This is a genomic window from Neobacillus sedimentimangrovi (assembly GCF_010614825.1).
Classification (GTDB): Bacteria; Bacillota; Bacilli; order Bacillales; family Cytobacillaceae; genus Neobacillus; species Neobacillus thermocopriae.
This window is the reverse complement of record NZ_JAAFZF010000003.1, coordinates 1-57,671: the sequence shown is the minus strand read 5'-3', so window position 1 is coordinate 57,671 and position 57,671 is coordinate 1. Positions and strand designations below refer to the sequence as shown.

The window sequence follows — 57,671 nt, the reverse complement described above, 5'->3', positions numbered from 1 at the left end:
ATTTAGAATGTACTCAATACGGTCCTTCGGATAGGCTGGATCGATTGGAACATAAGCTGCTCCTGTCTTGAGCACAGCCAAAATACCAACAAGCATATCAAGAGAACGTGGCAATAGCAGTGGAACAAAGGATTCTGTCCCGATTCCCTTCTTGATGAGGTACCGTGCAAAACGGTTTGCTTTTTGATTTAATTGTTCATAGGTTAAGTGCTGGCCATTATATGTAACGGCAATGCGAGCTGGATGGGCAGCTACCTGCTGCTCAAAATGTTTCACAATTGTCGATGGTTCTGTTTCAATCATTCCTGAATTCCAAGCGTTAATTGTCTGATGCCGCTCTTCATCTGTTATAATGCATAAGTCCTCAATAGTCGGATTTTTGTGCAACTGCGAAAGCACCATCTGATAACGGTGCATCAACATCTCAACCGTATCGAAATCATAGAGATCTGTTCTGAACTCAACAATGGTTTCAATCCCATTTGCTGTTTCATCCTTGTACAATTCACGCATTTCGATACTTAAATCAAACTTTGATAGCCCGACTGTATGCAGCTCAAATTCGGCTGGATTGTCATCAATATTTAATGAAGGCATTGGTGTGTTTTGCAGTGCAAACATAATTTGGAATAATGGATGGCGTGAAGCCACACGCTCCGGATTAATTTGTTCTACCAAGCGATCAAATGGCACGTGCTGATGCTCCCAAGCTTCAATACAGGTCGAACGTACACGTTCGATTAGCTGATCAAATCTTGGATTGCTGCTAGTATCTACACGCATGACAAGAGTGTTAATAAACATACCAATTAAATTCAATGTCTCTTTGTCTTCCCGTCCTGCAACCGGGCTACCAACCACAATATCTTCTCCGGCACCAAGCTTTGTCGCCATTGCACTAAATGCCCCTAGCAAGATCATATACAGGGTGGCATTTAAATCTTTAGCCAATTGCAGCAGCTGCTGATGCAGCTCTGATGGAATAACAAATTTATAGGTTTCCCCTTTTGTCTTTGTACTAGGATTCCGTTTTCGGTCCCGCATCAGTTCGATTTCATCCGGTATTCCTTCCAGCCGCTTTTTCCAGTAGGCTAATTCACGCTCCTGCAAGGAAATGCCATTGACTTTACGTTCAAGTAATTGCTGCTGCCACAGAACAAAGTCTGCATACTGAATAGGCAATGGAGTCAAGGAACCATCGTATGCCGCCTGAATATCTTGCATAAGTGTGGCTAGGGACCAACCATCTGCGCTAATATGGTGTAGTACAAACACGGCAATTCTTTCATTAATAATTGTTACTTTAAACCCTGCTTCATGCTGTAAATCAAAAGCATAACGGACTGCATGTTCAATCGCGCTTGCCTCGTCTTTTTCCACCACTTTCCATACATCAAATGGAACCAGTTCTTCGATAACCAGCTGATATGGAACACCATCTGAAGCTGGATATTTCGTACGTAAAATATCATGGCGGTTCGCTACTGCCTGCACAGCCTGTCGGAATTTGTCTACACAGATTTTTCGCTTAAATGTCACAACAAGCGGAATATTATATGTCGCACTTGGACCTTCCAGCTGATGCAAGAACCATAGACTTCTCTGATTGAAGGACAATGGAAGGCGTTTCGGACGCTTCAACTTTTGGATCTTTACAGGTGTGTCCACAGCACGATGTTGATCCAGCTTCCGAGCCAATGATTCAGGCGTAGGATTCTCAAATATCGATGAGATGGTTATATTCGCGTCCAGCTGTTGTCGTATTTTTAATAATAATTGTGTCGCTAATATAGAGTGTCCGCCCAAATGAAAGAAATCTTCATCTACCCCAACATGTTCAAGAGACAGCACTTCTTCAAATAAGCTGCAAAGAGTTTTTTCCAAATCCGATTTCGGTTCCTTTTTTTGTTGAGTGGACATATTCGGCCTTGGTAATCGCTTCCGGTCAATTTTTCCGTTGTTTGTTAACGGCATGGCATCAAGCGACACAATAAAAGAAGGAACCATATATTCTGGCAATTTCTGTTTTAAGGTTTTTGTTAACTCATTAGGATCAATGCTACCTACTATATAAGCGACAAGGCGCTTGTCACCCGGAACATCTTCACGAACAGTTACTACTGCCTGGTCAACCCCTTGATGCTTTGCCATTTTTGCTTCAATTTCTCCCAATTCTATGCGAAAACCCCGAATTTTGGTCTGCGAGTCGCTACGGCTGATATATTGCAGTGTTCCATCCTTTTTCCATTTCACTAAATCACCTGTACGATACATTCGGGTGCCAGGCGGACCAAACGGATTTGCAACAAAACGCTCTGCCGTCAAGACTGGCCGATTATGATAGCCTCGGGCTATTCCGTCTCCAGCAATGTACAGCTCACCGATTACATCTGGCGGCACCGGCTGCAACATGGAATCTAATACATAAACTTGTGTATTGTGAATAGGTTTCCCTAAATCTGGAATATCCCGATTTTCAGCTGGCACCTGCCTAGTTGTTGACCAAATCGTCGTTTCAGTAGGCCCGTACATATTATGAATGACCGCACCAGCAGATCCTAACTCATTGGCAAGGTGAATGGATAGCGCTTCCCCTCCGACCAATGCACGCAGCCCAGTTAAAGCATTCGGTGAATATTTCACAAGATACTGCCATACGATTGGTGTAGCCTGCATGATTGTAATGTTTTCCTGTTTAATGATGCGTCCCAGCTCATGTGGATCTTGAACTTCATGCTTCGCCGCAAGTACAACACATGCCCCGTTTAGTAATGGCAAATAAATTTCAAGCGCGGATATATCAAAGGAAATGGTTGTTACAGCAAGCAGTTTTTCCTTTTCATCCAGTTGAAAAGTCTGCTGCATCGATTTTAAGAAATTCATTAAACTTGCCATCTCAATCACAACGCCTTTAGGCTGCCCAGTTGAACCTGATGTGTAAATCATATAGGCTGCCTGGCGGGGTGAATGACTAGACTCAAATTCTAATAGAGTTCTTTCCTGCTTTAGATGTTGGACATTTATCGTCGTTACTTCTGCAGTAAAAGGCAGTTCCTCGAAATTCACAAGAACAATGGCCGGCTGTGAATCTTCAATCATATAATTCAAACGGTCTTTTGGATATTCTGGATCAAGCGGTACATAGGCAGCGCCAGCCTTTAACACACCAAGCATGGAAGCAACCATTTCTATGGAACGATCCATGCAAATACCGACAAACTGTTCACTGCCAATCCCTTTATTTTTCAATACAGCAGCAATTTTATTTACTTCCATCATTAATTGACGATACGTCATCGATTGATCATTCATCTGAATAGCAATCGCATCTGGTGTACGTAATGCCTGTGCTTCAAACGCCCGGGATAATGACTCATATTCATCTTCTATATGAGTTTGATTCCAATCCAACAATACTTGTTTGCGCTCATCCTCACTTAAATAATCCACAGTGAATATAGGAAGATGCTGATTCATCAATAGCTGTGTGAAAAATCGCATAAAACGCTCGGCATGCTCTTTCACCTTTGATTCACTGTAGCGATTTCGATTGGCTGCCACATCTAGTTGCATTCCCTCTGCTGTTTTATAAATATTGAAGGAAATATCTTCAACGGCCCCTGTAGAGAGTTTTTTCATTTGCCCAATCGCCGATCCAAACCTTAAATCTTCATAAAACGGCATAAAATTGACTTGCGGGCCGAAAAGAAGGTCTTCAGGATTAAGCTGCAAATCCCTACGTATCTGCTCATGACGGTAATGTTGATGCTTAGCTACCTGTGTCATTTTCTGTTTGGTCTGTAATACGATATGCTCAAACGACTGTTCAACAGTAAAGTCCATCCGTAATGGAACCGTATTTACTTTTGTACAAGGAACATTAACCGCCATACTGCCGAGACGCCCCATCATCGGTATTCCCAGTACGACACTCCCTACATTTGTTAACCGTTTTGTATAGGCTGCAACGGCAGCAGTTATAACGTGCTGGACATTTACCTTTAATTGTTTGGCCATTTCCTGCACTTTTGCCCAACACTCGTGTTTAAACATACTTTCATGCAAAAGAGTTTCACCGATATCCGTATTAGCACTTTCTGACAAACTAGCAATCTCAGTACCGGCCAGTTCTTCACACCAAAACTCATGATCTCTCTTATATTCTTCTGACTGTTTATATTGCCACTCTTCTTCGATCACGTTCTCATAGTTTCCAAATTCCTTCGTATATTCTTGACCATTCAAATAAGCGTCATATCGCTCGACTATTTGCTGAAAAATGAAACGAAAGCTATAGGCATCGCTCACCAGATGATGAATACGCAAATACAAATAGTGCAGCTGGCTATTTTCTGTAAAAACAATGGCGCGTACAAGTGGGTCCTTGGTCAGATCGATCATCGTTGCAATATCTTCATGCATGATGCGATTCGCTTTCTCAAAGTTTGCATTCTGATGTTCGCAAGAAAAGGATACGTTTTCTTCCAAGCGATGCCAAACCTGTCCGTCTTGTTCAAAACACTTAATATGTAATGCTTTTGCTGAAGTTATTGTATCGTTTACTGCCATTAATAGGATGCTCACATCGAGATCACCTTGTAATTGCACATATTCCGCTGTATTATACAGTGGGCTTGCTGTCATGTGATGTGCGTACCAAATTCCCAATGCTGCATCTGGTAATGGATAACTTTTTGCAGCCATTTCTTTTCCTCCTTATACAGCCGAATGTGTCTGAATCTTTTCAAGCCAGCCTTCAACCGTTGGCTGTTCCAAAAAATCTAGGAAATTAACAGAAATGCCTTGTTTACGCAGTTCTTCTACAATGGACATGATCATCATGGAATTCAAGCCGGCATAGAGTAAATTTTCGTCGTCCGCAATGGTATCCATCTCATCCTCTATATAGGATGCTATTAGTTCCCGCAGTTGTTTTCTTGTCATGTAAAATCCTCCATTCTTCGATTAGTTCCGTTCTATCTGGCCAGCTGTGGCCCTTTTTCTATCCATTCGCGCAAGTCTTTTTTCGAAACCTTCCCTAGGTGTGTCATTGGGAAATGATCGACTGCTACAAACTCATCCGGAATTTTATAAGCTGCGAGCCCACGTTCGGCTAAAAACTTTTTTAATTCTCGCGGCGATACTGCACTGCGAAAAATAACAAAAGCACAGCTTTTTTCGCCCATATAAGGATCGGTCTTTGCCACAATGGCCACATCATGAATAGCAGGATGTGCGAGGAGATGATTTTCGACTTCTTCTGCTGCAATTTTTTCGCCGCCACGGTTAATTTGATCCTTGGCCCTCCCTTCAACAGTTAGGTAGCCCTGTTCATTGACACTCACTATATCTCCAGTCCGGTAAAAACCATCTTTTGTAAATGCTTTGGCATTATGTTCTGGAGCCTTGTAATAACCTTGGATGGTATAAGGCCCCCGTGTTAATAAATGTCCTGCCACCCCAACTGGCAGCTCGTTATCTTCATCATCTACAATTTTTATTTCATCAAATGGCGACATAGGTTTTCCTTGTGTATGAAGAACGATTTCCTCCGGATCATCCAAACGTGTGTAACAGACTAAGCCTTCTGCCATCCCAAAGACTTGCTGCAATTTACATCCGAAAATTGGTTTAATTCTTTTGGCAGCTTCAGCACTGAATTTTGCTCCGCCGACTAAAATGACTTCCAAGCTTGATAAGTCCTCTGATCTTTGAGGCTTCACATCCAGCCAATGAAGTGCAAGCGGCGGCACAAGTGGCACCATAGTTACCCGGTGCTTCTCTATTAATGGAAAAGCTTCATCTGGACTCGGGGAAAGACTGAGCACGATTTTCCCACCTGCATACAGAGCCCCTAATATTCCAGGTGAACTCATCGGATAATTGTGGGCTACAGGGAGAACCACGAGAAACACGGTTTGATTAGTCACATTACAGCACTCTACACTTAATTTAATTGTGTACATATATTCATCATGTGTTCTCGGTATTAGCTTCGATCTGCCCGTACTTCCACCGGATAATTGTAAAAAAGCGACGTCACTTCCCTGAACTTGTACCTCTCTCATTGGTTCATCACTATAGACCTGCTCAAAAGAATGAAATTCCTCTGCATCTCCAACTACAATGACATGTTCTAATGATGGTGCGCATTCTTTAACTTGTCTTGCTAAGTTCCGATAATCAAATCCGCCAAATTGGTCAGGAATAATATAAGCTTTCGCTTCTGAAAACGTACAAAAATAGCTTATTTCGCTAAAGCGATGGGAAGGCAGAGAAAACACCGGCAATGCCCCCATTTTGAATAAAGCAAATACGGTTTCCACATAGGGAATAATATTCGGAAGCTGCACCACTACTCGGTCTCCCTTATCAATCCCGAGCTTTTGCAATCCTGCAGCAAGCATTGTAGCACGCTCATTTAATTCTCCGTAAGTAATCGAAGAATAAGCATCTATGACGGCAATATCATTGGCATACCGCTTGCTTCGCTCTTCAAGCATTTGTCCAAACGTCAATCCTTCCCAACAGCCTTGCTGCCGGTAAAACTCCGCCCTATCGGCTGGCCAAGGTGTAAATCCTTCAAGCATCTTCATACCTCCAATGTTCTTGTACAGGATAAAAGCTATTTAAATAAACAATAATGAATATCATTCTCATTAAAAGAAGACACAGTGGTAGCTATGCATAAGTAAGTTCATATTGATTTCGTTTAAGGAAATGCTGAATTTCACTGTAAAATTCCTCGAATTCATTCAAGTTCATTTGCTGTTTCGAATCTGATAAAGCGTTTGCCGGATCCGGGTGGACCTCAGCCATAATACCATCTGCACCAATGGCAAGTGCTGCTTTTGCTGCAGGAGCCAATAAATCTTTTCTTCCGGTAGAATGTGTAACATCCACTATTACTGGCAAATGTGTCTCCTGCTTTAAAATTGGAACAGCAGATATATCGAGAGTATTTCTAGTTGCTGTTTCGTAAGTCCGGATTCCTCTTTCACAAAGAATAACCTTTTTATTCCCATGTGAAAGGATATACTCAGCTGCCAACTTAAACTCTTCAATTGTTGCGGACAATCCTCTTTTCAGTAAAATAGGCTTATCGATTCTACCTAATTCATTTAAAAGGGAGAAGTTCTGCATATTTCTGGATCCTACCTGAATGACATCAACAAATGGGATTGCTTCTTCTATTTGATCAGCACTCATAATTTCTGTAACCACTGCCATATTGTGCTCACGGGCCACTCTTGACAGAATTTCCAATCCTTCTACTCCAAGCCCTTGAAAATCATAGGGAGAAGTACGCGGTTTAAAAGCTCCACCTCTTAAAAGCTTTACCCCTTTTTGCTTCAATACTGCTGCTACTTCCCGAACTTGCTGATCACTTTCCACTGCACATGGACCCATAATCAAATGAGGATCGCCATTGCCAATTCGCTCGCCATTTACCGTAACGATTGTATCTTCTTTCTGGTGTTCTCTTGAGTAAAGGAAAGTTTTCTCCTTCTTTTTATCTGAAAGTCCCTTAAAAAGATCTTCAATCGCCTCTATCATTTGTTCATCTTTCTTCTTTTTCGCTAAATGGACCATCCTTGTGAAAAGTGACTCGGATGAAATCCCATCATTTGTTTGCAGCTCTTGAACAAGTTTATGCCTTTTTAACACTAATTGTATAAGCTGTTCTTCAATCTTAGTGATCGCATCTTTTGAGCTGGATAAGTTTTTCATCGCAATGGACTCCTTTTATGAATTAATTACCTGATAGGTAATTGATTTACAGCTTCATTCAATGAATGGAGGGGTATTACTTTTCCGTTAATTAGCTACGCCCTCTTTCCTTTTCAGCTCTTCCACGATCTTGGAGGCTGTGGTGGTCATTCCGCAGCGGGAGGATACATAGTTTAATGACATAGCATGGAATTCGGATGAAAAATCTGCTACTGCATCTGCTACAAAAAATGGCTGTATATCCTGCATAAATGCATCACAAGCTGACAGTAAACATCCGATATGAGCATATACACCACAAATGATAAGCTGATCACGCCCCTGAGACTGAAGGTATTCCAGTAATTCCGTTCGTTTAAATGCGCTGTATCTCCACTTCGTCAGCACCATATCCCCTTCATCTGGTGAAATCTCCTCAATGATGTCCGTGTATTCAGGCTTATCCTCAAGTCCCACTCCCCAAAAATCGGTAAGAAGTGCCCGGTCTTTAGGAGATTGATTTCCTGGCTGAGCAGAATAAACAACTGGGATTCCGCGTTTTTTGCATTCCTCTTTCAGCAGTTTTATATTTTGCTTGAGTTCAATAATAGGAGACTGGTTTTCATCATAAGCATTTAAAAAATACTTTTGCATATCATGGATAAGTAGGACAGCTCGGTTAGGTTCGATTTTCCAGTCTACCTTATTTTCTGGCAAATTCTCTATTCCTGGCATTTTATATGGTGAGATGGAAGGGATACCCATCAAGCTTCACTCCTTTTATTTATGTGTCTTCTATCTTATTTGACATTCTACTTGGGCTCAGGCACGGTCCGCAGATATAGTGCTGGCCTACTAGAATTTCAATATTTTGAGATTCCATTTGATACTATCATTCGTAATCTATAAGTCGTTTAATCCCATTGCATTAAGCATTGTGCGAAGTTTAGCAGAGGTTTCATTCCATTCCTCCTCAGGCTTTGACCCTTCTACAATTCCTGCACCTGCATATAAAGAAACAGTGCTATTTTCAATTTCTGCACAGCGGATGGCAACGATCCACTCCCCATCGCCGCTTTCATCACACCAGCCAACAATACCTGTAAAATAATTACGATCAAAAGGCTCTATTTCATTAATTACCTCATATGCCCTCTTTGTCGGGAATCCGCAAACCGCTGGTGTAGGATGAAGAGCAAGGGCTAAATCTAGTGATGTAAATTGGCTATCTACAAGTTCTCCTTTCATTTCTGTTGAGAGATGCCACATGGTTTCTGTTTTCACAAGAGATGGCTTATCTGGTACAACCAAGTTTTTACATAGTCCCTTGAGTCCTTCGGCCACTGCTTCAACCACCACGGCATGCTCATGTAAATCCTTCTCAGATGCCAATAGTTCCTCCGCTCGCCGCTTATCTTCAACAGGATCTTCACTCCGGGGTCTCGATCCAGCAAGTGGATTGGCCAACACGGTTGTTCCGGACCTTGATACGAGCAGCTCCGGACTTGCCCCAATAAAAGTTCGCTTATGAATTTGATCCGAATCAACAGGTTGACGATTTAATAGATTGACGGCAAATGTATAGCCCCCTGCATTATGCTGTACCAAATTCCGCAAAATATGTTTGTTGTCTATCGGTTCCATTGTTTGACATCTTAATGCTTTTGCCAGAACAAACTTTTCCAGTTCCCCATCTTTAATATAGGTCAGCCCTTTGTTGACACCTTCCATATACTCCTCACGTTCAGGTATAAATTGACATTCATATGTACGAACGGAAACCTTGCAATCTTGTAATTTATCATTTTCTTGAAGAGGTTCAGCAAATTGGATCTTCTCAGGAATGATGAGCTGCGGAGCATTCTTTGGATCAAAAGGAATAGCTCCTACTGCCACAGGTTTTAACATCCCTTCTTCCTTCGCATCTTCCAATGCTTTCTTTACATGGTCCGAAAGATTGCTGTGGTCCACATTCCTTTCATGGAATAATTCCTTAAATACACCTTTAGCTAACATGGTTCTTCTAGGTGAAGACAGGTAAAAGTCTTCCTCTTCATAATCATTAAGCAACTGGTCTTTTTCTTCTGCCATTGTTATAACACCATTCATTTTTCGTCCCTCCTAATGACGCTTTTTTGAATTCTATGAAATGCCTAATGTCGCTCCTCCATCTACACATATGTTTTGCATCGTAATATGTGAAGAATGATCTGAAACTAAAAAAAGTACTGTATTGGCGATTTCTTGAGGTGTAGCTATTTTTTTTAAAGGTATTCCTAAACGATAGGACTCTGGAACTCCCCGAATGAACTCTTCTTCTCCAGAATCATCCTTCCAAAGCATTCGCAGCATGTCCGTGTCCGTTGAACCAGGCGACACGATATTACAGCGAATATTGTATTTGGCAAGCTCAAGCCCCAAACATTTTGTGAACATCGTAGCCGCAGCCTTTGAAGCAGCATAAGCAGAAAGGGATATTCTCGGTGTAAATGCCGCATTGGAACCTACTGTGACGATTGAACCCCTTTCTCTAGGAATCATTCGCCTACTTACAGCACGAGATAAAATAAAAACCCCTGTTGAATTAACGGCGAACGCTTCGTCCCAATCTTCATCCTTAAGACTGTCAACGGTTCCCATTCGCATAACTCCTGCTACGTTGATTAAAGCCTCAATAGGACCGTCATTTTCCTCTATTCTTTTTACGGTCTCTTCCACAGCTGGCCGATCACAAATATCCAGAGGATACGCGGCCACTTGTAAGCCTTCCTTTTTCATATCCGCTTCAAGAGTATTCACCGCATTTTCCTCTTTATCCATTAAGGCAACGAACATACCACTTTTGGCTAGTTCTCTTGCAACGGCCTCTCCTATTCCTCCAGCAGCACCAGTCACAATTGCCACTTTTTTGGATGATAATGTAGACTGCATATTTTCCTTCCTTTCTTGAAGATAAGACAACTGGCAGGTTTCGAACCTATAACAGCAGCTGCCTTAAAAATATGGCTAATGAAGAATAATGATAATCATTCTCAATCAAAAACAGGCTTAATTTCTTTATTTATCCATGAAGTAGATAATCAATAAATTTTATAATTGCCTTAAAGCTTATATAAACGATAATGATTATCACTATCACTTTCCAACACAAATGATAAATGTTCTCAATTAAATAATCAAAGGTTTTTCACTATATTTTCCATTTTTGATAAAATAGTCCTGTTTTAAAAAATCCTCCTTTCTTCCCTGATAAATAAACCAAAAAAAGCGTTAATCTTCATGATTAACGCTATTTCAGTATATTAAAATCTATTTCAGTATATTAAAATCTATTTCAGTGACAGACCAATTTTTTGGCATGCAATAGCTAAAATTACCCATATTTAAAACTGATAAGGCAGAGGGTAGTCCTCATTTCCGGATCTATCCACTCATACTGTTGACATGAAGTACAAGCCTAGTAATTCCTAAAAGCAGGACAACAAGCACAAGGCATGTGCTTAAGGAATCTAACTGAATGTTGATCCATATATTAAAATGACTAATGAACCTAGAATAATCGTCCTTTTAACCCCCTATTCTACGGGCAGTATCGGCCACATTATCCACTTTCTACTCCAGATGCTTCTGGAACACAATCGTATAAAAGTGCGGCATTTGCAGATGATAGGGATGATGAGCCGACCAAGGATCCTAGATTGTGTTACATCAAGGTCGGAGGCGTCCAAAAAATTTTTCTAAAAAAATGTGAAACTTTCTTTGGACAAACCCGTATAACATATATAAAACTAAAAATAGGCAGGAGATTTATATTGAGCACGACCATTTTACAGCTTGGTGCATATGCATTTGAAATTTACTATTGGTTGATTTTAATAGCGATTTTTGGATCGTGGTTCCCACGATTTCAAACCTCAAAAATTGGTTTATGGGTTCACCAATTAGTCGAGCCTTACTTAGGTTTTTTCAGACGTTTCATTCCCCCGCTCGGACCCATTGATTTTTCGCCAATCATTGCCTTATTGGCTTTAAGATATTTAAGCGGATTTGCCCTAGAAGGTTTGCGACAATCCTTGAATTTCTTAGGAATTTAATAGATGAGGGTGTCCCTAAAATTTAACTTTTAGGGACACCCTCTTTTTGTTAGGGAGTTTTTTCTATTGTTATTATTCTATCAAACTTTGACATGTATCAACAATAAGAGTCGAAATAATCTAATACTTATTTAAATAAATCCGTAATTTCAATATTCAAGATCTCAGGTAATAAACATAGATAGCGTAGTGATACATTCTTCTTTCCACGTTCAATTTGACTGATAGTAATTCTATGAATACCTGTAAGTTTTTCCAAACCTTCTTGAGAAAGGTTATATCTGATTCTCCGATAACGAATATTCTCTCCAATTTTTTGTTTATATGTTGTAAAGTTCATTACTATCTCTCCTCTGGACATAAATAAAAATTCCCCCATAACAAAACAAACCTTTTATTCTTATAAGGTCTTTTTTGTTAAGGGGGAATCCCTGTCTTTGATATTGATATTTATTTTAATTAAAAAGATTATAACATGATTTTATTAGCTTGGGTAGAAACATAAGTGGAATAATCTCATTACTCAAATTATATGTACTTTTATTTATCATTAATATTTATGTTAATATTAACATTTTTTTAATGATTCTTGATCCAAACGAATTCCATTGATCGCTTTCAATAAATAGTCGCTGTTCTCGCTCATTTTTGATGAAGGCATAACCGTTCTTTTCCAAAGCTAGGCACCATTTTCGTAAGGTGCTATCACCAATTCCTAAGGTGTGGCTCACTTCTTTTGTGCTGTAAGCTCGTTCTTGCGATTCCATTTATTCAAACTCCTCATGGACAACCATTTTGAGTGGAGATGAGACGAGATGTAGAGCGTTCATTTATCCGTTTTAGAAGCATTCGACAGACAGGAGCGACTTACCTGTTTCATAAGGATGAAAAGGTCCAAGAGGTTTGCATAAAATCCCCCTTTTTTATGCAAGATTCAGCACTCCAGAAAAGGGGAAAACCCTTGATCTATCAACGATGTATAAAATCCTGCATAAACGAGTAAAAACGAAAAACCGCCGATTCCTTGTGGGTCAAGGGATTGGCGGTTTTGTTTACTTCCCATCATTGGCCTTATGTAAACTAAAAATGTATATACTATTCATGAGTTTGAAAAATTTAATAAGGAAGGTAGATCTTTTAAATTAGCGAGTTTATTTACACCATAAAATAAACAAAGGATAAAATTCCAAATTGCACTAATACAACCATTACGGCTATACTAGCCAAGTCTTTATCTGTGTTTTTTGGTAAAATTTTGTATCCTATAAAATTACAAATAAGCATAAAAATAAAAATTACAGAAAAAATCATTAATTTTATCATATTCTCATTCCTTCCTATTAATTTAAAAAATAATTTACCCCACTTCCTAATAAAAAAAACACAGTATATAAACATAGCAGACTATATGTAAATTTCTCATGATTAATAAATTTCTTTGTTAAGAAATATCAAAAGAATAAAATCCGCTATAAAAAGCAGCAGCGCTTGATAAAGCTAATGCAGAAACCAAACCTCATAATAAAATAAATTTTTATATCCCCCCTTTCAAAATATGTAATATTTTGTAATAATTGTTATATTAAACTAATAATATAATTTACTATTACTGGAAATTACAATAACATAAATTGTCTTATTTAGATAATGATTTACGGAGGTATATTTAGTGTCATACATCATAAGAGCTACTGATATTAGCAAAAAATACAATTCCAATTACCATCAAACTGTATTAAAACCAACACAATTTACTATAAAAAAAGGGGCTATTTATGTAATAGAGGGAAAAAGTGGATCGGGAAAATCAACCTTTTTAAGTATTTTAGGAGGGATGGAAAAACCAACACAAGGTAAAGTATTTTATAAAAACTATTCTCTTTATGATTTGGATGATAAGGAACAAGCCAAAATACGAGGAGAAAAGTTTGGGTTTGTTTTTCAATCATTTCAATTAATTCCGGAGTTAACTGTAAAAGAAAATATTGAATTGCCACTACAATTTATTGATCCCCCTAAAAATAAAAAAAGTGTTAAAGAATTAGCTGAAGAATTAGGGATACTATCGCATCTAAACAAAAAACCGACCTTTTTATCTGGAGGGGAGCAACAAAGAGTAGCAATTGCGAGAGCTTTAATTACATCTCCCGAAGTTATATTTGCTGATGAACCCACTGGAAACCTTGATCAATTTACTAGCAAAATAATTGTAGATGTACTTACAAAATTATGTACTCAACAACAGGTATCACTTGTAGTAGTTACCCATGAAAAGAATTTATTTCATCATCCCCACAACTTATACACCATGCAAGATGGTAAACTTAAGGTGGAATTCGAAAATGTTTAAATTAGCACTAAAATTTTTATTTTCCCGAAAAAAATGGCTAATTTTAATGATTGGTTCTTTAGCAATAACTATAGCCTCAGTAACTTCGATTTTTACTGCTTCTGAAGCAATTAAAGAAGCTTTAAAAGTGAAAGCTTTTGATCTATATGGGGAACATACAGGAATTTTAACAGGAATATACGAGACAAAAGAGTCGCTCCAAAAAGAAGCCAATATGGTTGGGGAATACCAATTAATAGATACAATAATTATTGATAAGGATAAACTTGCTACTATTGGTTGGATGGATAATAATGCAATAAAATTAGGCCATATAAAATTACTTGAAGGTAAATTTCCTAAAAATGACAAAGAGGTAGCAATAGAATCTGCCTATTTACAACTAATCGATGATAATTGGAAAATTGGTCAAAAAAGAAAAATACATATAAATGATAAAGAAGTAAATGTTCGTTTAGTTGGGATTATAAAAAATTACTCAGCCCAGTGGTCTGTTCCTATTAATCTAGAAAAGGGGGTAAATGATTTTCCAAATATATTTATTTCCAATAAACTTTCCTATACAGAAAGTAAATCCAAGAACTTTCTTATAAAATTTAACGGTAATAATAAAAAAGCTACGGAAAAAATGGAACACCTTCTAAATAAATTTAATCAAAAAGGAATGATTAATGAAAAATTATTCAATAAAGGTTTAATAGATTATGATACCATTTTTTTCCTATCCATAACTTTTCAATTTTTGACCTTACTTCTATCGCTATTTTGTATAGTTAGCTTATTTTCTTATTTTAATATAGAACAGAATCATAAAATAGCCGTTTTAAAGGCGATAGGCTCCAATAAACTAAAATTATATAAAATATATTTTTACCAGTGTTTGATCATATTTTTATTGAGTTTAATAGTAGCGATTCCATTACAGCTTGTATTACACTTACTTATCATTGACCAATCTTTTAAACAAGGTACTATTAATACCTCCAATATATTTTATCTAATAAGTGTAATAGCTATATGGTTGTTTTTAATATTTATTATCATATTCTTTATCTCCACCCGCTCAGTTAAAAAATCAGACCGTTTTTCAATTAATGAATTACTAAGCAAACAAATGGATCCCAGTTATTTGTATGATATATTTACTAAAAAATTTAATCTCAAGTCGTTTACTAAAAAACAGTTAGCCCGACAGCTTTTTATTTATCCAAAACAGCTAATTTTTACTATATTGATACTATGCTTTACTATTTTATTAATAACTTTTTCGATATTTATTCAAAAAGAAGCTGCTGGTATTTGGGATACAACTCAGGAATATTATTTAACTTCTCAGGAAACGTATGGATATGAAACGATTGACAATTTCAATGTCCTTAAAAATCAAGGCCTAACATTTTCTGTAGAGGACGTTAAGGAAATTGAAAAAATTCCCGGGATTCTTTATATCGATAAAAACCCATTTATGGTTGATGTTCATCCATTAATCCATTCGAACTTAATAACACCTTCTATTCGTAAATGGATAGAAGATTACGGTTCAGTTGATGATCTAAATAACGATAAAGAAATAATTCCTAATGTAAAATATACTATCGTTAATTCGGAAGAATTTAATGAGATTTACTCAGGTAAAGAATATAAAGATTTTGTTGGAAAAATATTGCTATACATCCCAAGCAATAATCGCAGCTCAAATGATAAAGAATTAGTTGGAAAAAAACTAAGCTTAATAAAAAAATATAAAAGTAATAATGGTTTTGAAACTATACAAAAAGATTTTGAGATATTTGATGTTATCAACAAACCATTAGTAAAGAAAATAATTGATCATCATAAGATACAAAACAATGAAATCACTATTGTATTAGATGAACAAACAGCTTTAAAATCAGGACTATTTCCAGGATATAATGAACTTGGAATTTATATCCAAAAAAATTTATCGACCAGAGAATATGAAAACATCGATCATAAGGTAACTGGATTAATAGCAACTATTCCTGGAAGTCTATTTCAGAACATTCCAGAATTCATAAAAGAAGATACAAAAATATACTCACTTACTGGATTCTTAGGAATATTATCATTTATTGTTGCAAGTATTTTAACTGTGATAAGTATCGTAATTATTGTATTTAGTAAATATAACCTTGAAAAAAGAAATTGGGGTATTTACTTATCACTGGGGATGAATAAAAAGCAAATCATAAAGTTTCTTAACTTGGAAATTCAAACTTATCTTTTTATTTCAACTATAATAAGTTCCATTATTTTTATCATTGGTATGATAATCATTAATCATATATATCCTTTTTCGTTTTATTTGAAATATTTTTGTTTGGCCATTTTATCAATATCAATTTTTTTAATAATTGGAAGTGTTGTTTTAGGAAAGATTATTAAAAATCAATCAATCTCTTCTATCTTAAGAATAGTCGAGTAATAATCAATTAGTATGACTGGATTCAAACAATACACTTAAAAAGGTGCATCTCCTGATACGATAAAAGTATCAAATTTTTAGGGAGATGCTTTTCTATATGCCCCATCCATAAAGCAAAGCTTTTCGAAATACTTCACCTTATCAGGTGATTAAAAAACGGTGATTGAAATATAACTCATTTTTCTAATAGCCAGTCTACTAATATTTAAAAATTCATTGTATGATCTTAAAAACAAACATGGTTTTCCGACCGCTTAGCAAATCAATGATTAAAGCTTCTTCAGCATTCCCAACAGACTTAAGACGCTCCTCTCCCTCGCCAGGAAGGGGCAACACAGAAAGTATGGGATTAAGACTTTGGAGCCTTACACTTTTAAAATCATACATTACACAATCTTTCAAATAAAAAACGGCTCGTATTTCTCAGTAACGGGTTTACTTTTGGGGTACAAAATTAAAAATCACAAGGGAAATCACGGTCTAAAACACCTAATTTTCTCTATGTAAATCACAGTTAAATTCGCAAAAAAAGAGCTTGGACTGTCCAAGCTCTTTTAAATATTGTTTAATGCCTTTATAACCACCATTTCTCTTGAGGGATTAAAACTGTCTCTATATTAAAGTTTTTCTCGAACCAATCTTTCATCAAGGTTTTGTGAACAAGAAATTCTGATGCCGAATGGGAAACACCTATTAAAGACATAGAAGTATTTGAAGCATATTCCATCATTTGTTTATATTTCTGTTTTCCATAATCATTATCAATGTGGCAATGGATTTCGCCAGTAATGTAGGCTTGGACACCATTTTCTTCAGCTTCTTTCATCCAATCAACTACATCACCGCAACCAGCAACAATTGCAACCTTTTGAATGTTATCTAATTCTTGACCCTCAAAATCAACATAAGGAATTTCAAAAGTATTCTTTAAGACGGAAATCAAGTTGGAGGTATTTGTTTTTTCGATATTGCAATATAAGACATATTCATTTTTTGCATTTACTGTATCATCAACAAGAATTTGTGCATTTAGCTCTTTTGCTATTGCAATATTCGTACCCAATTTTTTATGACAATCCAATGGAATGTGGCAAGTATAAATGGATAGATTTTTCTTTTTAATTTTGTTGATGTATTTTTCTTTAATTGGTACAAAGCCTTGTCCCCATTTCCCCTTTGGGTCTCCACACTCCATCAAAAGGGGATGGTGCATAAATAATAAATCTCCACTATTGCTTTCTTCTATAAACCGTTCCAATACTTTATCGGTAGGGAATACTGCAAGAAAAACTTTCTCGACAGTTGAATTCCCTTTTAACATCAGACCATTAAATAATTCCACAAAGTTTTTTTCGAAAGCTGTTTGCCAATCAAAGTTTAATGGGTCATAAACCCTTGGAATGAACCGACTAAAAGAAGCATCCTTTCCAAATGAATTTATATCGAATTCAGCGTCTAATTTAGACACTATTTCCTTTAGCTCAACCATAAAATTATTCCCCCAAATAAATTGATTTTTATTTATTTCTTAGAAAAACAATTTAACTAAATATTAAAAATATTTTAACACAAAATTTTATTTTTCCTTATAAAAAAATCACTCCTGTTTTTTAAGGAGTGATTCTACTTGAAATACAATATATCACCTCTAAAGTAAACCTGTTAATTTCTCCAAGCCGCTTTTTTCTCCCACTAGAGTGATTTCTCTTCCAATTTAAATCCTTCCACCACGACCTCTTCATCTACCTCTAGAAGTAGGCATCTTTTTCCTTCGTATGTAATATATTTGACATGTTTCAGGTCTTTCGGATCAATGGTTACATTGGCCACTTTTGTTTCAATTTTTATCGTTTTCGGCACTAAACTGCTCGCTTTAAATTCATGCTTTTCGTCCGAAACGACGCTTTTAAAGGCGTGCTCCACCTTCGCTTCATCAACATTTTCGACGCCACTAACAGTTAAAATCCGTTCGATGTCGCGATAATCCAGGGTTGGGGCTTCACTTTCTTCCTTTTCCACATTCTCTTGGACCACTCGATCAATTTCTTCATAAACACTGGAAATGACCCTCGAATCCACTTCGTCCCCAATTACTTCTTTTAAAATCAAATCAAAACAGTCTTTATCATCCTGTGCAGTAATGATATCCTCACAATCAAGAACTTTATCAATAAACGTATAATCGGGTTGGTTCACTTTCCCGGCACAATAAAGAATATGATTCACATCTGCACGATTGTCATTAAATGCAGGGAACAGGAAACCACACATAGGTGAATCTAAATTAATAATCGGATCCACGACATGATAAGATTTGAATTCTTTTTCAATATAATCAAACATGAGGGCTTTTTTGGGCTGATCGGTTTTATTAAGGCTGCATAGGATAAACTCGTTGACATACACCTCATCATCCCCACCCTCTTCGGATTCCGGATTCCTCTTTTTAGTCGGCTTCCGATACTCTCCACGGATAAATGTCACCACGGTGTCAAATTCATAGGAGGCATAGGCAAACATTTTTCCCACGATCTCCAGCATATTATCCTGCCAATCGGCGGAATCCATTTGCATCCCTTCGTAGAGAATCGTTTGTGTACTGTAATCCACATCCCGTTTGAATTTCAGCTCAAATAGCTTTGCATCCAGATGCCCGGTCAACACCTTTTTAAAATTGGCTAGAAAAAGTTCTTGTGTTTCTTGGTCCAGCATTTGAAAAGGCCTGCTGACTTGGTGATAGATTTCACCTGATTCTTTTTTGACATATACATTGAAGATTTCTCGAATATTCATCCTAGGGTTGTCTAATTTAAATTGTTTTCGAATATTAGCAATGTCTTTTTTGTTCATTTGTCTCATCTCCCATTTCTTGATTATACTGTTCGGAACCGAATCTTCCTAGTGAAAGCCATACCATTTGCTATCGAATGATTGGGAGAGAAGACGAGAAAAAGCTCACTCGAAATCGTCATAAACGACCGTTTTCCTTTCGAGTTCTTCCATCTTGACTCAAGCTCTGGTGATTCGTATTAAAATCTTAATGGGGCGTTAGATGTTCTTAGTTCAATGCCTTCTAGCTTTTTCACAGTCAAATAAAATTCTAAACCAGAACGGACAATGTCTAGTTTCGTCCGTGGTCCAATGGTTATTTCTCGAATTAACAACCGCTTCTCACCAGATTGTTCGTCATATTCATAGACAGGAACTTTGATAAAAGGAATGAACGCGCCTCTGGATACGCGGAAGTGGATGGATTCATTCGATTTCGGAATGTATATAAATCGATATTCTTCTTCACTAGCAAAAGCAGGATGTTTAATAAAGCAACCTAATGTACTAAAAGTAAATAACAATGCCTGGGAAAAACGCTCTTCTGATAATTGGGAATCCCTAACCAGATGTAAAAGTTTTTCTATCACCTTTTTAACAATAGCTTTTTGCTTTTCTTCTGAATAAATGACTCTTCCCACAAAGGTAAACTGAGAATTGAAAGATTGGCCGAAGAACTTTTTCCCATCGATGCCAATATTACATCCCTCATTCATTCCATAATTATTCCATAAAACGAGTGAATCCGGGTTTTCTGTTAATGAAAACGCAAATATATTTAAATCCTTATAATAGCCCTCTGTAGATGCAAAGTCCTTGTATAAGGAAATAAAAGTCTCCTTTTCTTTTGAATCCTCTACATCAACAATTACTTTTTTGACAATTTCGTTGACGTAAGATATTTCTTTATAGTCATTCATAAAATCGACACGTGTGACCCAAATGCATTTTTCACGATCCAGGATATTATTTAAGGCCTCCATCGAGGTGTAATGATAAAGCATAGGCCCATTCATAATTTTCGATAAATTATCAAAAACATGTTCAAGAAAGAAATTCGCCATCTCTTGTGTCGTTTCATCGATAATAACCTTTCCCAAATTCCTTCCTCCCCAATACGTTTTACCCTTTAGTATATCTATTAACGGAAGGAAACATTTCTAGTTTTATGAATAGAATTTCAAAAAATTTCAAGTGCAATGGATGAGCTCTCAACTAAGATAGCCCCTGATTGAACATATGGCAGTGCTAGAACTTGCCTTTAACCAATTTTGCTATGTACAAACAAAAAACTCGCCCATTTGGCGAGTCTTCAATATATCAAGCGACCACTTCCCGCTCATTCTTAAATTTTTCATACTGCTTTTCGGTCATGATTGTTTTTAGAATTTGGACAACTTCCCAAACTTCTTGGTAAGAAGTATATAGTGCAACTGGAGCTAGACGGATAATGTTCGGTGCCCGGAAATCAGGAATAACGCCATTTTCCTTTAGGGACTTGCAAATACGGGCAGCTTCCTCATGCTCAAGACTTACATGTCCACCTCGTCGTTCCTCTTCTCTTGGTGAGCCGATGTGAAATCCCATGCCAGCCAATTCTGTTTCAATTAAATCCATTAAATATTGAGTAAGTTTTAAAGATTTTTCACGGATACGTTCTATTCCTGCTTCATGAAACATGTCTAAGGACCCAATCAGGGGTGCAAGACTCAGCACATGTGGAGTTCCGATTTGGAAAGCTCCGGCAGAGTTTGCAGGTGTAAACGTATGTTCCATATCGAATTGCTTCTCTTTATTCGAACCAAACCAACCAGTCATTCCCGGTAATTGATTAAAATGTTTTCGGTTGACAAATAAGGCGCCTACTGCACCTGGTCCGCCATTTAAATGTTTGTAATTACACCAGAAGGCAAAATCAACATCCCATTCACTGAAATAATGTGGGATCGATCCAGCCGAATGACAGGCATCAAACCCGATTATGATCCCTTTTTTGTGGGCTGCTTCTGTTAATCGTTTCATATCTAAAATTTGTCCGCTTCGGTAAAGAATCGTTGGGAGAACGACTAGAGCCACTTCATCGGTCATAGCTTGAATAAGATCCTCTTCATCTAAATAACGACCATCACGGCTCTTTACCCGAATGAGGTGAGTATCCGGATCCAAACCATGAAGCCTCAACTGGCTTTGAAGAGCATAAATGTCAGATGGAAAATTAAGTTCATCTGCCAATATTTTTGTACGTTTTCCTTCCGGTTTATAAAAGGTGGAGACAAGCTGATGTAGATTAACGGTGGTGGAGCCAGTGACAATCACTTCTTCTTCTGAAGCCCCCACTAATGGCGCCAGTTTCTTACCTAATTCCTCCGACATATAAAACCATGGATGTTTCCCCTGTGTCCAGCCATCAATTCCATATTGCTTCCAATCTTCCAGTGTCTCTAGCAGTGTCTTTTCTGCTCTCTTCGAAAGAAGCCCCAATGAATTTCCGTCCATATAAATCGTTCCAGGTTTTAAATAAAACTCCTCACGAAAACGCGATAGAGTGTCTTTCTCATCTAACTGTTTAGCAAACTCCAATGTTGGCAAGAACTCAGACATCATTTCTCCCATCTCCCTATATTGAAATCGTTTACAAAAAGAATAACAAACAATATGACATGATGTCAATAACTTAGAATACTAGGGAAACAGGTCCGCGAAATTACGACACAATTCCATCTTGATAAAATTTTTCTCAAATAAGAATATATGGTAATGGGGGGGTTCTATGAAAAAATATGTAATTTGGTCTGTTTCCATTCTTGCTGCTTGTGCAATTATTTTTCTAGCCACGATGAAGATTATTGATAATGTTAAAGAATTCAAGAAAAAAGAAGTGAAGATCGAAAAAGCTGTTTCTCAAGAAGAGAAGAAAGAAAAAGAGAAAGAACATGAGGAACAAACTGGCTACATTGGTGGAGAAAATGAATTAGGTCTTAAACCAGATTCTGCTGAGGTGACTGTTGTTGATGTCATGCACAAAATGACTCATCAAAAAGTTAGAGCTGATGATAAATGGGGGGCTTATCCAATGACTCCAGAAAACATTGAGATTGTTTATCATATTGTTTCTAATAGCTCTTTTAAAATCAAAGGAGACTTGTTAGAAATTGTTACAAGATGGAAAAATGGTGATTTTTCCAAAGCAGATGAAGACCATAACTACCTATGGAGATACCAAGGTGGAAACGTCGGTGAAGCTCATGGTCTTATGAGTCCTGAAGAAGAAGCTGAATTCATTAAAAACAACTTTCAAAAATAACTGGAATAGGAGGATTTTTCATGATGAATAAAAAAGTTGTTATTGCTGCTGCCCTTAGCTTGGCAATTGTAGCAGGAGGAGCATTGATTGCTTTATCGAATAGTGATAAAAGTAAAGTAGAATCTAATGAAACTGAGTATCCTAATCTCAAACCACCAAGAATGCATGTAGTAAAAGGTATCGAAAAGGTTGGCGTTACTCCAAGAAGAATTGGAACAAGCTGCCAAAAACGTTGGAGAAATTAATAATGTGAAGGATCTCCAAAACCACTTGATAACTTTATCTTTACAAAAGCTTGAGTTTAAAGGTGAACAGTATCACAAATTTATTCCTCAAGGAACTGCTGACGTAGCAAGAATTCAGGTGACAAAAGCTAACCTTCAATACCTACACAACCAAGCAGTCAAGTTAAATGCCCCAGCAGAATTTGTGAAAATTATAGACAAATGGAAGCAAGGAGACTTCTCTGATATGCTCAATGACTATGCTTTGATTAGAGAGGTAAAACCGGAGGAGAGCGCAGCAATAAAAATGAGAACGGAAGAAGAAGAACAGGAATACATCAAGCATTTCTTCGGTGATAAAGGATTAGAAATTCATAATCGAGATTGGAAATAGTCATTAAAAATAAGCTCTGAATTCTTTCTCTGAAGTTTTTTAAAAAATGGAGCACATCATGTTAAAACAACTATTTTCTTTATTCCCTATTCTTCTTATTTTCGCAAGCTTGTTTTTCCCATTCATTTTAATAGATCTATTGATTATTAATTTAATGGATGGATCTTATTCTAAGTTAATGTATTTAATCCTGTTTCTTGTTGTATTTTATATAGCTGATTTAATATTGAATATCTTCATAGACAGTTTGTTGAAAGTAATGGCTGATTTTAATTTTTTAAAAATGAATGGCAACTTTATTTCTGCAATATTTGATTTATTAGGTAGTTTTATTGTGATTAGTCTTCTTGATTCTATATTTCAAACAGTGAATCTTTCTATTGGCATAAAAATATTAATTGTTTTCATTCATACATTATTAGTATTTTTAATCAATAACTTTCAAACTGAAATTGACCAGGGTGCTGACAATACAGACAATAAGCTGCCATCAACTGTCGAATATGAAATAAGGTATCTTTTGCAAAAAGAAAATTTAGTCACTTGCATTGACTTAATAAAACAAAAATATCCCGATATACCTAAAAAAACAATAATAAAGACGGTTCGAAAAATGAATAACGAACATAAATAAAAATGACTCCTTTTAGGGAGTTATTTTTATTTTGAAAGAAATGGTTTTTGAAAAAAGAGAAGTTTATTTAGGACAAAAATGGTGTAGAACCTGAAGTTGAACTTTTCATTGGCGATGGATATCTTGTGCTTAAAAAGATGAGACCTCCCCTGGTACTAGTGCTAGTAAAATCGTCAAGCATTTGCGGATATGTGCAATGCTTTATGTGATACTATCTGCGACCTGAAAAAAGGTGATGTCACTCTAATATTCATAAGAAAACGACATATGATATACTTTAGGTGGTTTATACAAAGAGAGGAGTTCTTTCCGTGGAGTTACAACAGGCACATTCACATTCGAAATCTACATATATCTTTTTTCTCATTACGGGAATTGTTCTGGTTGCCTTTAATCTTCGGCCAGCCATTACCTCACTGGGTCCACTAATTGGGATGATCCAAGAAGATGTCGGCCTTGCCCATTGGAGTGCCGGTTTATTAATGAGCCTTCCGTTAATCACCTTTGCCGTCATGTCCCCGATTGTTCCAAAAATTGCGGCTCAATTATCCAATGAGAAAACATTATTAATCGGCCTATTTTCACTATTAATTGGAATTAGCATTCGGTCGATCCCGATGACGTTTTTTCTATTCCTGGGAACACTACTTGCCGGGACAGGCATCGCCATTGGAAATGTGCTGCTTCCTGCTATTGTAAAAGATAAGTTCCCGGAAAAATTTGGTCTATTAACAAGTGTCTATTCTACCTCCATGGGCCTACTAGCTTCATTAGCCTCAGGCATCAGTGTTCCATTAGCCGTAGGTCTAGACATTGGATGGCAAGGAGCTCAAGTCATTTGGGGATTACCAGCGGCCATTGCCATTTTCGTATGGTTTTACTTACAAAAATTTAATCAAGAACAACCTCAAGATACAAAAAAGACCCTTGTCAGTACAACATTTGTTTGGAGTTCAGGACTGGCATGGCAAATCGCGATTTTCATGGGGTTTCAATCATTTTTATTTTATGTGACAATCTCTTGGCTGCCTGAAATTTTACATAGCCGTGGCATGAGTTTGGAAACAGCCGGATGGATGCTTTCATTCAGCCAATTAGTGGGACTGCCTGCCAGCTTCTTCATTCCTGTCTGGGCCGGACGGCTTCGTTCCCAAACCTGGCTAGCCTTTATGTTGAATGTGTGCACGTTAATGGGATATATAGGTTTACTTTTTGGCTCCACTTACCCTATTTTCATTACAAGTATTATTTTCATCGGAATCGGTTTAGGTGGAACTTTTCCATTAGCCCTTAGCTATATTGGCCTGCGAACAAGAAATGCGAACCAAGCTGCCGCTTTATCTGGAATGGCTCAATCCACTGGTTATATTTTGGCTGCGGTTGGACCATTATTTATTGGCTACTTATTTGACCATACCCATTCATGGACCATCCCGCTAATCACCCTCAGCTTGGTCACGATTATCGTCATGGTATTTGGAATGATCTCTGGCCGGGATCGAACAATTGAAGGGCGATAAAAACGAAAAAGTTTGGTTTTGAAATGGTTTTAGCATCATTTAGGTATGTAAGTGAACATGAATAAAAAGCATCGGTGAATGACTAAGGTGTTCCGTTTTAAGGTGCATATCGAATCAATGACATATAATATGACGCGTGAATGGTCGCGCGTCATTATTTCTTTTATAACATGCGATGGACATTTGTTTTAAGGGGGATATTTAAAATTTTCCAACTTCGATAATACCTATTCTATTTGAGATAAAAAAAAGACCTCTTATCCACTGGATGATGGTCTTTATTAAGCATAATGTTCTTCTATTAAAGCCCTCTTTAGTTTAAATGTTATGTTTCACAAACTTTCATAACGAATGGTTTCTGTTTACTGTTTTATAGGTCTTTCAAATATCAATTCAAAGTATGATCCTACTGCAACTCCTGAAGTTACAAAATCAGGAGAAAAAATTTGAACAAAACGCCAGCCTTCATTTGCGTGATTTTTAATGACTTCTCGATAGTCTTCCTTAGGTTTACCAGATAATTTTTTCAACTCTATTTTTACAAACTTGTATTCATACATTGATTTCCCCTCCTTTTGATTATGCTTATTTAATTATTAGTAAATATTAATTAGAAAAAGGTTTAAATATTTCGATAATTCACTCCAACTAAATGGCCCCGTTAGTTGAATGAACTTGTGCATGCCATTATTACTAATAATACTACCGTTTCTTTTTTAGATGATGGCTAATTGTCATTTTGGAATGTGATTGGCATATGGATCATATAAACCCGTAAGTAAAGTAACGCTTCCCATTAAAATGACGGTACCTGCTATTAACAATCCATTACCAATGATGTTATTTTTCTTTTTTCGAGAGAATATCCCTAGTGAAATAAAAATAATGGCAATTGGTATTAGTACGAGCCCTAAACCGATATTCAATTGTAATTCCTCTCCTTTAAAGAAAAATTTCCTTAATTTAACAGGTATATTTTAACAAATAATCAGAATAAAACAAGTAAGTCTTTCAAAATAAAATTTCGGTCATTTTTTTCATAAAATCATAAAGATCCGCGCTTGTAACATCCTTTAAACATAAAAAAATACGCATGGATTCCCCATGCGTAAAAGTTATCAGAGAAGTAATTTTTATTTACCAATAAACTCTTGTGTCCAATAGTTACCTTGAGAAACGTGGCCAACGCCAATATGTGTGAAGTTCGGATTTAAAATATTCTTACGATGGCCTTCACTATTCATCCACGCCTTAACTACTTCCTCTGGTGTACGTTGTCCCATGGCAATATTTTCACCAGCAGAACGATAAGAAATGCCATATTGTTTCATCATATCAAATGGTGAACCATAAGTTGGGCTCGTATGGCTGAAATAGTTTTTTACGGACATGTCACGTGATTTTTCACGCGCCATTTTACTTAATTGCTCGTCCACCTTAAGAGCAGGAAGACCTTGTTTTGCACGTTCTTGGTTGGTAAGGTCAACCACTTTTTGCTCATAGGCGCTTAAGCTGTTCGTTGTTTGCTTAGATGCTGGTTGTTGTGGTGTTGCTGGCTTTTCAGCCTTTACAGGTTGCTGAACAGGCTGAGTTGTTTTAGGCTGTGCAGGCTTCTGTGTCTGTTCAGTTGGGTTCATTTTAGGTGATTGCTGCTGAGTCACCGTCTGCTTTGGAATCTTTATGCCATATTGTGAATAGATTTGCTCTAAAATTTTATTTATATCATTCCAATTCGTGCTTTGGTATACATATACATGTTTTTGTACATCAGTTTTGATGGTTGCGGCTTCTGCCTTATCAACGATAGGGCTTGTCATCAATAACGCTGCCGCCGCTGCAACAGTTAATATTCCTTTTTTCTTTGCCATTTCTAACATCCTCCCCTGTCAAAAATCGCTGTTGCCAAATGCACTTTCATCATACCATGAGATTTTTGTCATATTTCAGGAAGGAGTTGGAAATGGATGATTATCCTTTCGTGATTTATCACTATACATCTAACAAAGCTTAGAATGACAAGTTTTATTCACTTTTTTGGAATCGTTTCCTTTTATACCAAATTCCCAATATCTTTAATTATTTCCATGATTTATATACATTTTTAGGGTTGACATACTTGCAAAAAACGGACTTTTTTTACAACTGTTTCTAAAAAATATCAAACCTTACACCTAGATTAACCATGATACAAGCAAGTATCGAAGGAATGCTTGTATCCCATATTTCTATTCATCAAAAAGCTGCGTAGCAATTGGCTTGTAAAATGTACCATTAATAAAATAGCCACTCTATCCCATCCTATAAAAGAAAATTTTATTTTGGAGGTCATTACATGGCACAATTAAGAGATATCATGACATCTAATGTGGTTACTGTTAATGAAACACAAACTGTACAAGAAGCTGCCGCGTTAATGAGTCAATATAATATTGGCGCAATCCCAGTAGTCAACAACAATAAAGAAGTGGTTGGAATGATTACCGACCGTGATATTACCCTTCGTACAACAGCACAAGGAGAAGGAGCACAAACACCTGTGTCTCAAGTCATGACAGCACAAAAAATTGTACAAGCTACACCTGATATGGATGTTCATGAGGCGGCCAATTTGATGGCACAACAACAAATTCGCCGATTACCAGTAACAGAGAATGGAAAAATCGTAGGAATGGTGGCTCTAGGCGATCTTGCCGTACAAAATATCTATGCAAATGAAGCCGAACAAGCTTTACAAAGTATTTCCACTCCTTCTGCTCCTCAGCAGTAATCAAAAGAATTTAAGAAGTGAGCACAGACCCATCCTTGGGGCTGTGCTCATTTTTCCGTACATTAATTGGCATTAAGACATCCATGGTTGCTGAACCATTTGCTTTGTACACTTACTTACCAGAACAAATACAAGGAGAGAAATAATGACAGGAATTGTTACCGTGTGCATACCAAGCAAATTCCCATGAAATTGATAAATATACACATACGAAACTAGTCCGATTACCATCGATGCCAATGCTCCATATTTATTTGCCCCATTCCAATAGAGACCTAAAACAACAGTCCATAAAAAGGCGGATTCCAGCCCACCAAAGGCAAATAAATTTAACCAAATTAATAGTTCTGGTGGACGAATGGCAAAACCTACAACAGCAATCCCAATAATGGTTGTCACAAGAAAACTCATCCGTTTGATTTCCGCCTCATTCGCCTTAGGTTTAATATAGTTTAAATATACATCTTTAACGAGCGTTGAACTTACAAGGATTAATAAGGCATTTACTGTCGACATAATGGCTGCCATTGGTGCCGCCAAAACGATTCCAGCGAGTACAGGCGGTAAAATTTCCAGCGTTAAAGTAGGCATCACTTTATCACCAATTTCTATTCCTGGAATCACGGCTCTTCCAAATACACCAATTAAGTGCATCCCAAACATAATCGTCCCAATACCAATTGTTCCTATAATAATGGCACGATGCATACCTTTTGACTCCTTATAGCTCATCGCCCGAACAGCGATTTGCGGCAGACCAATTACTCCAATTCCAATCAAGATCCAAAATGTCGATACATAAAGCGGTGAAAGGCTGGTATCTGCCCCGTATGGTGAAACGAAATTAGGATTTTCTGCCACAAGATTGGCCATAATCGCAGAAACCCCGCCTCCTTCAATGATCACTGCAATTAAGAGAATGACCGTCCCTAAAATCATAACCGATCCCTGCATAGCATCAGTTAAAGCAACCGCCGCAAACCCGCCAATAATGACATAAACTAGTACCGCTACTGAAAAAATCAGCAATGATCCTTGATAAGATACCCCAGTTAATGACTCGATTAATCGTGCACCACCAACCCATTGTGCGGTCATTGAAGCGAATAAAAAGACAAAAATCGCAAAAGCAGAAAGCAGCACGATCGCATTGGATTGATAACGTGCCTTTAGGAAATCAATTAAGGTAATCGCCTCATATTTCCGAGCGATAATTGCAAATTTTTTTCCTAAAATCATTAAGACAAAATATCCTGCCGGCAATTGTGCCATAGCTAGTAAGACCCAGCCCAATCCCGTTTGATAGGCCACCCCCGGACCACCAATAAAGCTTGACGCACTTCCATATGTCGCCATCATGGTCATCGCAAGTAAAAAGCCGCCCATTTCTCGTCCGCCAAGGAAATAATCCGCAAGAAATGAGTTTGAGTGTCGCAAACGTGCATTTGCCCAAAAGCCAATACAAAATATACTCACTAGGAATATGGCCAGAGGAATGATTACTTGCCAGTGCATCCGTCATCCTCCTCCTCAAGGGAAACTTCGGTAAAGAAGAATTTTATGACTACGGCAATTAGCACAATCATAAAAACGGTTCCAGCAATACAGCTATAAAAAAACCAGGCTGGAAAACCGAGAATGTATGTATACGTTGTTGGATCTTGTCCTCCCAATCCATAGGCAAATCCATACCAAATGGCAAAATTGATAATGACAAGGATGACACCGATCTTTGCTTCCCTATGTGCATATTTAAAACGTTTATCTTTCATTATCTCACACCTTTCCGAACCTATTTTATACGTAATAGCCTAGATGAATAAAGGAATTAGTAAAGCAAGTCTTCCCTGCGACTGGCTCATTATATCAAAAAAATCATTCTTTACACTTTTTCTTTGTTTTTTACGTATTCTACTATTATTTTTCCCTCTCCCTAAGATATTTACAAAAACCCGTTTTACTGGATCCCTAAAATAAACCCAAGCCAAATTCCGTCTTTTTTATTACAAAGAAGAAAGCACCGAAAGTTGGGAGCTGCTTTGTTGAATATGATCTCTATTTCATGAACTTGTAAATAGACTTTAATTTCATGTCACAATCCTGTACTTTTTCTGAAAAAATTCAATGATAGGATAGTTTTATGCTTAGAAGTCAATCTAGTTATGGAAAAAGTGAGTGAAAAATCATGCTGAGTGTAAAAGAAGCTGCTGCACATTTAACTTCGAATGGCATTGCTGCCAGTGATCAAGAGGTAATGACATGGATTAAGGAAGGCAAAATAAAGGCCAAAATGGACAAAAGAAGGAACACCACCTACAAAATCCATATTAAAGACCTTATTGCGTTTATGATACAAACCCATACCGCTCACCTTACTTCCCAATTAGAAGAGTTCCTTCAGGAAAATCGCCGTCTGACCGAACAAATAGAACTATTAAAAACCCGTGTACATATTGAACAATCTAAGGTACGCACCTTAAAAAAATGCCTTAACACACAGATTCAACTCAATGGATCTTGTACTATGAACTATAGTGAGTTGTTGGGGGTGAACCAAGACTCAAACAGCCACGATCTAAAAAAAGAATTTAAAAAGTTATTAAAAGCCCTCCATCCCGACCGCGGCGGAGATGAAAGGCTTTTTAAAGTGTTTCATGAACATTATGAGAATATAAAGTAACCGATCATTTTTGAGGGAAGTCCTTTGACTTCCCTTTATTTTTGGCATGTTATCATGGTAAATGGAAAGGGTGGTTTATGTTCCATATTCTTATGCGGTTCAACTATTTCGGAAATGTCAATGAGGCCATATTCTCCAAACTCTTGTTTTATCGAGTCTGAATCATAAAAAAACATTTTCATCCCTTCCATCATCTCAAAATAGTCTTTCCCTAGTTGTTTGCCCTTTCCAAACATTGGGGCTTCTTTTGAAATGGCCGTAAAAATCATATACCCGCCCGGCTTTAACTGATTATAACAATCTTGAATAAACTTCTCTCTTTCACGCTTATTTAATAAGTGAATAAGAGCATAACAAAATATGCCATCATAAAGCTTATCTTCAAAAGGCATATCGGTGACTGAACCATGAAAAATAGGAATTTGAATACCATTTTGCCTTGCCAATTCTATCGCTGTTTTTGATATCTCAATCCCTGTGACCTTTATTCCATTGTCAATAAAAACCTTAGCATTCCTGCCGTAGCCAATACCAGGTATTAGTATCTCCTTCACTTTCTTTTCAAGGAAAAAGTCCTTTGTCAAGATGGCGGAGTCTGATGGTTCCAATCCCCACATCATTTGATTTTCTTTAAAACTTGATTCCCAAATTTCTGTCATGCACGGTTCTCCTTAAAAAATAGGCTTTTTTCCATAGCTACTAATTTTACATCAATATAGTCGGTATTTAAAGAATAACACCCGCAAATTCTCCTTTTAATACCTCTTTATCGTTCTGATTTTTACATATAAAGGATGCAGCGATAGCGGTTCGATTTTTTTCTATCTGCCATTCGTATTTTTCAATTTTCACCTCACAAATGATGGTATCTCCGGTAAACACTGGTCTTAAAAACTCAAAATTCATCGTACGAGCCAAAACGTTATGATCCCCGCCCACTTTGGTAGGGAGAGTAGCGGTTAATAGCCCTTGAATGACCAGTCTTCCCTGTTCATCCGGGGTTTTATGATGAATCCCCTCATCTCCTGAAATCTCTGTAAACAATTCTACATCCCGCACAGTAAAAGTCCGTTCAAATGTAATGATATCTCCTACTTTTAATGACATAATCATTCCCACCATTTTCTGTATAGTACCATTATCTAAATATTACAATAATAGCAATTAATCCCCTACTCTTTTGTTTTTTTGTTGAGATGTTTTTTTTGATACTGTGAAATGGAAAATGATGCTAATATTAGAATAGAGCCGCATAAGAACAATAAGCACAAAATACCTTTAATAACGAACATTTCCTTCACTCCTTATCACCGTGAATGATGTCAAAATGATTGTAAATGGTGAAACGCATTTCAGATCAAGAAGGAAAAACCATTTTCGTAAGGAGTTTCAAACGATGGCAAATATTAAAGATATTGCAAAAATAGCAGGAGTATCCGTAACAACCGTTTCCCGTGTATTGAATAATCATCCATATGTTAGCGAAGAAAAAAGAGAAGCGGTTAGGCGAGCGATAGAGGAAACCAATTATAAACGAAATTTAAATGCGGTTCATTTAAGCAAAGGAGAAACCTTTCTAATAGGGGTAGTCATTCCTTTTACCAATCATCCTTACTTTGGTTTGTTAGTGGAAGGAATAGCAAACGAAGCGGTAAAGAACAATTACAAATTAGTTCTGTTCCAAACAAATTATGAGGTGAACAGAGAAGTGGAAGCATTAAAGATGTTACAACATAAACAGATTGATGCTTTAATTATCTGTTCAAGAAGCTGTGGTTGGAAGGTGATCGAAGAGTATATACAATACGGCCCCATCGTTCTTTGCGAAGATTCAAGGGGACGAAAGGTTTCTTCCACCTTTATCGACCATTATAAAAGTTTTTTCAATGCCTTAGAATATTTACATAAGAATGGCCATCAAAAGATCGGTTATTGCATTGGTAGAAAATCAGGAACCAATAGTAAGCAAAGGGAAAAGGCGTACAAAGAGTTTCTAAAAAAGATCAATGCACCATATGTCCCCCATTACATATTTGATCAATGTCTTAAATTTGAGGATGGAGTTAAAGTGGTGCAGCAATTAACAGAAATGGATGATCCACCAACCGCTTTGCTGGTGACTAGCGATATTGTTGCGGCAGGTATCATTACATGCTGTAAGGAAAAAGGAATCTCCATCCCTGAACAATTAGCCATTATGGGGTTTGATAACCAGCCAATAGCAAAAATCATGCATATAACTACCCTCGAAATCCCTTTGGTTGAAATCGGAAAAAAATTATTCCTTCAGGCCATCGACAAGGAGAAAAATTCTCATGAAGAGATACAAGTTAAATTAATAGAACGACAAACAGTGTAAATTCTTATCCATTATTCGAGGAGATAGGAGCGGGTTATTTCATGAGAAAAATTTACGAATATATATCCATCGACGAAAAAAAAGAAGTAGTTGAAAAATTAAAAGCAGATTTAAAAGAGTTAGAACAAGAGCTAAATCAAAATAAAAATTCCTTTTCAAAATTTGTATGCGAAATTTTGTATAGTACACGAGATAAATGGCAATTAGAAATTGAAGAGTTAGAAAATGAAATAAAAGCGAATTGTTAATCGGTTTAAAAAAAGTTCTTCAATAAAGGAGGAACTTTTTTCTTTCCTTTATACCACAATATAGGGCATTACAAATGGGAGTTGTTTGTCTACCTCTTTTCCTTTCTCCAAAGAAACCCTAATGGATAGTCGATAAAATGATTTTGGCAGGGAAATCGACCTAATTGAACGAAAATAATAGAATTAGTGGTAGATAGGAGGAAAACACAATGACCGATGAAAAAATTGTCATAGGGGCAGGAACAAAATATCCACTTAATGGCATATTGTCCCTTCCAGATGAAAGGAATGGTTCGGTTCCTGCAGTCGTATTGGTCCACGGCTCTGGACCAGCCAATATGGATGCAAAAGTCGGAAATAATTACTTTTTTAAAGATATGGCCAATGGCCTCTCGGAAAAAGGTATTGCGGTACTGCGTTATGATAAGCGAACCTTTGTATACGGCAAAGAATTGAAACACAAAACCAACATGACTGTCAAAGAAGAAACGATAGAAGATGCCATTCTAGCAGCAAATCTCTTACGAAATGATTCACGGATTGATGCTAGTAAGATCTTTATTTTGGGTCATAGTATGGGTGGGATGTTAGCTCCCCGCATTGATGCAGAAGGTGGCGATTTTGCCGGTATTATCATTGCGGCTGGTTCCCCGCGTAAAATAGAAGAAATCATGATGTCCCAAAATGAGGATGTATTAAACTCGTTAAATAGGTTTCTCAAATTAATCGCTAAAAAACAAGTTGCCAAATTAGCTTCTAAATTTGACCAAATCTATCAACTAAGTGATGAAGAAGCAAAATCAACAAAACTATTCGGCAAATACGTTAGAGCCTATTATTTTAAAGAGATGGGAGAACATCCTGCTCCTGATTATCTAAAACATTTAGAGAAACCTATTCTTATTATCCATGGAGAGAAAGATGTTCAAACATCTGTAGAAAATGATTTTCATGCATACAAAAAACTATTGGCTGATAAGCCAAATGTCACCTTTAAACTTTATCCAAATCTGAATCACTTGTTTATGCCAGCTATATACGGAGAAATTCTAAAGGTGAAAAAAGAATATAAAGTGCCACAGAAGGTCGATCAACAGGTTATTCAAGATATAGCTGATTGGATACTTTCCATAACATAAATCTTGACTCGTAACCTTTTTGATTATGCAATTTCCTTTGCAAGATACAAAATAAAAAACCAATAAAAATAGGGGCTGTCTAAAAAGTCCATTTAAGAGAAAAATGAACCCAAATTAAAAACCCAAGAATGTTGATTTAACAGCATTCTTTGGTTTTGCTTTTATAAAGATTTCGGCTGAAATACCACTCCGGACAGCCCCTTTTCATTTCCTATTGATTCCTTCCAATCAATATTTTTAAATCAATGGTGATCTCTGAGCAATCCCACTCCATCAACACATCCATATCTGATTTTGTCAGATTCCAAGAAAGTGGTGACATTTGAACCAAGTTTTTAAACTCAATCGGAGTTAAGCCTTTTGTATAACATAAAGGAATAGCATCCTTTAAATGAAAATGCTTTTTAAACAGTTCTACTGTTTCCTCGTTTTTAGCCATTCCCTTTTTCGTATCTCCGAAAAGAGCTTCACGTAATTCGATTAAATAATTAGGCCCGGGAACTACTTTAATCACTAGACCATTAGGAACTAAAATGCGCTTAAATTCCTTGTAATTGGAAGGAGATAAGATATTTAGAATGACATGAATGGATTGATCGGCAATAGGGGATTTCGCCAAATCGCCCACCAGCCATATCGGTTCTTTGTAATTCTTTGCAGCCATGACAATACCATCTTTGGAAATATCCAAGCCAATCCCTTGAAGCGGGATTTGCCTGCACTGATCTAAAATTTTTTGTAAATGCGATCCTTCCCCACAGCCTGCATCAAAAATTAATAATGGAGTACGAGGATGATCACTATATTCCTTAATCGTCTTTGCAACATTCTCATGAAGCAATGTATATAAATCACTTTCCATCATAATTTTCTGCCTTGCTTCAAACAATTCCTTATGGTAATGACTTTTAGAGGGGCGAGTCATCAAATTCACATACCCTTGTTTCGCCAAATCAAAGGTATGGTTGTTTCTACACATAAGGCTTTTTGAACCAACCACATCAAACGGACTTTCGCAATGAGGGCATCGAAATGCTTTTATAAATTTATGTATCACTCCTGCACTTTTAAGTTTATAAGACATATTTTCTCTTCCTTTCGTTTCAAAAAAGCGTAAGCCCACTGCCATACAGCATATGCCAAGAGCAGATGGAGGGAAAACGACAAGACCATGTGCGAAGGAGTCTTCCCGCTAGTGCTAGACATTTTTCAAAGTCGAAAATATACATTTTTTTAGTTTATAAAATCACAGACAATCATCCTGTGATCATTCAGAGTAATAAAAAAAATGTCCAGCTTTTTTTAAACCTATTGCCCTTCCCTTTAATCTGGAACGGTCTTCCAATTCTTTCATACCCTATTCTATCAAATTCTAGTTTTTAATAAACAAGTATGAGAACGTAACTAATCATTTTTGATTAAATAAATAAATGGAAATAAACAATAGAACCATTGCGACTATTTTTTTCATATCAATTGGAATCCGGGTTCCGCCAAATAACCCAAAGTGGTCAATAATTATACCCATGATGATTTGTCCAGCAATGACTGCGGCCAAAGTAGGAGCAACACCAATTTTCGGCACACTAAAAACTGCAACGATCACATAGATAGCCCCTAACAATCCTCCGATTAACTGCCATTTTGGAACTGTTGTGACAACAAATAGATTCCCTTTTCCAAAAAAGATAACAGTAAAGAACAATGCTAGTGTTCCAATTCCAAATGAAATAAAAGCAGCTTCTAAAACCCCTGCTTTCTTCCCTAGCCCTCCATTAATTTGACCTTGGATCGCCACCGCAATACCGCCAATGAATGCTAGTATAGGAAATAATATTTTCATAAGCGCTTCCCCCTTATCCTTTGCATCTTTTGAAAGTCATGATTTGCTACTAATCTTTCACCTTTTCATCATTATTGCTACTGTAAAAATACACCACTCTCTATAAAATAACACAGATTCTATTAATATATTTTAGAATTACCTCTATAATTCATTATTCAGTTGCATTTATATCTATAAAAATTCCCTTCCCCTACTTTAGAAGAATGGACTAATAATTTAATGAAAGGATACTAACGTTATTTAATACAGCTTTGTTTTAACATATTTTTTCGGATGCCTAGTTTTTTATAGAGTTATTACCTTTAAAACCAACCCCGTTGAATGATAATAGGATTAATCATTTTAAAAATGATATTATAAATTATGAAAGATTTTTTTAGGGAGGCAGTCATGAAAAAACACATAAAGGTAGTAGCAGCCATTATTGAAAACGATCAACAAGAAATTCTGTGTGCTCTTAGATCACCTGAAATGTCTATACCAAATATGTGGGAGTTTCCAGGTGGAAAAGTAGAAGAAAATGAGGATATTTACACCGCTCTAGAAAGAGAAATTAAAGAAGAATTGAACTGTAAAATCGAAACATTTAAAGAAGTTTTTAATGATAATACCCATGAGTACGAAACATTTATTATAAATTTAATTTCAATTAAATGCCGAGTAGTGGAAGGAACCCCGACTCCAAGTGAACATTCAAAGTTAATTTGGTTAAAAAGAGAAAACTTAGATTCTCTCAAGTGGGCACCCGCGGATATTCCAGCAGTTGAGCAATTAATTCAAGAAAAATAGTCTTCTCAAAATGAGAAGACTTATCTTTATTAATTCGTACCATTAATAATGTAGTTGTAAAGTTTATTTTCAATCGGATTTTCCATTACCAAGTTCATATGAACAACTGGTAGCTTTTTCCCCTTACCATCTTCCATAGTTACCTGTTCGATATAATTTTTATCTGGGGTTGCTTTTCCTAAATAATAAAAATCTGTTCCTTCATCATCATCTTTCTTTACAAAAATATGAAGTTCAATACCTTTTTCTTCAGATTCAATGATTGTTTTCACTTCTTGGGATTCTAACGTTCTGTTACTCCTTGTTGCCCACTTAAGGACTTCAGGACTTAAGAATTCATCTGCATAATTTATACTCGATTCAACATCTTCTTTTTTATGATAGGTTACAAAGATTGGACATGTGCCATGTTTTGTTTTATAGCCATAAAGAGTAGAGCTTTCATCATTAGACCAATTCAAAAGTTTACATACATCTTTCCGTGAATATTTCTGATATAGAGTTAATGGTACTTCAGTTTTATAATGCATAGACTTTTCCCTAGCGCTCTTAATAACATCTTTTACAAGGAATTTAAAAAACGGATTATCGTTTAAACTTCTACATACCACATCATTAAATTTAAATGTGCCATCAACATTTAATATGATTGGCTGATTCCCATACTTTTCTTTATAACTTTGTGTGAAAAATTCTAAACTAAAAACTCTTAAAACTGATGAAAGAGTCTTATCGTCAACCAAACAGTTACTATCAATTAAATGTTTTATATAATCATCAAATTTTACTGTTTCTTGTTGTAGAAGAAGGTCCATTAAAATAATTTCATGTTTCCTTTTACCGTTTAAAATCTCCATAGATAGCATAGTCAGTACACTGTTCTCATACTTCGATAATAATGGTACTTCTTCCTTGAGCTTTAATAAAAATTGATAGTAATTCGTGTGCTTAGTGATAATTACTTCTGGATCAATGGAATGATTTACTACAAAATCATATAGATAAGGTATTCTACCTATCCGATTTTTCAACTCTACAAATGCCTCTTTTAATACTTTTAATGCTGTTAAATTACTGTTGTTAATCGCTTTAAAAATTTGCTTTTTGGCAATTTCCTCAAAATTGATCGTTGATACACCCTTAATATAGCTCGTGTCCTTGATGCAACGACGTAATTTATCCTTATTATGAGATTTATCACCTGATAGAGCGATTGGGATTAAATAGTTGTTTTTATAATTACCGATAAAGTCAATGATTGTTACAAATTCTTTTGTTGGATGTTTACGCAGCCCCCGACCAAGTTGCTGTATAAAGATAATACTAGATTGAGTTTGTCTTAACATGACTACCTGATTTACACTAGGAATATCTATTCCTTCATTGAAAATATCAACAGTAATAATATAATCTAATAGACCTTCTTCAAGTTGCTTTACTCGACGATCCCTCTCTTCTTGAGAATGATCCCCTACTAATGCAACTGTTCGTAGCCCTTTCTCATTAAAAGCATTCGCTAATTTTTTTGCCTCCTCTTTCCTACTACAAAACATTAGCCCTTTTACTTTTTCACCTGAAAAGCCATAGTAATGGATTTTTTCAAGAATATGATTTACCCGTTCCTCGGTAACAAGCTTTGATAATACGGCTGTTTCATCAATTAATTCGCCATTATATTCAAGATCAGTTACACCAAAATAATGAAAAGGACAAAGCATATCTTCCTCAAGAGCTTCCTGCAACCGAATTTCATAGGCAATATTATAATCAAAAAGCTCAAAAATATTATAATCATCTGTCCGTTCTGGTGTAGCAGTCATACCCATTAGAAAATCAGGATTAAAATAATCGATTACCTTCTGATAGGATTGGGCACCTGCTTTATGTACTTCATCAATTAAAATATAATCAAATTCTTTTGAATCAAACTGAGCCAATGTTTCTTCCTTAGAAATAGATTGAATCGTAGCAAACAAATATTTTGCATTTGTCTGTTTACTAGTTCCTGACAGTATACCGAAATCGGATTCAATTCCTCCAAGAACCTTTTTATAATCTTCTTTTGCCTTTTGCAGTATTTGTTCCCTATGTACAATAAATAACATACGTTTTGGGCGGAAACGTCTTACATCAAATGCAGACAAATATGTTTTACCTGTTCCAGTTGCAGATATGACTAATCCCTTTTTTGCTCCAGCATCACGAATTGCTTGAATTCCTTGTAATGCTGCTTCTTGCATTTTATTTGGCTTAATTTTAAGAGCCTCTTCAATAGAATTTATATTATATTGAGACGGTAATTCTACTACTTGGTCTAATGCTTTCCTATGTACAAGAGGTGTGTACCTCTTTTCGTATGATTCTATCCATTCTTCATTTAATGGATGAGCTTCGTTCCAAACTTCTTCAAATTGATTTTTGAAATGATAAACAATTTCCCCATTTTCATGTGATGTTAATTTAACGTTCCATTCATAATTCACTTTTAAAGCATGGGCAGTTAAATTTGAACTTCCAACAATTAATGAATAATGGTTTCTTTGATTAAAAATATATCCTTTGGAATGGAACCCTTCTAGATTAGTTGTTCTAACTTCGACATTTTCAATTTTCATTAATTCCTTAAATACTTTTGGTTGATTAAAATTTAGAAAGGTTGAAGTTAATATACGGCCTTTAACCCCTTTTCGTTTAAGGTCAAGAAAATGGGATTTTAGAGTTGCCAAGCCGCTTTCAGTAATGAAGGCTACTGAAAAAATGAATGATTCGCAGCTATCTAATTCATCAAGTAATGTATTTAATACATTTTCTCCATTTCTTGGATTATTCACTAATAACTTCGGTCTATAATTTCCAGTTTTACTTGTCCTTTGGTCAATAAATCCTTTATGTAATGAAACCTTTAAATTATCAATAAAATTACTCATTGAATCACCATTCATTACCAATTGATAAATCAATTGTAATGCTCGCTAATACTTAGATCAACTAGAAAATAATATTTATTGCTTGCAATCTTACAATATTAAAAAAATCGCCTGCGGCTCATTCAAGCCACGCAGGCGATAGGTGTTCTACAATTCTACTATTATTTTTCCGGCCAAATCTTCGCATCTGGCTCGAGCAGCCATTTGTGTTCTTCCTCCATGATACGGTCTGTCCATGGATTTTGATCCAGATGGCGAATCATCCAGCAAAAGTACATGGCATATCCAGGTGCGGTTGCTTGAGGGTGATCTAAATTCCCGGGAATGGTAATATAACTATTATGCTCAACGCGGTATGCTTCTTCCCCCACCATCGCACAACCAAATCCTTGTGGCTTATCAAAGCGGTAGTAATAAACCTCTGGCTGATCATGATGATGAGGTGGGTAACTGGACCAGCGACCCGGATAAGAAATGACCTCGCCAATGACAAGATTAGAGTAAGGTGCATTGTTATAATCAAAAATCGTGCGAATGACACGCTCTGCTGTTCCATTCCAAACCCCTTCCCCCAAAACCGAGCTTTCGCAATCTTCCGGGGTATACAATTTGGCTTCAAATTCTTTTTCATTATTGGTTTTTTGAACAAGCACTTCACTCTTAGCCAATGCTGTTAGCTTTACTTCTACTCCCTTTGGAACATGCAGGCACCAAGGGTCTTCTTCAAAAACACTTTTGCGTTTAATTTCCTGAATGTGACCGTTCCATCCCAAACGGACAGAACCTTCTAGTAATAGGATAGCCGATTCCTTCCCTTCATCGAATAGAACCTCCACTTTTCCTTCTGCCAATGTGTAAATGCCAATATCCTGAAGCATATCAGGATGCTTGTTATCCATATCTGTTATCGCTGTATAACCTTCTTTTAATTCACCAAGTTTTTCATACATAATTCATTACCTCCTCCACACGTCCCTCGCTTTGGAACATGCGCATATGGCGTTTGACATTTTCTGCAGCGGCCTCAATCATACGTTCATGATAGGAAAAATAATCTTTAAATGGCGCTTCCTCGTTCACCGTTTGAATGACCTTATTAAATGTAGCGGTGGCTACATTAATTTTCCGAATGCCGTAGCGAATGCAGCGCCGGAAATCTTCTTCCGAAATTCCAGAACCGCCATGAAGGACAAGTGGGGTCTTCACTTCGCGGTCAAGTTCCTCTAAACGATCAAATCGTAAATTCGGTTCCCCTTTATACAGTCCATGGGCATTACCAATGGCAACCGCCAAAGCATCCACTTCTGTTTCAGCAACAAATTGCTTAGCCTCTTCAACGGAAGTAATCATCCCTTCCAGATCCACTGAACCATCTTCACTCCCGGCCACCTGGCCAATTTCGGCTTCTACGGTGGCACTATATTCGTGGGCAATCGCCGCCATCTTTATGGTTTGTTTTATGTTTTCTTCTAGCGAATGATGGGAGCCATCATACATAATGGAGGAAAACCCTATTTCTAATGCTTCGCGAATTTTTTCTTCTGTTAGTCCATGGTCAAAATGGACAGCAACCGGAACCTTCGCTGCTTTGGCTGCCGCTACCATCGATGGCCCAATAATATGTAACGGAGAATGTTTCAAACGGACTTCTGCAATTTGTAAAATAAGCGGGGAGCGCAGTTCTTCTGCCGCACGAATAGCCCCCAGCACCATTTCCATATTGGCTACACTAAAGGCACCTACACCGTATTGGTTCTTCTCAGCATGGTCTAGAATTTCTTTCATCTTTACTAATGGCATCGTATCGCTCCTTTATAATCCACTGATTTCACGAATATATTGACGAGCTTTTAATGCATACTCCAATGGGTTGGCAATGGCTGGATCCTGCTCGGCCTCCACCACAAACCAACCTTCGTAACCAGCCGCATCTAAAGCTTCAAACACTGGCTTAAAGTCAATGCAGCCGTCTCCAGGCGTGGTAAAGACGCCACTTTTCACTGCCTGAAGAAAACTCATACTTTCTTCATGTACCTTATGGGCAACCTCCATTCGTACATCCTTCAAATGAACATGATGGATACGCCCCATATGTTTGTTTAGCACATGTAAATGATCTTCTCCGGAAAAAACAAGGTGACCTGTATCATAAAGAAGCGATACTTTTTCTGGATCTGTTTCCTCCATTAACCGGTCAATTTCTGCCGTTGTTTGAACACCGGTACCCATATGGTGGTGATAAACAATCTTCATTCCTTTTTCTGATGCCAGTTCTCCCAACACATGCAGGCCGTCGACTAAAAGCCTCCATTCTTCCTCTGTAAACACAGGCTTTTTCTCAAATAACGGAATCTCCATTTTTCCTTGTATACTGTTTCCTTGCTCAGACACAACAATGACTTTGGCCCCCATCTCGTGTAAAAAGTCACGATGCTCCTTAAATGCCTCGACGGTTTCCTCTAATGGCCTGGAGGTTAAAAAAGCACTAAACCATGCACTAGCAATCTCTAATCCTCGTAACGACAGCGCTTTTTTTAAAACCTCGGTATTACGCGGATATTTATTTCCCACTTCACTTCCGGTAAATCCAGCCAATGCCATTTCACTAATACATTGCTCAAATGTCACTTCACCGCCAAGCTCTGGCATATCATCATTCGTCCAACCAATAGGTGCAATGCCCAACTTTACGTTCTTTCCCTCAAACATGTTCCACGACCTCCCCAAAAATGACTATGTTGTTTTTCCATCCGACATGTTCTACAACTCTACTAATAGGCACGAGCTTTTTGAAGATTTGCTTCTTTATGTTGATAGGAAGCCTGGATACTTTCTTTTTTGGAAACTTCTGCAATACCCACATGCCACCAGGAATCATAGCCATGGGTCATTGTTTTTGGAAGGACTTTAATATCAATCAAGGTGCTGACCGTTTGCTTTTTCGCATCTAATATTGCCGCTTCCAGCTCTTCCATTGTTCGAACCGAATAAGTTTTCACACCATATCCTTCTGCTACTTTGGCAAAATCAATCGACATTACTGAACCATCCAATTTCCCTGTTTCAGGATTACGCTTTCGAAATTCCGTACCAAAGCTACCCATGCCATTTTCCATTTGCAGATTGTTGATACAGCCAAAACCGGAATTATCAAACAAAATGACATTGATTTTTTGGCCTTCCTGTAGACTTGTCACAAGTTCGGAATGAAGCATCAAAAAGCTACCATCACCTGCCATTGCATACACTTCCTTATCTGGCTCTGCCAGCTTCACTCCTAATGCACCGGCAATCTCATAACCCATACAGGAATAACCGTATTCCATATGATAGGTATGGCGATTTTTCGATACCCACATACGCTGCAGGTCGCCTGGCAAACTTCCCGCTGCCCCAACGACGATCGCATGATCATCGATGAGTTCATTCACTTTGCCAATCACACTAGTTTGGGTAAGTTCAGAACCAAATACCTCTTTATATTCAGGTAGGATGTCATCTAAATGTCCGGCAATTTCCGGTGTAAAAGAATCTCCATAGCGAATGTGATAGAGTCGATTCAATTCTTTCTCCCACTCTTGCTTGGCTACAGCAATTTCATTCGTATAAGTTGAAACATAATCCCCAAGCGCCTCTTGAATAGCTTCAAGACCAGCCTTCGCATCCGCCACGACCTTTACGGCATCAAGTTTGGAAGCATGAAATTCGGAAATGTTAATCGTCAATACTTCCGCTTCTCCAAATAATTGCTTGGAGGCCGTCGTAAAATCCGTAAAGCGGGTTCCCACCCCAATAATTAAATCCGCTTGTTTTGCCATCGAATTGGCAGCCGAGTTGCCCGTTACTCCAATTCCGCCAAGGTTTAGTGGATGATGGCTTTCTACAGCACTTTTTCCTGCCTGGGTTTCACCAAATGGAATATTAAAGTTTTCAGCAAATTGTAAAAAAGTATCAGCTGCCTCCGAATAACGGACTCCTCCCCCCAATATGAGCAATGGCTTTTTCTTGGACCGAATCAATTTCACTGCATCCTGAACACTTTCAGCCGATGGCTGACGACGCTCAATGCGATGGACTCGTCTAGCGAAAAAGCTTTCCGGAAAGTCCCATGCCTCTCCTTGGACATCCTGTGGTAGAGCAATGGTAACGGCACCCGTATCAGCAGGATTGGTTAACACTCTCATCGCATTCAACATAGCCGACATGAGTTGCTCCGGACGGTTCACACGATCCCAATATTTGCTTACAGCTCGAAAAGCATCATTCGTGGAAATGGATAAATCATGTGTTTGTTCAATTTGCTGAAGAACCGGATCTGGTTGCCTTGTAGCAAACACATCTCCCGGCAGTAATAGAATCGGAATATTGTTTGCTGTCGCTGTGGCCGCAGATGTCACCATATTGGCTGCTCCTGGTCCAACCGATGATGTGGCCGCCATAATTTGTTTACGATGTTTTTGCTTAGCAAACGCCATCGCGGCATTAGCCATCCCCTGTTCATTCCGTCCTTGATACACTTCTAATTCTCCAGGATCTTCTTCTAATGCCTGACCGAGCCCAAGCACGTTTCCATGGCCAAATATTGTAAAAATCCCTTTTACAAATCGCTCTTGTTTCCCATCAAACTCTACAAATTGAGCATTCAAAAATTTCACCAACGCCTGTGCAGTGGTTAATCGAATGGTACCCATTCTGATAATCCCCTTTCCCTTTCATGATTCTTCTTGTCAAACTTTTCCAAATAGCACTAGCCAACGATGAAAAAAGGAAGCGGCACGGACCGACCTCCGTCCCACCACTTCCTCTCTCATTTCAACTACTTCATATAACGTGCCGTTAACATTTTCTTTCTTGTATAAAATTCCACACCATCTGGCCCATTGGCATGAAGATCACCGTAGAAGGAATCTTTATAACCAGAGAATGGGAAGAAAGCCATTGGAGCTGGAACGCCAATATTGACTCCAAGCATACCGGCATCAATGGTTTCACGGAACTGGCGAACGGCCGCTGCACTATCGGTATAAATGCAGGCTCCATTAGCAAATCGTGATGCATTAGCAAATTCAATCGCCTCAGTTAAATCTTTCACACGTACCACTGATAATACCGGTGCAAAGATTTCATCTTGCCAAATTTTCATATCTTGCGTAACATTTTCAAAAATGGTTGGTCCGACAAAGTAACCATCGCTGTTTACTGCTTTGTCATTGCGTCCATCACGAACAAGTGCCGCCCCTTCTTCTAATCCTTTTTCAATATAGCCAATGGTACGCTCCTTATGATTTTGACGAATCACTGGTCCCAAGAAGACATCTTCATCCAACCCATTTCCGATTTTGATCGCGTCTGCCTCTTGCTTAAGCATAGATACAAATTGATCGGCAATGGACTCTTCTACTAAGACCACGGATGCTGCCATACAGCGTTCTCCCGCGGAACCAAATGCTGCACTTGTAATTTGCTTGGCTGCATTTTCAAGATTTGCATCCGCCAATACAATAGAGTGATTTTTTGCTCCAGAAAGAGCTTGAACACGCTTTAAGTTGGCAGAAGCCGTTTTATACACGTATTCAGCCACAGGCTGGGATCCTACAAATGAAATCGCTTTTACAAGCTTGTGCTCCAAAAGTCCGTTTACAACGTCGTGAGCTCCATTGACAATGTTTAATACTCCTTTTGGAAGACCTGCTTCTTCAAATAACTCAGCGAGTCTCGCAGCAAGAAGCGGAGTACGTTCAGATGGCTTTAACACGAAAGTATTTCCGCAAACAATCGCAAGTGGGAACATCCAGCATGGAACCATCATTGGGAAGTTAAATGGAGAAATGCCCCCCACTACTCCAAGAGGGTAACGGTACATTCCAGATTCAAGACCTGAAGCAATATCAGGAAGCTGTTTACCCATTAAGAGAGTTGGTGCTCCTGCAGCAAACTCTACACACTCAATCCCACGAAGTACTTCACCATGAGCTTCGGACAAACTCTTTCCATTTTCAATCGTAATGAGTTTGGCTAGTTCATCCCAATGATCCACAAGAAGCTGCTGGTATTTAAAAAGAATCCGAGCACGTTTTGGGACCGGCACTTGAGACCATGTTTGAAAGGCTTCATTTGCTGCTTGAACAGCACGATCCAATTCTTCTTTTGTAGAAAGTGGAACAATCGCAAGTTCTTCACCTGTTGCAGGGTTATAAACCACTTCTGTTTTTTCAGAAACGGATTCAACCCATTCTCCGCCAATATAGTTCTTTAACTTTTTCAAAGTAGTTACAGTCATTGAAAATTCTTCCTTTCTATCGAATTTTTATATGAAACTTTCAATCTATTAATGATTGGTTAAACTGGTTCATAAACAGCGGTTTCCATGTATTGCTCTAGTTCTTCCCATGTCGGCATCGCGTCAGAGCAGCTATGGCGGGAAATGACAATGGATGCAGAAGCACTGCCCCATTTCATTGCTTCTGACACATCTTTTCCTTTCATTAATCCGTATATAAAGGCAGAAGCATAAGAATCGCCCGCACCGAACGTCTTCAACACTTGGGTCCGGAAGATTCCGCTTCGATGGACCGCTCCATCTTTTGTATAAGCGATCGAGCCGGAGCCACCATGTTTAATCACCACTAGTTTGGCACGATAAGAAAACCAGCGGGATGCGGTATAATGATCATCGGACTCTTTAACATGTAATAATTTCTCCATCATATCAAATTCTTCACGCGTACCAATAATCACATCACATTTTTCAGCAGCCAAATTATAATAAACAGCTGTTTCTGCTTCATCTGTCCATGTATATGGCCGGTAATCCAAATCGAAAAATACGGTAACATCATGTTTTACCGCATATTCCAAGGCCAAAAAGACCGCTTCACGCGATGGGCTTTTCGCAAGTGCCGTTCCAGAAACTAACAAGGCTTTGGCTTGTTTTATATACTGTTCATCCACATCAGATGGATGGAGTTTCAAATCCGCCACATTATCTCGATACATTAAAATGCTGCAATCCTCTGGGCTTTTGATTTCTGTAAAAGCAAGACCGGTAACCGCTCCAGTATGATCGATCTTTACACCGGTTGTATCAATTCCGTTTTTCTCCAAGTAGTCCGTAATAAAACGTCCCATTTGATCGTTGGCAACCTTCCCAATAAATCCTGTTTTTTGACCGAGCCTAGCAGAGCCAATGGCGATATTAGCAGGTGAACCGCCGACATATTTGGTAAAAGTTCGTGTTTCCTCCATGGGGCGATTAATTTCATTGGCATTTAAGTCAATACACAGTCGGCCGATAGCAATCAGATCAAAGGGGCGATTTGGATGAAATTGTAGTGGGTTCATCACCTTTCCTCCTTCCGTACTGATAAGAATCCTTTACACAATGGCAGTTTCGCCCACTTGCTCCAACTTAACAGGTACGCCTGTTTCCAGTGATTTTTTTGCTGCTCTTGCAATCCGTTCCGCCTGTAGTCCATCAAATCCACTGCAAACGATTGGCTTATTTTCAAGGATGGCAGCGACAAATTCTTTTACCTCATCTATATAAGCTTGTGTATATCGTTCAAGGAAGAAATACAATGGTTTCTCTTTTGAAACATGTTCGGCTGTGGAAACTTCCACTTGATTCGCACGTTTATTATCTGCTTGGGCAGCACCTTTGTCGCCAAATATTTCAAGCCGCTGGTCGTATCCGTATACAGCTTGGCGGCTATTATCGATGACACCAAGAGCCCCGTTAGCAAACTTCAAAGTAACGATGGCTGTATCAATATCACCTGCTTCACCTATCGCTGGGTCAACGAGTACAGCGCCATTTGCAAAAACTTCTACTACTTCGCTATCCATTATGTAACGAGCCATGTCAAAGTCGTGAATAGCCATATCCATGAACAACCCGCCGGATGATTGAACATATTCAATACTTGGCGGCTCTGGATCACGAGAGGTGATACGTAAAATATGAGGCTTTCCAATCGTTCCATCTTGGACAAGTTCTCGTATTTTTCGGAAGTTTGGATCAAAGCGGCGATTAAATCCTACTTGTAGCTTCACCCCGGCTTTTTCCACAACCTTGAGTGCTTCTTCCGTCTCTTCTACCGAGAAACTGACCGGCTTTTCGCAAAAGATATGTTTTCCTGCTAAAGCTGCTTCTTTTATGATCGTTGCGTGTGTATTGGTTGGAGAACAAATAAATACCGCTTTAATTTCTGGATCCTTTAATAAATCGTGGTAATCAGTGGTCAATACTTCAATTTGTTTCTCCTTTGCCCACTCTTCCAAGTGCCTAATTTCCACATCCGATACACTTTTTACTCGGATTTGCGGAATGACTCTTAAATGATCGACATGTAATTTGCCAATTCTTCCTGCTCCGATGATTCCAACAGTCAATGTCATTGACTAAATCCTCCCTATCAAAATCGCAGTAAATTAGTTAAGCGCTTTCCTTACTGTTAATTATAACCATTATTTATTTATTTTCAAGTTAATTTTGAATTTTTTAAAATATATTTATTCCTTTAAATTGTATTGTTCGGTAAGCGCTTAACTTAATGTTTAAATAGGAAGCCGCCCTATTGATTCAGGCAGCTTTATTGATGAATTACCTTGTTAAATCTTTTACGGATTCCCGTTCTACCAGTGTTGGCGTAAGCATAATCCGGCGTCCTGGCATACTAGGTTCCTCAATCGCCTCCAGTAGTTGCTGAATCGCATAGCGGGCCAAATCTGAAATCGGCTGTGCAATCGTCGTTAAGCCTGGGTCGGAAAGTTCAGCATAGATCGTATTGTCAAAACCAATGACAGATATATGTTTCGGGACCAATACCTTCGCCTTCCGCGCTTCATTGATAAAAACGGCTGCGATCAAATCAGTAGATGCAAAGACAGCAGTGGGCCTTTCTTTCATTTGCAAAATTTTTTGTGCGGCCAATTTCGCGTCTTCTATCTTAGATTTGGCATTAATGATCGCATTGCTATCTAGTTCAATTTTTTGATCAGCAAGTGCTTGTTTAAAGCCCTCCAGCCGAAGACGGCCACTTGGTCTTTCCATTTCAGTTATCATCGCCATTTTGCGGTGTCCTTTTTCTAACAAGTAACAACCAGCAAGATATCCACCCCTTAAATCGTCCGTCGTCACAACGTGCGCGGATAAAGAAAGATGGTCTATGGAAAACAGGATAAACGGAATATTTCTCGAGCGGAGTTTTTGAAGGGCTTTCAATTCTTTGAGTTCCGTTGCGATAATAATCCCGTCCACCTGTTTTTTTAAAAGAAGCTCAAGGTACTCCTGCTCCCTTTCCAATTGATAATCTGTACTGCACAAAATAATGGAATAGCCTGTTTCCCTTGCATTATTTTCTAACGCCCGAGCCACTTCGGCAAAAAACGGGTTGGCGATATCAGGCACAAGCACCCCAATCGTATAGGTTTTCTTGCCGGTTAAAGCAGCAGCTAGGCTACTAGGCTGGTATTCCAGCTCCTCCATTATTTTCATTACTTTTTTTCTTGTTTTTTCACTAATGTGACCTGTATTATTCACTACTTTGGACACAGTAGCGATGGAGACGCCCGCCTTTTCGGCAACATCATAAATAGTAGGTTTCATGTGCTCTAACTCCTCAATAGGTCGTTTCCTCCTATTTTATCATGAAGGAAATCAGCGGGATGAATGGATTGATTCATTATTTTGAAATACTTTCCAGAAACTCTAATTTTTCTTCAGCGTTTTCTTTCGTAATAATGTCAACACCGCTGTTAATTCGTTTTTCAACTTTCTTTCCTTTTATAGCCTCCAACGCATTTTTTACCCCTTCATATCCCATATCATAAGGACTTTGAGCAATGGTACCAGCAAGTTTCCCAGCCAAAATCGATTCTACTGCTTCTTTAGTTCCATCTGTACCAATTACTTTTACATCAAGACCTTTAGCTTCCACCGCCCGTAACACTCCAAGGGCCATATCATCATTAGCGGAAAACACCCCTTTAATATCACTATGTTTCTGAAGGATGTTTTCCATGACGGAAATCGCTTTTGTTTTGTCACTATCAGCAGGTTGTTCTGCGACAATTTCCATTCCGGCTTCTTTAAGGGCTTCCTTCGCTCCTTTAATTCGTTCATCGGTTGCTGTATTTCCAAGCGCTCCAGAAATCAACGCAACCTTATCCCCCTTTTGAAGCATAGATGCAAGTAATTTTCCGCCTTCTTGACCTGCTTCATAGTTTTCCGTTCCAATAAAGGTTATTTTATTTTTCACATCTGCATCCGTATCAATCAAAAGAACGGGAACATTTGCTGCTTCTAAGGCAGGAACGACGGTATCCGGTTGGGATGGAGATACAACTAGTGCACCAGGTGATTGGCTTAATTGGTCTTCGATCATATTAATTTGTTGCATTACTTCAGATTCAGCATTGGGCCCCACGACATTGACGTCCACTCCAAGTTCTTTCCCAGCTGCTTTTGCCCCTGCTTCAACATACTTCCAATAAGGACTTGACAACGTTTTTAAAACAACGGAAACACTTTCCTTCCCACCACCACCGGATGCTTCTTTATCACCGCTACATCCTGCGATGAGTGCCATACAGGAGACAGCAACTGCTGCACCAAATACTTTCAACTTCTTTTTCATTTGAATACCCCCATTAATTCCTTTATTAAATACCCTGAGTACCTTTTTAGGTACCCAAGGCTCTATAACCGTAGTGTTAAGATTTTTTACTTTTGCGTTGGCGAAGAACGTCAACATAGACAGCTGCGATAATGACAGCACCAATGACCGTCATTTGGAAATCGGCTGAAACATTTAATAGATTTAAACCATTTCGAAGAACAGCAATAATCAAAGCCCCAATTAATGTTCCCCAGACCGTACCGACACCACCAAGAAAACTTGCGCCACCAATGATAACCGCTGCAATCGCATCAAGCTCATAAGAAAGCCCAGCAAGTGGGAATGCCGAGTTAACGCGCCCTACCATGACAAGGCCAGCAAGACCTGCCATTAAACCGCTGATGGTATAAACAATAATTAATACTCGGTCTACATTAATACCAGAGAGGCGAGCTGCTTCTGGATTTCCCCCGATTGCGTAAATATAACGCCCTGTTTGTGTTCTTGTTAAGAAAATATGGAAAATCACATACACCACAATAACTAGAAGGAAACTTACCGGAATTGGGCCGACAAATTCCCGTCCCAAAAATTGAATCATATAAGGAAATCCGGCAATCGGTGCAGCGGCTGTAACAATAAGCGCAATCCCGCGGGCGATATTCATCGTACCAAGAGTGGAGATGAACGGGTGCGGCAAACGTAACTTCGTTAATAAAATTCCGTTCAACCATCCAAATCCGGCTCCCATCAAAAGACAAACCAAGATCCCAACAATAGGACTCATTCCCAAATTGACCGATACAATTCCCATGAACATAACAGATATAGCTAGGACGGAACCAACAGACAAGTCAATCCCTGCTGTTAAAATAGGAAGAAGCATTCCGATAGCTAACAAAGCATTAATGGTAGACTGACGAGCAATGTTCATGATGTTATTAACGGTTAGAAATTTATCAGATAAAAGAGTTAGCACTGATGATAAAAGGACTAGACCAATGAGTGGCCCAAATTTGCTTAATAATTTTTTCAATGGACGATTTTTTTTTGTAACCTCATTTTCCGTTTGGATGACAACTTGACTCATATTCTCACACTCCTGTAGCCGCTTTCATTATTCGCTCTTGCGTCGCTTCTTGAATTGGTAAATCAGCGGTGATTTTTCCTTCACTCATAACGAGAACTCGGTCACACATACCGAGGATTTCTGGAAGCTCAGACGAAATCATGATGACAATAGCACCGTTTTCAACCAGCTGATTCATTAAACGATAAACTTCTACTTTGGCTCCGACATCAATGCCTCTGGTCGGTTCATCAAAAATAAATACTTTTGCGTGTGTGCAAAGCCATTTTGCGATGACAACCTTTTGCTGATTTCCTCCACTCAAGTTGCGGGCATTCAGATCAATGTTATCTGGCCGTACCTTTAACTCTTTAATAAACCGCTGCGTTTCCTCCCGAATTCCTTTTAAATCAATTAATCTAGATTTTTTCCTGAACTTCTTCATATTGGCCATAACAATATTAAAATCTAGCTTTTGGTCAAGTAAGAGGCCCTCTCCTTTTCGATCCTCTGTGATAAAAGCAATTCCTGCATCAATGGCATCCCGTGGTGACTTAATCTTTACTTCTTTTCCATCAATAAAGATTTTTCCATTTCGGCTTGGATCGGCACCAAAAATGGCTCTCGCAAGCTCCGTGCGACCGGCACCAACTAGTCCCGCGATCCCTACGATTTCACCATATCGGACACTAAAACTTACCGGACCAGGAGCACCGGCAACTTCTATGTTTTCCACCCGAAAACCTTCTTTACCAAGAGGAAAAGTTTGTTTCGGAAATTTTTCATCTAATGTCCGACCCACCATCAATTCAATCCAGTAGTCAGGATCCGTCGTTTTTACTGGTAAAGTCTCAATTTTGAAACCATCCCGAAGAATCGTAATTCTATCTCCTAATCTTTTAATTTCTTCCAGCCTGTGAGAGATGAATACAATCGCTATTCCTTTTGCCTTCAACTGCTCAACACAGTTATACAGTTGCTCTACTTCTTTCGCACTTAAACTGGAGGTCGGCTCATCCATAATAATTAACTTTGCTTCTAAGGCAAGCGCTTTCGCAATTTCGACGAGCTGTTGCTGTCCAATTCCAAGATCCCCTAGTTTTTGATCAGCCAAATCCGGGCTTTGTCCAAGCATTTGTAAACAACGCTTTGCTTCTTCTAGCATGGCTTTTCGGTCAAGCAGTGACATCTTCCCGTTTTTCTTTAATTCCCTACCTAGAAAAATATTTTCATAAACTTTGAGGTGGGGAATGACATTTAATTCCTGATAGATCGTAGCAATTCCTAGTTTTATCGCATCAATGGGGGTATGTAATTGAGCTAGTTGACCTTCCCAATAAATTTCTCCCGCATCTTTTTGGTAAGCGCCGGTCAAAATCTTGATTAGTGTCGATTTTCCCGCCCCGTTTTCACCGAGTAAAACATGAACTTCTCCTGCTCTAACATCTAAATCAATCCCTTTTAAAACATGGTTTTGATTAAAACTTTTTTTAATTCCTTTCATTTCTAGGAGGTTTCCTGCATGCGCAACCATTAACAAACCCCTTTCTCGTCATCTTTGACCTTTGAGAATATTCAATTTCCAGGAAAGCGTTTTCCTAATCTTATTCTGATTATAACTAGTCAAATAACATTTTTCAATTAGTTTTTTAAATTTTTGAACTAATTTAAATTATTAATCTAGTAAAAATAGCATAAGCCTCTTTTATTAAGGACTTCGAATTAAAATGGAGTGCAATCGAGTAAGAGGAATCATCGTCACAGAGGCTAGAGTTCAATCAAATTAAGAGGAGAACTTTAAAATGAAGGTATCAAAAAAGAAAATTCTCCAAGATCAAAAAGGGACATCCAGATATGACTTTCTGGATGCCCCTTTTTAACTAATAGGCGGTTTTATTTTACTCCAACAGCTCCAACATTCATTTTTCTCCCTGTCAAATAGGATTCACGTGCCGCTAAAGCGATTTCAAGCGCTTTCACTCCATCCTCTACTGTAACGCGAGGAGTCCCCTTCTCTGCTACAATGCGGAAGAAGTCCATAAGCTCTAAATGGTATGCATCAATAAAACGGGTTGGGAAATCCGGGACAATATCATGGGAAACCTTATTCTTCGTCAATATTTGAATCGAATGATGCTGCAGATTTCCAATAAAAATGGAACCCTCTGTTCCAATCACTTCTGCGCGGATATCGTAACCATAATAGGCATTGCGACTCGCCTCTGCATCTCCTGCTGCCCCTGATGCAAATTCCAAGTATGTTAATGATTGGTCCACGTCCTGATACTTTTTCATAAATGGATATTTTAAAATGCTGCCATGGGCTGAAACAGTTGTCACTTCTGAATCCATTAAATAACGCGCGATATCATAATCATGAATGGAAACATCAACAAATATGCCACCACTATGTTCAATAAAGACTTCTTGCGGTGCATGTGGGTCGCGGGAAATGCCACGATAATAGATAGGTTCACCGATATCTCCGGCTTCAATCCGCTTTTTCGCCTCATCATAAGCTGGATCGAATCGTCTCATAAACCCAACCTGACAAATGGTATTTGAATTCTCAACCAGCACTTTAATTTGAAGCGCTTCCTTTAAATCGATGGTTAACGGCTTTTCAATAAAGATCGCTTTTTGAGAAGACACTGCCTTTTTTAATAATTCAAAATGTGAGCTTGTCGGAGTGGCAATGATCACCGCTTGAATGGTTTCATCTCGAAAAATTTCATCCGGATTAGAAGTATAATACGGCACTTCTAATTCCTCTGCCACTTTGCGGGCTATTTCCACATTCATATCACACACGGCTGCAAGCTCTGCATGTTGAATTCTTGATGCCACGTTAACGGCATGCCAATATCCCAGTCTTCCTAATCCCAAAACAGCAGAACGAATTTTCTTTGTCATGTTTCCCTCTCCTTTAGTTTACATCTAATAACACGGAATGGTTTTGCAGTGATTGATAGCTTTTCTCCAAATAACGAGCCATTTCTAGAGAATGATTGGCATTGTAGATTGGATCTTTTTTATTCAAAATACATTCATGAAAATGTTCTACCTGGTTTAAATATTGATCATCTTTCCATCTTTCAAATAAGATGATATTGCCGTTGTCGTCTTTTACCGTAATCTTACCGAAACCATCATCAGAAACATCTGGACGGAAAGAGGAATCAACAATGATTGTTCCGTTAGACCCAATAATCTCGTAACGGTTAATAAACGGAAGCTCCATGGAAGCCGTGATTTCTGCTGTTCGTAATTGGTCATCGATTAACACACAAGTGGAGGTGGTATCGACACCAAATTCCGGGTGTACTTTACCAATCATAGATAGTTTCATAGGTTTAAATCCGACCAATTGCGTGATCGCATGAAAGCCATAACAGCCGACATCACGCATTGCTCCACCGCCGAGTTCGCGATTTAGGCGAATATCCGCGTTATTCTCAAGTTTCCAGGAAAAATGGGCTTTCGCATGTTGATACTGCCCAATAAGGTTGGATTGAAGAAGCTCTTTTACACGTGTATGCTGACGGTGAAATTGATACATAAACGCTTCCATGAAAACAACTCCATTGTCCTCCGCCGCTTTTTTGATCGATAGCATTTCATTTTCTGTCAAGGCAGCCGGTTTCTCAAGCAGAACGTGTTTTCCATGGTTCATCGCTTTAACGGCCCATTCGGCATGTAGAGAATTAGGCAACGGTATGTAAACAGCATCAATATCTGGATCATTTAAGAGTTCTTGATAATTTTCATAAATCGTCGGCACTTGAAAACGCTCTGCCTTCCCTTTGCTTTTTGAAGCAACCGCCGATACAACCGCTCTCCCTGAACGTCTTAGTGCAGGTACTAACTGGTCAAAAGCAATATTGGCTGCACTCATAATCCCCCAACGTATTTCAGTCATTGTACTCCTCCATCTTATTTTTTGGTATGGGTTTTTTCGCTGAAGTCATGAAACCAAACACAAAAGGAACATATTTATCAAAAAATCTTAGTGTTTGAATTAGTTAGATTAGTTAAGCGCTTTCCTTTTCTCTCATTTTAACCAACTTCTATTTGCATTTCAATCATATTTCTTAATTATTAGAATTTTTATTCTTATTTTAGAGATAAACATAAGCCCTATTACGTCATTTATAATAATTCCCGTTATAATGCCATCTGCCGTCCTCAATATCCGGCAATAGTCCCCTTACATATTCCTTTAATTCTTTAGGTAATTGATCTTTTTCAAGTTCATCCAAGGTGAATTTGATAATTTGTCCTTCCTTAAAATCCATGACTTGAACTTGAATTTGCCGCCTACCCTTTAGATCCGTTATTTTTCTAGTCAGCATAATGTGGTAAGCCATACGATCACCTCTTATTTATTTTACCAAACATACGTTTGATTATTAAAGGAGAATGCTATGCTATTTAAAGGGTGTTAGTAAAAAACAGTTTCCGCATCTTTTTGGAGGCAAGGCCCAAAAAATTGGCAATTGGATTATTTACAATCGATAAAAGTTTGACTTTTCTAATAACTTGTTTAAAAGCTTGGATCGCGATATCCAAAGTTCTCTCTTGTTCATCTTTGTTATGGTTTCGATGAGCTTCACTTTCGGTCATTTTCCAAACATCTTCAATGGTTTTACGTTCTAAAGGCTGTGACACACGATCACTGACATATGTAGGATGTAATTCCCTCGTTTTCTTTTTCGGATTTGGAATACAAATGAATTGGTTTTTATCATGGTCAGTAGAATCCCATTCATCTTTAACGTATTGATTATTTTTTTCAGAAAGAGGAATCGTTTCTATTCGATACAATGGTTTCTCTTTGGTTGATTCATCGATGGGATAACGATTAAAAATATAAAGATTGCTTGATTGGGATCCATTTTCGCGTTCGGTTTCAAGAACCGTAAGGACGCCAAGTTTGATTGCTTTTTGCGTCATTCGTTTAAATGTAGAGCGGGAAATGCCATTTTCATTGTATTCTTCATGGATCGTCTTTAAGATTGTTTCAATTTTTGTATTCGCCACACCTGGGACCTTGGCTGCAAAACGGGCCAAACATTTTAACCCAACCCATTCTCCTTTGGTGAAATCTCTTTTGTGATTCACAAGCCACTTCTCAAAATGGGCATTAAATTCCTTCAGACTTTCAAACTGAGAAAAAGCTTTAAGCTGCTCCATATTGCCAGATTTCAAATTCATCCCATTGCACCATCCTTTCAACCTCTATATAGGGAAAAAGAAGGCTCAAGGTCAGGGGAAGTTGTGACAAATTTTTGAACAAAATTCGTTCATCATCTAGCTCGAATCGTAGCACGATACGTGGGCAAAAATAAAATAAAAAAGAAAAATAAAAAGAAAAACAACAACAAAAGAAATACATCCAAATGTAATCGTCATTCCTATCTAGTGAATCATCATCCTAAGAGCAATCGAGTAGGAGGGAGCGATTAACTCCCGTCCTCTCACACCACCGTACGTACGGTTCCGTATACGGCGGTTCAATTAAGATAATTGACGCAAGTTTTTTTATAACTTCCGTGAATAGCTGTTCTCTTTATGCCAGTGGTCACTCCACCCTCCAAGAGGTCTCCCACGGGATTCACCGCTTCCTCCCTCAAGTGAGGTACTACGTTTTCTGTGTTCATCATGACTCACTGAATGCCAAGGGCTATTCTCTCTTAATTGTTCGGTCCTTCTTAGTAGTTCTA

The 57,671-nt window shown here is 37.9% G+C and carries 52 protein-coding genes and 1 pseudogene (1 of these 53 running past the window's edge); 14 read left to right on the top strand and 39 right to left on the bottom strand.

All coding sequences use genetic code 11. The features are described from left to right. From GZA11_RS02420 to GZA11_RS02390, 7 genes and pseudogenes are all read right to left on the bottom strand, one after another. Nucleotides 1-4,704, bottom strand: partial view of an amino acid adenylation domain-containing protein gene (locus GZA11_RS02420; protein ID WP_163182768.1) — the 5' portion only. It extends 2,301 nt beyond the left edge of the window; 4,704 of the gene's 7,005 nt are visible here — the first part of the coding sequence; the start codon lies at nt 4,702-4,704; the stop codon falls past the left edge of the window. A 12-nt stretch (nt 4,705-4,716) separates the two neighbouring features. Further along, nucleotides 4,717-4,944, bottom strand: a complete 228-nt coding sequence (locus GZA11_RS02415) for a phosphopantetheine-binding protein (protein ID WP_038539274.1) — start codon at nt 4,942-4,944, stop codon at nt 4,717-4,719. A gap of 32 nt (nt 4,945-4,976) precedes the next feature. Next, nucleotides 4,977-6,590 (bottom strand): (2,3-dihydroxybenzoyl)adenylate synthase, encoded by a 1,614-nt coding sequence (locus GZA11_RS02410; protein ID WP_163182767.1) that lies wholly within the window; start codon nt 6,588-6,590, stop codon nt 4,977-4,979. Between the two features lie 91 nt (nt 6,591-6,681). Next, complete coding sequence (locus GZA11_RS02405; RefSeq protein WP_407938528.1) at nt 6,682-7,737, bottom strand: bifunctional 3-deoxy-7-phosphoheptulonate synthase/chorismate mutase; 1,056 nt, start codon at nt 7,735-7,737, stop codon at nt 6,682-6,684. A 93-nt stretch (nt 7,738-7,830) separates the two neighbouring features. After that, nucleotides 7,831-8,475 (bottom strand): annotated as a pseudogene (locus GZA11_RS02400) (isochorismatase family protein); the annotation flags it as partial. 138 nt (nt 8,476-8,613) lie between these two features. Next, nucleotides 8,614-9,819 carry an isochorismate synthase DhbC gene (dhbC, locus tag GZA11_RS02395; protein WP_163182764.1) on the bottom strand — a complete coding sequence of 402 codons (1,206 nt, stop codon included), beginning with the start codon at nt 9,817-9,819 and terminating at the stop codon, nt 8,614-8,616. A gap of 33 nt (nt 9,820-9,852) precedes the next feature. Further along, nucleotides 9,853-10,641, bottom strand: a complete 789-nt coding sequence (locus tag GZA11_RS02390) for a 2,3-dihydro-2,3-dihydroxybenzoate dehydrogenase (protein ID WP_163182763.1) — start codon at nt 10,639-10,641, stop codon at nt 9,853-9,855. A gap of 878 nt (nt 10,642-11,519) precedes the next feature. On the opposite strand from GZA11_RS02390, the gene GZA11_RS02385 reads away from it, so the two are divergent. Then, the gene (locus GZA11_RS02385) at nt 11,520-11,804 is read left to right on the top strand and encodes a YggT family protein (RefSeq protein ID WP_038539262.1); all 285 of its coding nucleotides are present in this window, start codon (nt 11,520-11,522) and stop codon (nt 11,802-11,804) included. A gap of 127 nt (nt 11,805-11,931) precedes the next feature. On the opposite strand, the gene GZA11_RS02380 is transcribed toward GZA11_RS02385, so the two are convergent. Both GZA11_RS02380 and GZA11_RS02375 read right to left on the bottom strand, forming a co-directional pair. Continuing rightward, on the bottom strand, nt 11,932-12,144 hold the full coding sequence (locus tag GZA11_RS02380; protein ID WP_163182762.1) for a helix-turn-helix domain-containing protein: 213 nt from the start codon (nt 12,142-12,144) through the stop codon (nt 11,932-11,934). 217 nt (nt 12,145-12,361) lie between these two features. Next, the gene (locus GZA11_RS02375; RefSeq protein ID WP_038539255.1) at nt 12,362-12,571 is read right to left on the bottom strand and encodes a hypothetical protein; all 210 of its coding nucleotides are present in this window, start codon (nt 12,569-12,571) and stop codon (nt 12,362-12,364) included. A gap of 902 nt (nt 12,572-13,473) precedes the next feature. Here GZA11_RS02375 and GZA11_RS02370 point away from each other — a divergent pair. After that, nucleotides 13,474-14,154, top strand: a complete 681-nt coding sequence (locus GZA11_RS02370; RefSeq protein WP_038539251.1) for an ABC transporter ATP-binding protein — start codon at nt 13,474-13,476, stop codon at nt 14,152-14,154. Next, nucleotides 14,147-16,600, top strand: coding sequence for an FtsX-like permease family protein (locus GZA11_RS02365; protein WP_163182761.1), 2,454 nt, complete (start codon nt 14,147-14,149; stop codon nt 16,598-16,600). The genes GZA11_RS02370 and GZA11_RS02365 overlap by 8 nt, the downstream gene beginning before the upstream one ends. Before the next feature lie 574 nt (nt 16,601-17,174). Here GZA11_RS02365 and GZA11_RS02360 read toward each other — a convergent pair. The 4 genes from GZA11_RS02360 to kynU form a co-directional block, all read right to left on the bottom strand. Beyond that, the gene (locus GZA11_RS02360) at nt 17,175-18,089 is read right to left on the bottom strand and encodes a Nif3-like dinuclear metal center hexameric protein (protein WP_163182760.1); all 915 of its coding nucleotides are present in this window, start codon (nt 18,087-18,089) and stop codon (nt 17,175-17,177) included. 203 nt (nt 18,090-18,292) lie between these two features. Next, complete coding sequence (locus GZA11_RS02355; RefSeq protein WP_163182759.1) at nt 18,293-19,450, bottom strand: DUF4317 domain-containing protein; 1,158 nt, start codon at nt 19,448-19,450, stop codon at nt 18,293-18,295. A 179-nt stretch (nt 19,451-19,629) separates the two neighbouring features. Next, complete coding sequence (locus GZA11_RS02350) at nt 19,630-20,529, bottom strand: DUF2971 domain-containing protein (RefSeq protein ID WP_163182758.1); 900 nt, start codon at nt 20,527-20,529, stop codon at nt 19,630-19,632. A gap of 220 nt (nt 20,530-20,749) precedes the next feature. Beyond that, complete coding sequence (gene kynU / locus GZA11_RS02345; RefSeq protein ID WP_038539237.1) at nt 20,750-22,033, bottom strand: kynureninase; 1,284 nt, start codon at nt 22,031-22,033, stop codon at nt 20,750-20,752. 166 nt (nt 22,034-22,199) lie between these two features. Between kynU and GZA11_RS02340 the strand changes: the two genes are divergently transcribed. The 5 genes from GZA11_RS02340 to GZA11_RS02320 all read left to right on the top strand — a co-directional run bounded on the left by GZA11_RS02340 (nt 22,200) and on the right by GZA11_RS02320 (nt 25,505). Continuing rightward, nucleotides 22,200-22,733 carry a DUF6241 domain-containing protein gene (locus tag GZA11_RS02340; RefSeq protein WP_038539235.1) on the top strand — a complete coding sequence of 178 codons (534 nt, stop codon included), beginning with the start codon at nt 22,200-22,202 and terminating at the stop codon, nt 22,731-22,733. Between the two features lie 20 nt (nt 22,734-22,753). Continuing rightward, nucleotides 22,754-22,978, top strand: coding sequence for a hypothetical protein (locus GZA11_RS02335; protein WP_163182757.1), 225 nt, complete (start codon nt 22,754-22,756; stop codon nt 22,976-22,978). Continuing rightward, nucleotides 22,923-23,351 (top strand): DUF6241 domain-containing protein, encoded by a 429-nt coding sequence (locus GZA11_RS02330; RefSeq protein ID WP_204317738.1) that lies wholly within the window; start codon nt 22,923-22,925, stop codon nt 23,349-23,351. The genes GZA11_RS02335 and GZA11_RS02330 overlap by 56 nt, the downstream gene beginning before the upstream one ends. 58 nt (nt 23,352-23,409) lie before the next feature. Beyond that, nucleotides 23,410-23,985 carry a hypothetical protein gene (locus tag GZA11_RS02325; protein ID WP_163182755.1) on the top strand — a complete coding sequence of 192 codons (576 nt, stop codon included), beginning with the start codon at nt 23,410-23,412 and terminating at the stop codon, nt 23,983-23,985. Between the two features lie 311 nt (nt 23,986-24,296). Next, nucleotides 24,297-25,505 carry a CynX/NimT family MFS transporter gene (locus GZA11_RS02320; protein ID WP_163182754.1) on the top strand — a complete coding sequence of 403 codons (1,209 nt, stop codon included), beginning with the start codon at nt 24,297-24,299 and terminating at the stop codon, nt 25,503-25,505. 362 nt (nt 25,506-25,867) lie between these two features. On the opposite strand, the gene GZA11_RS02315 is transcribed toward GZA11_RS02320, so the two are convergent. The 3 genes from GZA11_RS02315 to GZA11_RS02305 form a co-directional block, all read right to left on the bottom strand. Beyond that, nucleotides 25,868-26,065 (bottom strand): DUF4177 domain-containing protein, encoded by a 198-nt coding sequence (locus GZA11_RS02315; RefSeq protein WP_038539223.1) that lies wholly within the window; start codon nt 26,063-26,065, stop codon nt 25,868-25,870. Nucleotides 26,066-26,239: 174 nt separating this feature from the next. Next, on the bottom strand, nt 26,240-26,431 hold the full coding sequence (locus tag GZA11_RS02310) for a hypothetical protein (protein WP_163182753.1): 192 nt from the start codon (nt 26,429-26,431) through the stop codon (nt 26,240-26,242). Between the two features lie 207 nt (nt 26,432-26,638). Further along, complete coding sequence (locus tag GZA11_RS02305) at nt 26,639-27,373, bottom strand: CAP domain-containing protein (RefSeq protein ID WP_038539217.1); 735 nt, start codon at nt 27,371-27,373, stop codon at nt 26,639-26,641. Between the two features lie 464 nt (nt 27,374-27,837). Here GZA11_RS02305 and GZA11_RS02300 point away from each other — a divergent pair, with 464 nt between their 5' ends. Continuing rightward, the gene (locus GZA11_RS02300; RefSeq protein ID WP_038539214.1) at nt 27,838-28,272 is read left to right on the top strand and encodes a CBS domain-containing protein; all 435 of its coding nucleotides are present in this window, start codon (nt 27,838-27,840) and stop codon (nt 28,270-28,272) included. A gap of 72 nt (nt 28,273-28,344) precedes the next feature. On the opposite strand, the gene panF is transcribed toward GZA11_RS02300, so the two are convergent. Together panF and GZA11_RS02290 are read right to left on the bottom strand one after the other, a co-directional pair. Further along, a complete protein-coding gene (gene panF, locus GZA11_RS02295; RefSeq protein WP_163182752.1) occupies nt 28,345-29,787 on the bottom strand; it encodes a sodium/pantothenate symporter in 1,443 nt (480 codons plus the stop codon). Next, nucleotides 29,772-30,044 carry a YhdT family protein gene (locus GZA11_RS02290; protein ID WP_038539208.1) on the bottom strand — a complete coding sequence of 91 codons (273 nt, stop codon included), beginning with the start codon at nt 30,042-30,044 and terminating at the stop codon, nt 29,772-29,774. Before GZA11_RS02290 ends, panF begins: the two co-directional genes overlap by 16 nt. Before the next feature lie 413 nt (nt 30,045-30,457). On the opposite strand from GZA11_RS02290, the gene GZA11_RS02285 reads away from it, so the two are divergent. Next, a complete protein-coding gene (locus tag GZA11_RS02285) occupies nt 30,458-30,952 on the top strand; it encodes a DnaJ domain-containing protein (protein WP_163182751.1) in 495 nt (164 codons plus the stop codon). Nucleotides 30,953-30,987: 35 nt separating this feature from the next. Here the strand turns inward: GZA11_RS02285 and GZA11_RS02280 are convergent, their stop codons facing one another. Continuing rightward, complete coding sequence (locus GZA11_RS02280; protein ID WP_038539205.1) at nt 30,988-31,611, bottom strand: class I SAM-dependent methyltransferase; 624 nt, start codon at nt 31,609-31,611, stop codon at nt 30,988-30,990. A 67-nt stretch (nt 31,612-31,678) separates the two neighbouring features. Continuing rightward, a complete protein-coding gene (locus GZA11_RS02275) occupies nt 31,679-32,059 on the bottom strand; it encodes a hotdog domain-containing protein (RefSeq protein ID WP_163182750.1) in 381 nt (126 codons plus the stop codon). A 289-nt stretch (nt 32,060-32,348) separates the two neighbouring features. Here GZA11_RS02275 and GZA11_RS02270 point away from each other — a divergent pair, with 289 nt between their 5' ends. From GZA11_RS02270 to GZA11_RS02260, 3 genes are all read left to right on the top strand, one after another. After that, nucleotides 32,349-33,311 carry a LacI family DNA-binding transcriptional regulator gene (locus GZA11_RS02270; protein ID WP_163182749.1) on the top strand — a complete coding sequence of 321 codons (963 nt, stop codon included), beginning with the start codon at nt 32,349-32,351 and terminating at the stop codon, nt 33,309-33,311. Nucleotides 33,312-33,352: 41 nt separating this feature from the next. Beyond that, nucleotides 33,353-33,559: a hypothetical protein gene (locus GZA11_RS02265; protein ID WP_038539200.1), complete on the top strand. Its 207-nt coding sequence runs from the start codon at nt 33,353-33,355 to the stop codon at nt 33,557-33,559. Nucleotides 33,560-33,768: 209 nt separating this feature from the next. After that, nucleotides 33,769-34,698, top strand: a complete 930-nt coding sequence (locus GZA11_RS02260) for an alpha/beta hydrolase family protein (protein ID WP_163182748.1) — start codon at nt 33,769-33,771, stop codon at nt 34,696-34,698. A 211-nt stretch (nt 34,699-34,909) separates the two neighbouring features. On the opposite strand, the gene GZA11_RS02255 is transcribed toward GZA11_RS02260, so the two are convergent. Together GZA11_RS02255 and GZA11_RS02250 are read right to left on the bottom strand one after the other, a co-directional pair. Further along, nucleotides 34,910-35,782, bottom strand: a complete 873-nt coding sequence (locus GZA11_RS02255) for a putative RNA methyltransferase (RefSeq protein ID WP_163182747.1) — start codon at nt 35,780-35,782, stop codon at nt 34,910-34,912. Between the two features lie 324 nt (nt 35,783-36,106). Continuing rightward, nucleotides 36,107-36,541, bottom strand: a complete 435-nt coding sequence (locus GZA11_RS02250) for a DMT family transporter (RefSeq protein ID WP_038539193.1) — start codon at nt 36,539-36,541, stop codon at nt 36,107-36,109. Between the two features lie 393 nt (nt 36,542-36,934). Between GZA11_RS02250 and GZA11_RS02245 the strand changes: the two genes are divergently transcribed. Beyond that, a complete protein-coding gene (locus GZA11_RS02245; protein ID WP_038539191.1) occupies nt 36,935-37,333 on the top strand; it encodes a (deoxy)nucleoside triphosphate pyrophosphohydrolase in 399 nt (132 codons plus the stop codon). A gap of 29 nt (nt 37,334-37,362) precedes the next feature. On the opposite strand, the gene GZA11_RS02240 is transcribed toward GZA11_RS02245, so the two are convergent. From GZA11_RS02240 to GZA11_RS16420, 17 genes are all read right to left on the bottom strand, one after another. Continuing rightward, entirely contained in the window at nt 37,363-40,260 is a 2,898-nt protein-coding gene (locus GZA11_RS02240) for a DUF3427 domain-containing protein (protein WP_163182746.1), read from the bottom strand. Between the two features lie 161 nt (nt 40,261-40,421). Next, a complete protein-coding gene (locus GZA11_RS02235) occupies nt 40,422-41,210 on the bottom strand; it encodes a 5-deoxy-glucuronate isomerase (RefSeq protein ID WP_163182745.1) in 789 nt (262 codons plus the stop codon). Next, nucleotides 41,203-42,060 carry a class II fructose-bisphosphate aldolase gene (locus GZA11_RS02230; RefSeq protein ID WP_163182744.1) on the bottom strand — a complete coding sequence of 286 codons (858 nt, stop codon included), beginning with the start codon at nt 42,058-42,060 and terminating at the stop codon, nt 41,203-41,205. The genes GZA11_RS02235 and GZA11_RS02230 overlap by 8 nt, the downstream gene beginning before the upstream one ends. Nucleotides 42,061-42,072: 12 nt before the next feature. Next, nucleotides 42,073-42,969 carry a myo-inosose-2 dehydratase gene (gene iolE / locus GZA11_RS02225; protein ID WP_163182743.1) on the bottom strand — a complete coding sequence of 299 codons (897 nt, stop codon included), beginning with the start codon at nt 42,967-42,969 and terminating at the stop codon, nt 42,073-42,075. Between the two features lie 62 nt (nt 42,970-43,031). Next, a complete protein-coding gene (gene iolD / locus GZA11_RS02220; RefSeq protein WP_163182742.1) occupies nt 43,032-44,951 on the bottom strand; it encodes a 3D-(3,5/4)-trihydroxycyclohexane-1,2-dione acylhydrolase (decyclizing) in 1,920 nt (639 codons plus the stop codon). A 125-nt stretch (nt 44,952-45,076) separates the two neighbouring features. Continuing rightward, the gene (locus GZA11_RS02215) at nt 45,077-46,540 is read right to left on the bottom strand and encodes a CoA-acylating methylmalonate-semialdehyde dehydrogenase (RefSeq protein ID WP_163182741.1); all 1,464 of its coding nucleotides are present in this window, start codon (nt 46,538-46,540) and stop codon (nt 45,077-45,079) included. Nucleotides 46,541-46,599: 59 nt separating this feature from the next. Beyond that, nucleotides 46,600-47,601, bottom strand: a complete 1,002-nt coding sequence (gene iolC, locus GZA11_RS02210) for a 5-dehydro-2-deoxygluconokinase (protein ID WP_038539172.1) — start codon at nt 47,599-47,601, stop codon at nt 46,600-46,602. A gap of 33 nt (nt 47,602-47,634) precedes the next feature. Beyond that, a complete protein-coding gene (gene iolG / locus GZA11_RS02205; protein WP_163182740.1) occupies nt 47,635-48,657 on the bottom strand; it encodes an inositol 2-dehydrogenase in 1,023 nt (340 codons plus the stop codon). 205 nt (nt 48,658-48,862) lie between these two features. After that, a complete protein-coding gene (locus GZA11_RS02200) occupies nt 48,863-49,867 on the bottom strand; it encodes a LacI family DNA-binding transcriptional regulator (RefSeq protein ID WP_163182739.1) in 1,005 nt (334 codons plus the stop codon). A 76-nt stretch (nt 49,868-49,943) separates the two neighbouring features. After that, complete coding sequence (locus GZA11_RS02195; RefSeq protein WP_163182738.1) at nt 49,944-50,897, bottom strand: sugar ABC transporter substrate-binding protein; 954 nt, start codon at nt 50,895-50,897, stop codon at nt 49,944-49,946. Nucleotides 50,898-50,973: 76 nt separating this feature from the next. After that, nucleotides 50,974-51,969: an ABC transporter permease gene (locus GZA11_RS02190; protein ID WP_163182737.1), complete on the bottom strand. Its 996-nt coding sequence runs from the start codon at nt 51,967-51,969 to the stop codon at nt 50,974-50,976. Nucleotides 51,970-51,973: 4 nt separating this feature from the next. Next, complete coding sequence (locus GZA11_RS02185; protein WP_163182736.1) at nt 51,974-53,482, bottom strand: sugar ABC transporter ATP-binding protein; 1,509 nt, start codon at nt 53,480-53,482, stop codon at nt 51,974-51,976. Between the two features lie 359 nt (nt 53,483-53,841). Continuing rightward, the gene (locus GZA11_RS02180) at nt 53,842-54,861 is read right to left on the bottom strand and encodes a Gfo/Idh/MocA family oxidoreductase (RefSeq protein ID WP_163182735.1); all 1,020 of its coding nucleotides are present in this window, start codon (nt 54,859-54,861) and stop codon (nt 53,842-53,844) included. A gap of 13 nt (nt 54,862-54,874) precedes the next feature. Continuing rightward, nucleotides 54,875-55,867 (bottom strand): Gfo/Idh/MocA family protein, encoded by a 993-nt coding sequence (locus tag GZA11_RS02175; RefSeq protein WP_163182734.1) that lies wholly within the window; start codon nt 55,865-55,867, stop codon nt 54,875-54,877. A gap of 226 nt (nt 55,868-56,093) precedes the next feature. Further along, the gene (locus GZA11_RS02170; protein ID WP_038539149.1) at nt 56,094-56,315 is read right to left on the bottom strand and encodes an SMI1/KNR4 family protein; all 222 of its coding nucleotides are present in this window, start codon (nt 56,313-56,315) and stop codon (nt 56,094-56,096) included. Nucleotides 56,316-56,379: 64 nt separating this feature from the next. Beyond that, nucleotides 56,380-57,162, bottom strand: coding sequence for a hypothetical protein (locus tag GZA11_RS02165; RefSeq protein ID WP_163182733.1), 783 nt, complete (start codon nt 57,160-57,162; stop codon nt 56,380-56,382). Nucleotides 57,163-57,489: 327 nt separating this feature from the next. Next, on the bottom strand, nt 57,490-57,671 hold a 182-nt coding region (locus GZA11_RS16420), incomplete at its 5' end, for a hypothetical protein (protein ID WP_204317737.1).

Bases quoted from the DNA above. Each gene is read 5' to 3' on its own strand.
- GZA11_RS02265 (WP_038539200.1), top strand. From the start codon at position 33,353: ATGAGAAAAATTTACGAATATATATCCATCGACGAAAAAAAAGAAGTA.
- GZA11_RS02230 (WP_163182744.1), bottom strand. From the start codon at position 42,060: ATGCCATTAGTAAAGATGAAAGAAATTCTAGACCATGCTGAGAAGAAC.
- GZA11_RS02195 (WP_163182738.1), bottom strand. From the start codon at position 50,897: ATGAAAAAGAAGTTGAAAGTATTTGGTGCAGCAGTTGCTGTCTCCTGT.
- GZA11_RS02175 (WP_163182734.1), bottom strand. From the start codon at position 55,867: ATGACTGAAATACGTTGGGGGATTATGAGTGCAGCCAATATTGCTTTT.
- GZA11_RS02240 (WP_163182746.1), bottom strand. From the start codon at position 40,260: ATGAGTAATTTTATTGATAATTTAAAGGTTTCATTACATAAAGGATTT.
- GZA11_RS02375 (WP_038539255.1), bottom strand. From the start codon at position 12,571: ATGGAATCGCAAGAACGAGCTTACAGCACAAAAGAAGTGAGCCACACC.
- GZA11_RS02255 (WP_163182747.1), bottom strand. From the start codon at position 35,782: ATGTCTTATAAACTTAAAAGTGCAGGAGTGATACATAAATTTATAAAA.
- GZA11_RS02355 (WP_163182759.1), bottom strand. From the start codon at position 19,450: ATGAACAAAAAAGACATTGCTAATATTCGAAAACAATTTAAATTAGAC.
- iolC (WP_038539172.1), bottom strand. From the start codon at position 47,601: ATGAACCCACTACAATTTCATCCAAATCGCCCCTTTGATCTGATTGCT.
- GZA11_RS02380 (WP_163182762.1), bottom strand. From the start codon at position 12,144: ATGAACTTTACAACATATAAACAAAAAATTGGAGAGAATATTCGTTAT.
- GZA11_RS02325 (WP_163182755.1), top strand. From the start codon at position 23,410: ATGTTAAAACAACTATTTTCTTTATTCCCTATTCTTCTTATTTTCGCA.
- GZA11_RS02305 (WP_038539217.1), bottom strand. From the start codon at position 27,373: ATGGCAAAGAAAAAAGGAATATTAACTGTTGCAGCGGCGGCAGCGTTA.
- GZA11_RS02170 (WP_038539149.1), bottom strand. From the start codon at position 56,315: ATGGCTTACCACATTATGCTGACTAGAAAAATAACGGATCTAAAGGGT.
- GZA11_RS02275 (WP_163182750.1), bottom strand. From the start codon at position 32,059: ATGTCATTAAAAGTAGGAGATATCATTACATTTGAACGGACTTTTACT.
- kynU (WP_038539237.1), bottom strand. From the start codon at position 22,033: ATGATGTCTGAGTTCTTGCCAACATTGGAGTTTGCTAAACAGTTAGAT.
- GZA11_RS02260 (WP_163182748.1), top strand. From the start codon at position 33,769: ATGACCGATGAAAAAATTGTCATAGGGGCAGGAACAAAATATCCACTT.
- GZA11_RS02190 (WP_163182737.1), bottom strand. From the start codon at position 51,969: ATGAGTCAAGTTGTCATCCAAACGGAAAATGAGGTTACAAAAAAAAAT.
- iolD (WP_163182742.1), bottom strand. From the start codon at position 44,951: ATGGGTACCATTCGATTAACCACTGCACAGGCGTTGGTGAAATTTTTG.
- GZA11_RS02215 (WP_163182741.1), bottom strand. From the start codon at position 46,540: ATGACTGTAACTACTTTGAAAAAGTTAAAGAACTATATTGGCGGAGAA.
- GZA11_RS02335 (WP_163182757.1), top strand. From the start codon at position 22,754: ATGATGAATAAAAAAGTTGTTATTGCTGCTGCCCTTAGCTTGGCAATT.
- GZA11_RS02315 (WP_038539223.1), bottom strand. From the start codon at position 26,065: ATGTATGAATACAAGTTTGTAAAAATAGAGTTGAAAAAATTATCTGGT.
- GZA11_RS02340 (WP_038539235.1), top strand. From the start codon at position 22,200: ATGAAAAAATATGTAATTTGGTCTGTTTCCATTCTTGCTGCTTGTGCA.
- iolE (WP_163182743.1), bottom strand. From the start codon at position 42,969: ATGTTTGAGGGAAAGAACGTAAAGTTGGGCATTGCACCTATTGGTTGG.
- GZA11_RS02360 (WP_163182760.1), bottom strand. From the start codon at position 18,089: ATGGTTGAGCTAAAGGAAATAGTGTCTAAATTAGACGCTGAATTCGAT.
- GZA11_RS02390 (WP_163182763.1), bottom strand. From the start codon at position 10,641: ATGCAGTCTACATTATCATCCAAAAAAGTGGCAATTGTGACTGGTGCT.
- GZA11_RS02185 (WP_163182736.1), bottom strand. From the start codon at position 53,482: ATGGTTGCGCATGCAGGAAACCTCCTAGAAATGAAAGGAATTAAAAAA.
- GZA11_RS02415 (WP_038539274.1), bottom strand. From the start codon at position 4,944: ATGACAAGAAAACAACTGCGGGAACTAATAGCATCCTATATAGAGGAT.
- GZA11_RS02180 (WP_163182735.1), bottom strand. From the start codon at position 54,861: ATGACAAAGAAAATTCGTTCTGCTGTTTTGGGATTAGGAAGACTGGGA.
- GZA11_RS02245 (WP_038539191.1), top strand. From the start codon at position 36,935: ATGAAAAAACACATAAAGGTAGTAGCAGCCATTATTGAAAACGATCAA.
- GZA11_RS02300 (WP_038539214.1), top strand. From the start codon at position 27,838: ATGGCACAATTAAGAGATATCATGACATCTAATGTGGTTACTGTTAAT.
- GZA11_RS02250 (WP_038539193.1), bottom strand. From the start codon at position 36,541: ATGAAAATATTATTTCCTATACTAGCATTCATTGGCGGTATTGCGGTG.
- GZA11_RS02285 (WP_163182751.1), top strand. From the start codon at position 30,458: ATGCTGAGTGTAAAAGAAGCTGCTGCACATTTAACTTCGAATGGCATT.
- GZA11_RS02410 (WP_163182767.1), bottom strand. From the start codon at position 6,590: ATGCTTGAAGGATTTACACCTTGGCCAGCCGATAGGGCGGAGTTTTAC.
- GZA11_RS02365 (WP_163182761.1), top strand. From the start codon at position 14,147: ATGTTTAAATTAGCACTAAAATTTTTATTTTCCCGAAAAAAATGGCTA.
- GZA11_RS02165 (WP_163182733.1), bottom strand. From the start codon at position 57,162: ATGAATTTGAAATCTGGCAATATGGAGCAGCTTAAAGCTTTTTCTCAG.
- iolG (WP_163182740.1), bottom strand. From the start codon at position 48,657: ATGACATTGACTGTTGGAATCATCGGAGCAGGAAGAATTGGCAAATTA.
- panF (WP_163182752.1), bottom strand. From the start codon at position 29,787: ATGCACTGGCAAGTAATCATTCCTCTGGCCATATTCCTAGTGAGTATA.
- GZA11_RS02290 (WP_038539208.1), bottom strand. From the start codon at position 30,044: ATGAAAGATAAACGTTTTAAATATGCACATAGGGAAGCAAAGATCGGT.
- GZA11_RS02235 (WP_163182745.1), bottom strand. From the start codon at position 41,210: ATGTATGAAAAACTTGGTGAATTAAAAGAAGGTTATACAGCGATAACA.
- GZA11_RS02270 (WP_163182749.1), top strand. From the start codon at position 32,349: ATGGCAAATATTAAAGATATTGCAAAAATAGCAGGAGTATCCGTAACA.
- dhbC (WP_163182764.1), bottom strand. From the start codon at position 9,819: ATGAATGGTGTTATAACAATGGCAGAAGAAAAAGACCAGTTGCTTAAT.
- GZA11_RS02280 (WP_038539205.1), bottom strand. From the start codon at position 31,611: ATGACAGAAATTTGGGAATCAAGTTTTAAAGAAAATCAAATGATGTGG.
- GZA11_RS02200 (WP_163182739.1), bottom strand. From the start codon at position 49,867: ATGAAACCTACTATTTATGATGTTGCCGAAAAGGCGGGCGTCTCCATC.